The organism is Kribbella sp. NPDC000426 (assembly GCF_040300265.1).
GTDB lineage: Bacteria > Actinomycetota > Actinomycetes > Propionibacteriales > Kribbellaceae > Kribbella.
The window spans coordinates 56,912-111,343 of record NZ_JBEPDK010000001.1 but is presented as its reverse complement, the minus strand read 5'-3'; the positions used below and the strand labels follow the sequence as shown (position 1 = coordinate 111,343).

Here is a 54,432-nt window from a genome sequence, read left to right as displayed (position 1 = left end):
AGGGCGTCGAACTCGGCCCGCAGCAGCTCGTCATCGGCGAGCGTCAGGTCGAGGAAGGCTTCGTCGAGTTGCTGTGTGTCCACCGTCATCGATCTCACCCCATCGACAACAACGTGCCCTGTCACCGGTGCCTGCTCAGGCGTTGATTTCCTTGCGATCGTTGTCGGTGCTCGCGATCGAGATCTTGCGTGGTTTGGCTCGTTCGGCGATCGGGATCCTCAGGGTGAGTACGCCGGCTTCGTAGCGGGCCTCGATCCCGTCGGGGTCCAGCGTGTCGCCCAGGAACAGTTGCCGGGAGAACACGCCGAGCGGGCGCTCGGCAACCTGCATCTCAACGCCGTCGCCGAGCTCGAGCGGCCTGCGCTCGGCCTTCACGGTGAGCACGTTGCGCTCGACGTCGAGTTCGATCGCGTCCGGTGCGACACCGGGAAGATCGAAGGAAACGACGTACTGATCGCCTTGGCGGTAGGCGTCCATCGGCATCGCGGTCGGCCGTGACCACGTGCCCGGCGTCTGGTTCCCGAAGACCTGCTGGGCAAGCCGATCGAACTCGCGGAACGGGTCTGTGCGCATCAACATCGTCTGCACCTCCTGTGGCATCAAGTCAACTGTGGTGTCAATACGCACCTCCGGTATAACATGTCATCCAAACGATGACAAGTGTCGATGTCATCCAATCGCTGACGCTGGGCTGATGAGGTGAGAGAGTGGCCGACGACGACCAGCTGGACGCCGCAGCGACGCCGGTCGCAGCCGCACTGGCCGCAGTGGAAGAGATGGTTCGGCATCTCGCCGACGGGGTTCCCGGACACACCGCGAGCGCGGCCGACGTTGTCGCGGCATTGGTCGAGCTGCGAGCGGTGCAGGATCGGCTCGCCGCCTGGGAGCCGCTGCTCATCGGTGCAGCGCGAGAGCAGGGCGTCAGCTGGGCGGAGCTTGCTCCCGCGCTCGGTGTTGCCAGCAGGCAGGCTGCCGAGCGCCGCTATCTGCGACTCAATCCCCACAGCGCCGACCAGCCGGACATGACCGGCGAGCAGCGGGTGCAAGCGGCTCGCGACCGCCGCGCAGGCGAACGTGCCGTCACTCGATGGGCCCGCGACAACGCGGCCCAGTTGCGCCGGCTCGCCGTACAGATCACTGCGCTGGACGACCTCGACACCGACGCCCAGCAAAGCGTCGACCGGCTTCTGCACGCACTCGGCGACAACGACACCTCAGCACTGCTGGCGCCGCTGGCCGAGGCCGGAGCACAGCTTGAGAACAGCAACCCCACCTTGGCCGGGCAGGTCGCCGACATCAACACGACCACCGACCAGCTACGCGACGAACACAAGACCAGGACGCAGGATCCTGCGCCATAAGGTCGGGTCGCCGATCGCCGCCTCGTTCCACGGCTTCGCGCCGGACCCAGTCCCGGCCGCCAGGTCGAGACCCGGCTTTCGAGCTTGGCTGCACTCGGCCTGGCCGTGTGCCGTCCGGCGCGAAGCGCTCTACTGCGGCGGTCTTGTGTACCGCCGTGCGATCGTCAGAGTTCTGCTTCGTCCTGCACCCTCTGCTGGAGCTTGTCCTTGGGTAGGCCGGAGGCTCCTGCGATGTCGGCGTTACTCGCTTGCTGCGCGAGTTGGTCGCGGGTGATGTCACCGGGTTGTTCGCCGAGGTGTTGCTTGCGGCTGGCAACGAAGGCTTCGCCGAGCTCGGTACGGCGCTCGTCCGACAAGTTTGACCGCATACCGGGCAGGACCTTGGTCTCTTCCTCTTCGACGTGATGTGACACTGCGTCGATCAGGTTCTGCAGCGCCTCGTCGAACGCGGCCGACGTCGGATCGGTCTCGGCCAGCTTCGCGAGCAGTTGGTCGGCCTCGATGTGCTCCTGCTGGCTGTGCGAGACCTCTTCCTTCTCGCCGGCTTCGGCGGCGGCGACCGGATAGACCTCGGCTTCCTCCGCCCGGCTGTGGGCGGTCAGCAGGGTAGTCAGCACCGGCAGCAGGTTCGCCCGCTTCTCCGGATTCTCCTGGAGTTCGTCGAACAGCCGCTCGACCTCGCGGTGGTCCTGCATGATCAGATCAACAACATCGCCGGGCATCTCATCGTCCTCTCGCACTGTGTGGTGCCCTGCTGGTACCCGACTCGCATGCACTGCTACGACAGAGATTCGCGTGTTTCGCAGCGGGTACCGGTCGGCTGATCTCCTTGGTGGTACGGCAGTGTGTGCCATTTCGGTAAGTCCTTGTTGCGAGGCAGAAATGCTGCGGCCGCCGGCCTCGACCAGGCCATCCCCTCACCGTTGGTACCGCCGTCGTACGGCCTGGTGGTCGTCGCTGGTCGCCTCACCCGCGCGTTGGCAGCAGGCGGCGCCAGCGCGACGGCCAGCAGCGGCACGCCGACGAGCAGCGGTACGCAGTACAACGGATCGCCGGGCGGCGACGGAACGCCACGGTCAGCCTCTGACGAGTACCTGGCCCCGCCGCTCGCTGCGCCCGCGGTCGGGGCTGTCGACCGAGTACACCTACAACGCCTCCAACCACCTCACCTCGGTCAAGCCCGCCGGACAGGTCCGTTCCAGTTCAAATACGTGACCGTCGACCAGCGCGAGAAGCTCGACACGGTCACCCGCGACCGGCCGGCCGGCGACCCGACCGGCGGCACCGCGACCCTGGGCAAGTATGTGTACGACGTGCCGCTTTCCGGCACCGGACTGCCCGACCTGTCGGCGACCCAGGTCGCCAACTGGAACCAGAAAGCCGTGCCCACCAACGGCTTCGCGGTCTTCGGCCCCGACCACCCACTCAGCGGCGCACCGACTTCGGATGATTGGCAGTACGCGGACCTGCAATACACCGACGCCGCCGGCTACACGATCAACACCGCCAAGTACGGCGCCGGGGACTGGCAGTACACCTCCACCGACTACAACGACCAGGGCAACATCGTCCGCCAGCTCGACGAACGCGCCCTGCGCGCCGTCATCGACACCAGCGCTCCGGCCGACCAGCTGGCAACCATCACGGCCTACAACGCCGACATCCCCAACAACGCCGGCACTGTCGTTACCGCGGCCGGGACGCTCGTCACCGATACCTATGGCCCGGCCCGCTGGGCAGCGCTCAAGAACGGCACGCTCGGCTGGGTCCGCCCGCACACCCACACGAAATACGACGACGGCGCGCCGAACGGCGACATCAACCCGGACACATCCCTGCCCTTCCGGCTGCCCACGACCGAGACGTCGTCCGCCTATGACCCGGGCACCCTGACCGATCTCGAGACCGCCGGCCAGACCCTGACCGACTACAACGCCCCAATAGCGGGTGATGCCGACGGGTGGGGCCGGAACCTGCCCGGCAAGACCATCACTGACGTCGACCTCAACGGCGTCAACAGCACCGGCGACATTGTCAAGCTCACCCGCTACGACTCTGAAGGCCGCGTGATCGAGACCCGGCAACCGAAGTCGAACGGCGCCGACGCGGGCACGACGAAAACTGTCTACTACACGACAGCTGTCAACACCACTGGGTCCCCGGAGTGCGGCAGCAAGCCGCAATGGGCAGGGCTGGTCTGCAAGACCTACCCAGCAGCCGCGCCCAACGCCGGACCGAGCCTGCCCTCAACAACAACCACAGCCTTCAACTACCTGCTGTCGCCGGAAACCGTCACCGAGACCTCCGGCACCGTTAGTCGCACCACCACCACGACCTACCTGACCGACGGCCGTACCGACACATCCGCAACGACCGTCACCGGTCTAACCGGGTCGACACCGAACACGAAGAAGACCACCACCTACGACGCCGCCAGTGGCCAGCCGACCGTGGTCACGGCGAGGAACGCCGACAATACCATCGCCAGCACGGTCACCACCGGCTACGACGCCTGGGGCCGTCAGACCTCCTACCAGCCGTCAGGTGACGCGGCCACCACCACCGTGTACAACGCCGCGGGTGACGTCGCCACCGTGACCGACCCGAACGGCACCACCAGCTACACCTACGACGGGACCGACGCAGCAGGCAAAACCGAGCACCGCGGCATCGTCACCAAGGTCGACGTCACCAGCGCGGGCTCCACCTGGACCTCCACCGGCGCCTACGACTCCGACGGCACACTCATCACCCAGAAACTCCCCGGCGGCGTCACCCAGAACACCGACCTCGACAACGTTGGCGAACCCTCCGGCCTGAGCTACACCGGCCAAGTCACCACCCTGAACCCCGACGGATCTACCACCGTCGACCCCAACGGTCCCTGGCTGTCCTGGTCCCTCCAAAACGACGTCACCGGCCGCGTCACCCACGAATGGACCCCCGACGGCAACGCCTTCACCACCACAACCGGCGGCGCCATCCCCTACGACCGCCACTACACCTACGACAACGCCGGCCGCCTCACCCAAGTCAACGACCGCACCGCCACAACCTCCGGCGTCGACGTCGAGGACCCCGCGCAGGCACCGGCCTGCGTCACCCGTACCTACGGCTTTGACGCCAACGACAACCGCCTCACCAAGGCCGCTGCGCCCGGAGCCGCTGACGGCTCTTGCACCACCGCCGGAGCCACAACCGTCACTCGCACCTTCGACTCAGCGGATCGCCCGATCACTGGTGCCAATGGAGTCGGTAACTACGCCTACGATGCCCTCGGTCGCGCGACGGCGTTGCCTGCATCAGATGCACCCCGGCCGACCGACGGTGACATTGCCCTCAGCTACTACGACAATGACCTGGCACGCTCGATCGCTCAGGGCGGCACCACCACAACCTTCACTCTCGACGCGCTGGACCGACGCACTACCGAGACGGTGGCGAATGGCTCTGGCTCAACCCAGACAGTTCGCCACTACACCGATACCTCCGACAATCCAACCTGGGTCACCCAGGGTTCCACCACCCAGCGCTACGCCGAACTGATCGGAGGTGACCTCGCCCTCACAGTCGACCAAGCAGGCGCCGCTGACCTCACCCTCGCCAACACACGCGGCGACATAGTTACCACCGTTAGCCTCCCAGCCAGTGGCGTACTCGCCGGAGGGATCGACGGCTGGAACAACTACGACGAATATGGCAACGCCACAGCCACTGCCGGCACAGGTGTGCTCAATTATGGCTGGCTCGGTGGGAAGCAACGAGCCGCGTCGGGTGCAGGGCTGGTTCTGATGGGGGTTCGCCTGTACAACGCCGCAACAGGTCTGTTCGCCTCGCTCGACCCGGTCGCCGGCGGCAATTCGAACGCGTACACCTATCCGACGGATCCCGTCAACAAGAACGACCTCGATGGTCGCTGGGGTAAGAAGTTTTGGAAGATCGCGAAGATTGTCAGCGGAGTGGCGGCCTTCGGTGTCTGCGTCGCCCTGTCGTTCGGTGTCTGCCTTGCCGCCGGCCTTGTCGCTGGGGCCATCGCAGCCCGCTCGGACGCTGGCTCGTTCCATGGACGTAGCTTTCGGCGAAAACTCTTGGTGAATTCCATCTGGGCTGGGGTCGGAGCAGGGGTTGGGTATGGCCTGGGCAGGCTGGGGATGTTCTCTAAGTACGCGAAACACATGCGGTACAGCAGAGCGAGGCACGCAAGGACCACAGCGTTGCGCAGGTACTTCAGGCGGGGCCGCAGCGTTAGGTACAAGTTCGCCTATTACAAGGCTCAGGCAGAGGTCGGCGGTATGATGACCGCATACCAGAATGGCTGGACGCGGAACAGAGGCAGGTACGGTGACGACTGATGGGAAAAGCGGTACGCAGGACCGATTGATCGTACGGAATCGCGTCAATATGGTAGCCGGACTGGTAATCCAGGCAATCCTGCTCGGTATCTGGATCCTCAATGACCCGCTCGAATTGTGGAGTTCAGTGCCACCGAGTGAGAGTGCAACCTGGGCGGAATCAGTCGTAATGGTGCTCCTCATGGCACTGGTCGGCATTGCCAGTATGGCTCTGTTTTGGTATCCGCATGTGCAAGTCGAACCTGCTCGAATTGTCGTTTATAACCCCATCTCCACGGTCATCGTGCCGCGTGAGGCGATCTCGGAGGTTGATACGACGGCGCGCCATGTCCGGATTCGCGCCAATGGGCGAATGCTTCGATGCTGGGGCCTTGAGACATCTCTGTGGATGCAATTGACACACAACGACAAGGCGTGGAAGTTGCGGATCCAACCTGTGGCCAACCGAACCGGAACCATCGAGTCGGCGGCCGACCTACCTCAGCGACAGTGGAGGCGGCCGTCCGTGCCCGAGGTGATAGTCGGCGGAGGATGGCTCGTATTGCTAGTTGTCTCAATGATCTACGGTTGAACGTGTTGCCGGCGGGCTCTCCAGGCGTCCGATGTCCCACGCTCGCCGGTGCACGGGTTCTGACTGACGTCAAATGTCGGGACCTACCTCGCTGGGTCCCGACGAATCATCGATGTCGTTCGCTACTATCGTCGATTCGAAGGACATGGCGGCGGGATCGGCAGTCGCGGATTTCCTGTGCTTCTCGCCTCAGATCTTCCCTCGGCGAGGAATCGGTTGCTGTGTATATGAAGGCGTTGTTGCATACGTATGCTCTTTGCCGTCGAGCGCGTAAGGCCGGCTCAGACGCTCGTTTCGCCGCACGCAGGCGTGCGGCACGCCAAGCTCGGACAGCATCCGGTCAGCTTGAACTGGCCCGCGCAAGGAGGCAAGGCATGTGAAGCGCGGCCGAATCCATCGTCTCCGAACCAGGTATGTGCACAGTGGCCACGTCCGGAGCCCCCGAACAGCGGTTTACGGGGCCGTCTGGGAGACGGTTATAGGTTCGGAATCGACTAGACAACGCAATTCCACAAAGATGGTGATAGACATGTCGCGGCCGCACCTTCGCAAGTTGTACTGGGACTTCGGGTGGGGCGGCCGTGGCATGGATGCACTCTTCGCCTTAGCTGCATTGGTGCACTCACCGGCGGTGGCGTCGGCGCAATATTTGGCGGATGGTTGATGGGCGCCGGCCTGGGCCTGCTGGTCGGCATGGCTGTTTTCGTTGGACTAGTGATATGGGCCCACCACGGACGGCAATCGCCTGAGCGCAGACATTGATCTCTCCGGCCCTGAGTCAAAACACCAACAGCTATGACTGTGTCGAGGTCGGGTGAAGACTGACCCTTTATCGGCGGCTGAAAATGAACCCCTGCGTGACCCTGTGAAGGGTGATGACAGTGGAAGACTGGGCTGAGATCCGCCGGTTGCACCGGTCGGAGGGGATGGCTATCAAGGCGATCTCGAGGAACCTGGGGATCTCGCGGAACGCTGTTCGGCGGGCGTTGGCCAGCGATAGCCCGCCTGCGTACTCGCGGCCGGCGAGGGGGTCGGCGGTGGACGCGGTGGAGCCACGGATCCGGCAACTGTTGCAGGAGACGCCGACGATGCCGGCCACGGTGATCGCCGAGCGGATCGAGTGGTCTTATGGGCTGACGGTGCTCAAGGAACGGGTCCGGGCGCTGCGGCCGTACTATCTGCCGCCAGATCCGGCCTCGCGCACCGAGTACGATCCGGGCCATCGGGCGCAGTGCGACCTGTGGTTCCCGCCGGCGTTGATTCCGCTGGGCGCCGGACAATCAGGATCGCGGCCGGTGCTGGTGACGACGGCGTGCTATTCGAGGATGCGTTGGGCGGTGAGGGCGCCGTACCGGACGGCGAGTTTCATGGCGCCGGAGATGACGGCGCGACATGTTCTGGCGGTGGCGGCGCCGGCATGGTTCTTGATCGTGGTCAGGACGGTGTCGAGGCGCTGGGTGGTGGCTTCGCCGATATGGAGTTCGCCGATGGCGGGACGGACATGGTTCTTGAGGGCGCGCCGGTAGGTGGCGAGTGAGGTGGGTGAGCGTGTGCCGTCGGCGACCAGGTTCTCGAACCTTCGCTCCCAGAGGTCGAGGAGGTCATTGACCTTGTGGGCCGCGGTGAGTTCGCCGGAGTGGTTGGTCCTTGCGCGGTTCTGGAGTTTGAGGCACAGGGCGGTACGGGCGGCGGTCTTGGTGGTGCCGGTGGCGGTGACGGCGCGGACTTTGCCGTCGTGGTCGCGGAACCTGGCGTGGGCCAGGTGCTTGGCGGGTTTGTGGTTCTTGGTGGTCTTGAGGGGCCTGGTGGAGATCTCTCCCCAGGTTCCGATGGGCAGTGGTGTTCTCGGCATGTGGTGCCTCCAACCGGTGTGAGCGTTGCTTGTTCAACGCTCGGCGGTTGCGGAGGTCGGCGAGTCGGACATGTCGCGCACACGTGTGATGTGACGCACAGTCACGACGAGATGAAGTCCGCACATCCGGTCGGCGAGAGAGACGTGGCGGCTGAAAGCGTCGAATAAAAGGTGTCCTGCAGGCATGAAGAAGCCCAGGCCACGCTGTGACCTGGGCTTTTGTGCGCCGCCAGGGACTCGAACCCCGAACCCGCTGATTTCCAGCTGAGCATGATCCTCATTTGTCGATGACGATCGAAATCTCTTGCGGGCAAGGGATTCGAGGTCGGTATCGTGCACATTGCTTCTCATTGCTCACCATCCTCTCGCGCTGATTGAGGTGCGTAAAGAGGCGCCTTGGCGGGGACGAGTGGCCGGGGCAGCGAGCGAGCTCAGCGGGCGGAAGGTGGTCGCTCCGAGTGCTCACCTGTGCCGAGGCGGAAGTGGATGAATGCGCTACTGGTACTGGTCAAGTGCTAGCCATCTCCACCTCGCGGCCTCGGGACCCCGAAGCTGCGTGGACTGGAATTCTGTCTCCACCGCCGGCTCGACGCGCCGGACCGCCTCAAGCTGAGCCCGCCCAGTCCTGGCCGCATCTCAGACCCCTGACGCTCACCGCTCACTTGGATCACCCGCCCTGACCGGATTGGGCCGGCTGCACCGCTGGTGGAGGAGCGAGTACCCGGCCGACGAAGACGCCCGCCGCGCCGGCTCCGACGGCAGTCGCTGCCGCGGTCAGTAGAGCGACGGCCAACGTTGAGGCTGACGCGGTGACGACGTTCATTCGGTGGAGTTCACGAAGCTGCCGCAGGCCGTAGCCGTGGCGACGCAGGACCATGAAGTCGGCCGTCAGCCCGAGCACGATGCCGAACAGGAGGAGCTGGACCACCTGGAGCAGCGCGCTCTGCAGAGCGTCCTCCGTACGTGGGTTCGGAAGCAGAGCAATGCAGAGCGCAGGACCGGCCATGCTGAGGAACAGGGTGATTCCCTTGCCGAGGCCGGTGTTTCCTCGAACCAACGGATAGGCTCCACCCAGGACGAGGCCGGCGAGCGCGAATCGCAGGATCACAAGTACGCCTGCGACGGCGTCGAGCATCCTGAACTGTCCGCCCGCCATCAGTGTGTTAAACACCGCGGCACTGTCCAGCACGGTCCACGGGAGACCGATCACGAAGGCGATGATCGCGAACTGACGGGCGCGGTCCCACGGGCTGGTCCCGTCGTAGGACGACAGAGCGCGACGCAGTTGCGCTCGCGTCGGCCTGCTCGGCGTCATGGCCAGCTCCGTGACCCGCCGGAGGTGCTCGCCAGGCTCAGCCGAGGGTTCCGCAAGCTTCTTGCGGAGATCGGCTTCCAGCGCGTTGTCGGTACGGGCGATAACCGTTTCATGGACCACCGTCCGGACAGCGTCGCCGGCGGCGCGCTGGGCCGACCGGCCAACCTCGGGCCGTGCGTCTGCGTCGGCAGGCTTGGGAAAGAGCCAGAGCTCGAATAGCAGCCAGCCGATCAGGAATGAAATAGGTAGCTTCGCCAGACTGACGGTAGGAGTGAGCAGACCGACGAGAGCGATCAGGAGAGCAGAAGATCGCAGAAGCTCCCGCGACCCCCGGGCTGCGCCGTCGCCGGCCGGCGACCCGAGCCGCCGCAGTACCAGGACCAAGATCATCAGTACGACTACACGCAGCGTCTGGTCGAGCGAGGAGGCAAGCGTCTGGAAGTCGCTCCACGCGAACGGAGGCTGGTCCTGATCCCCGTAGACGGTGAATGGAATCGACAGCCCAGCAGCGAGAGGTAACCGCAGGAAGCGCAATCGCCGGAGTCGGGGGCGAATTGCGCGCCAGGATTCAGGTGGATCGGCGTTGACAACGTGCCGTACCAGGCGATCGATCGCAAGCCAGATCAGCACACCGGCGATCACCGGGATCACCATGCCGATCGGGTTGGCGATCAGTCCGCCCCGCCAGGTGGCCGGCGCGATCAAAAGCAGAACCATCACGAGGACGATGCCGGCGCAGACCGTTGTGGCCGCGCCACGACCGAGACGCATTGCACGGCCCAGGAGCGCGCCGCCAAAAACCGAGACCAGCACTGCCAGGTAGAGGGCGACGACGTGGCCGGTCAACCCGCCGTACCACGCGCTCCAGGTGGGTTCGGTGCTCAGCCAGGACCAGTGCGAGGAGTCGAAGAGCAGAAAAGGTGCCCCAAGCAACAAGTAGGCGAAGCCGTAGATGATCGCCAGCAGCGAGCCGAGTCCGAGCACGAGCGCTGCGATCAGCTGCCCACGTGAGGTGAAGCGGTCGAGCAGTTGTCCTGCTGTCCGACCGCGTCGCAGAATCACGGCAAGGATCGGGACAGGCACGAGAGTGAAGCACGCCAGAGCGATCGCCTGGGTGCCGGCGCCGTCCGCCAGCCAGCCAGGCCAGGTTGAGGGTGCGGACCCGTCGTCCGGTGGGATCCAGGCCATTCCCTGCTCGATCACCAGCAAGATGCCCGCGGCGGCGATCAGGACGGCGACGGTCACGGTTCGTCCGGTTCTGCCCCGTCCCCGGGCCACTAGGAGACCGGTCAGCGCGGCTCCGTGCAGCAGGACAAGAATCAGCACGAAGAATCCCGGCTGCGTCTGCCACCAGGCGGGCTGTTCCGCATACCCCGGTGGTGGCGGCGGGTAGTCGAACGACCAGGTCCGCAGGGTGACGCACCAGACGGGAATCGTGGTCCCCAGCACGACGACGATGCCGAGTACGAGCCGCCCGACGTCGCCGGACGCCCGGGGTGTCCGCCGGACGCCGTCCAGCCCGCGGCGCAGGCTGATCCGTCGCCAGACGAATGCCAGAAGAACGAGAAGTACGGCGGATCCGAGTTCCGTCGCAGGACTGAGGCCGAGCCAGCTGGGGCTGTCGTTGGACCAGAAGAGGCGCTGGTTCACGGCCGACAGGAGATCCGAGACCGCCATCCCCAGCGCGATCAGGACGTGCAGCATGAGGAGCAGCCCGGCGACCGTCCCCGCGCGTGTACCGAGCAGGTCGGTGACTGCCCACCGGCGGAGTGAACCGGCCGAACCTTGTTCGCGGGGCGGCCGCAGGCGAGCCCACGCGAACACCAGAGGGATTGCGGTCAGTCCCGCGAAGCCGATGCGCGAGAAAAGCCCGGAAAGGTCCTTGCCGGGGCCTATGAGCGGCCGCGGGCGGAGGTAAGGATCGGCCTCCGAGGCGCTGGCCGGAACAAGCTGGAGATGAGCTGTGCCTGCACCCTCGAAGACGGCGCGGCCGTCCGCCTGCTCCTGCCACCGTCCAACGGTCCGGCAGGCGGAGACATCGGTCGGAGATGCTGTGGCGGCGGCGACGCGCAAGCTGGAGCCGACGACCGTGATCGTCCGCTTGACCACCTTCGTGCACAGGTCCTGCCCGTCGTCCACAGTCAGGCTGATGCGATCATCGGCCGGTGCAAGGCCTAATGCCTCGATGCGTATGGTTGCGTTCTTGGCGTCGGCCGTGAACACCGGATCGCCGAAATCAAGGTATCTGTCGATCGTGGGCCGGACTCCGACGAACTCTGCTAACTCATCGCCGCGGTCATCGGCCCGACCGGCGCGAACAGCCTGGATCAAGGGGTCCGTGACCGGTCCCTCGATGGTCGCTATCAGCTTGATCTCGCCGTCCGCGTTGTCCGAGTTCGGTGGCGTTACTGTGATCGAGGCATTGACGGTCAGCGTGTTCGCTGCGCTCCGCTTCGCCGCTTCCCGGAGCTGGTCCGCCTCGTCCGACGGATCGGCCGCCTTCACCCATGGTTCGCCCGCACGATCGAGAACCTGCGGGCCCGGCGCGTCCGGTTGACTAAGCATGCTGCTCACATACTCGAATCCGGCCAGCATCACCAGGACGCCCGCCACTGCCAAGACGATCCGCACGAACGTCCAGACCTTCATCATCCCACCCCCCGGATCCGACGGTGACTACATCGCTACGGAGCGACTCGCGTTACGCGCCGAGCGGCTTGCCGGCGACTCGGCCAGACCAGGTGGGCGAGTGTCGCTGGGAAGGGGTTCGGACTGACCGCGACCGTGCACAAGCACCGCCGATTCTTCGAGGCCGCGCGGTGCCTGCACCTGGCCGTGACCGCCGTGGCGGTCGTTCGTTGCGCCGATTCGTTGTGCATGATGGTGAAGTCGCTGCTGATCGCCGGGCCACGAGACGAAGGCCCTAAGTTCGTCTACCAACTGCTCACACCCGAACGAGCTCTCGGTGCTGCGGGCAGATCTGGATCTGATCCTTGGCGCGGTGGAGGAGGAGCTCGACGTACGACGGCGGGAAGCATCCCACGTCGGCTTCGGATATGGCGCTCGTCACTGCCTCGGTGCACCACTCGCACGAATGGAACTCCAAGTTGCCCTCGGCGCCCTTCTGACCCGTCTACCCGGCCTTAGCCTCACCGCCGAAGACGACATCACTTGGAACCCGGCCTGTCGACCCTAGGCCCCGAACGCATGCTCGTCACCTGGAGGCTTCCATAGACGCGTAACGCTGACCGGCGCGGCACCGATAGGTGGTCGAGGGGGAGATGATGGATATCAATCGTGAACAAGTCCAGATCGCAGCGAAGTCGGTGCGAGGCCCAGGGGAGAGCCTTGATCCCCCGCACGTGGTGATCCAGGTCGTCGCGTCGCTGTTAGGTGAGCACAAGATCGACCACGCGGTTTCGGTGAAGGTCTCGAGTCGAGGAGACGAGCGGGACCCGTTTACGTCGTGGAAGTACGCCGCCTTGACCGGCTTTGGGTTGATCGCTGTAGATGTGACCAATGCGATTGCAGACTGGGAGTTGGATGGCTCCGGCAGAAGAGAGCCGACGCCGACAATCGACGCCCGCTTCATCCCGCTTGGCGAGATCACCCATTGCAGAGTTGTTGGCATCGAGCGAGTCTCAACATCGTTTGAAGAGTGGACCGTCAGTTGGGAGATTGGCATCCGCGGCGAGCAGCCGGTTCGTCTGCCGGAGGGGCGGTACTCAGCGGAGAGGTCCGCGGCATCGGCGCTCGGGCGGGCCATCGCGGACAGGCTATGTGAGCGCTAGTACTACGCTCCGTCGGCATGGACAAGGTGCTTGAGCTCGCGTCGACGTTGGTCGTACCTGCGATTGCGACACTGCTGGCCGCCGTCTTTGGACCGACGCTGAGGACGGCGGCACGCCTGCGTCGGGATCTGGCGAGCGACGCCGCGATCGTCGAATCTCTGCCGGACAAGGCGAAAGACGCGTTGCGTCAGGACATGGGGCGGCGAACCCTCGAGCTGCTCCAGGTGATCGCGTGGCCTGGGGTGAGTCGCCGAGACCGGGAGTTTCGGCTTGTCGCGGCCGCAGATTTTGGTCAAACCGCGCTGGGCGTCGGCCTGGCTGCCGGGAAACCGAACGAGGCCTTGGCGATGAGCGACGCGGGTCGCGCGGTGCTCTGGGCGGGGATCCTGAATCGCTGTACGGATCTCTCAGCGCTGGCCGTGGTCGCACCTGCGCTTGCTGAGCGGATGCAGGACGTACGGCGTGAGCTGACCGGCTGACCTTCGACGAGGGGTCGCCGGGTCGGGCGTGGAGTGCCATACTCACTGACGGTTACGAGGTCGCAAGGGGGCGGCCGGGGAGCGGGGACGTATGACGGTGGGGACCGGGGCCGAGAATCCGAATGATCGGCGGATGGCGCTGGCGTTGGAGTGGGACGGGCTGGTGGGGCAGGTTCGGGAACTCGACGGGTTTCAGGACTTTCTGCGGCCGCCGCGGGTGGAGGATCTGTTGCCAGCGGCTGAGCGCGGGCCGGTGGCGGTGATCAATGTCAGCCGGTGGCGGTGCGACGCGTTGCTGGTCCGGCCCGACGGGGTGAAGTCGATCGAGCTGGAGGATCTGACCCTCGAGGCGGCGTCCGAGCGGGCGAATCGGTACCTCGACACGCTCCGCGAGGTCGAGACCGCCGAAAAAGCGTTGTTCGCGGCGTACGACGCGGCGGCCGCCGACCCCGGACACGCAGGGGATCGCCGCATGGCTCGGGCGAGTCAGGAGGTCGCCCGCGCGCAGGACAGGGTCGATGTGATGCTGACCGAGCTGCAGGCGTGGATGTGGGACACGATCGCGGGGCCGGTGCTGGCGGAGCTTGGGTACGACGGGACGCCGGCCGGCGATGTGTCTACCTGGCCGCGGCTGTGGTGGTGCCCGACCGGCGCGCTCACGGTGCTCCCGCTGCATACGGCCGGATATCACGCGGACCCCGTCGAGGCGCGTCGTACCGTGCTGGATCGCGTGGTCTCGTCGTACACGCCGACGCTGCGGGCGCTGCTCGACGCGCGCGACCCGCGGCGTCGTATGCCGACCCCGGCCGGCGAGCCGGACCGGATGCTGCTGGTGTCGGTCGGGAACGCCGAGGGGCAGGTGCCGCTCAAGACCGAGGCTGAGCGGGATGTGTTGCAGGAGCTGTTCCCGGGAGAGCTTAGTACGACGCTTCCGGAGGCGGATGCGACGCGGCAGCGGGTCCGGCAGGAGCTGGGTCGGCATCGGTGGGTGCACTTCAGTTGTCATGGCGATCAGGACCTCAACGATCCCTCGCAAGGTGGGGTGTGGTTGACCGACGGGATGCTGACGATCGCGGATCTGACCGCCGAGCAGTTCGACGGCGACTTCGCCGGGCTGTCGGCGTGCAAGACCGCGATCGGCGGGATCGATCTGCTCGACGAGGCGATCACGCTGGCGGCGGCGCTGCACTACCTGGGCTACCGGCACGTGGTCGCGACGCTGTGGTCGGTCAACGACAAGCACACCAGCGAGGTCTTCACGAGCATCTACCGCAAGATCGCCGCGGACGGGAAACTCCGACCGGACCTCGCTCCGGCGGCGCTGCACGAAGCGGTCCGCGCCCTCAGGGACTCGGCGCCCGAGTGGCCGCACCAATGGACACCTTTCACCCACACCGGACCGTGACAGGCGGGAGATGGCAAATGACTGAGCAGTGCAAGGAGTACGCCGAAGTGAGTCTGGCCACGTACGGAGAGACGTTTGCGGCGGACTGCGAGGTCACGGAGACGTCCCGCGGCATCCGGTTCGCCGGGAAGTGTCCGCGTTGCTCGACCTTCATGACCTACGACTGGGTGGAGACGTACACCCGGACCACGCACTCCGGTCCGTCGGCACCGGCCGTCGGCGACGGGGAGCAGGCCGTCATCCTCTGCACCTGCCCCAAGTCGCACGAGGGAACTCCTCCGGACGAGGAAGGTTGCGGTGCCTACTGGCGGATGGAGGTGGCCGCCGAGTGACAACACCGGGTCCGGGTGGGACCGGTTCGAGGCGCCTGGTGGCCCGCGGCGTGGCGTCGAAAGGTCCGACCGACCGGCGAATCGCGCGAGTGCAGCGCGACCTTGCCAAGAACTCGCTCCCGAAGGTCCGGGCGAAGGCGCTGGCGTGGCGCAACGGACTGGGTGCGCTGCTGGCTGGGCTGATCGGATTCGGGCTGATCAAGGGCCGGACGGACGTTGGCGAGCTCGCCTCGCCGTACGCCGTGCTTGCTGGGCTAGCACTGCTAGCGGCGCTAATCGCCGGTGCCGTCGCAGCGCTGGCATTGCTTAGCGCCGCACACGGTGCGCTTGCGGAGGGCTCGACCAAGAAACTACTGAAATCGCGTGATCCCAAGAGCGACGTTGACCAGGACGAGACAGCCGTTGCATCGCGAGCACTTAAGCGAGGGGTGATCGCGGTTGGGTTCTGTGCGGGTTTGCTGGTGTTGGCGGTGGCTGTCACTTGGTACGGCCCGGCTAAAGAGCCTTCGAAGGTGTCGGTGACGACGCCGGCGGGGGTGGTTTGCGGGACGGTGGTGAAGCTGGAGGGCGGGTCGCTGACTGTGAAAACCGGCACCGGCGACCAGGTGGTTCCGATGAGTACTGCGACTTGGCTGCGGGTGGTCGATAGTTGTGCGAAGCCTGGATGAGCGCGAGGTTCGGAAGGCCGCGCAAGCGTGGACCGTTGAGGCGCAGCGCGAGGGGCGGTACGAGCTGCTGGGGATGGCTTGTGACACGTTCCGGTGGTTGGTGAGGGCAACGGATTCGGCGGCGTCGCGGTCGGATCTGTTCGTTGCGTTGCAGTTGGCGTACGGCGTCACGGGCGATCTAGCAGTGCTAGATGAAGCAGTCGAGCTCGGGCCGGCTGTGGTCGATGCGGCAGCCGAGGGACGTCGGCGAGCCCGGCAAGAGTCGAATCTCGCCAACGCGCTGCGGCTGCGGTTCGAGGCGACGGGGGAGCGACGCGACCTCAATGAGTCCGTCCAGCGGGCGCGGCGTGGCCTCGATCCGACCGCGCCGGCCGAGACTCAGGCGCAGCGGCACTCCAACCTCGCCCTCCCGCTCAGGCTGCGCTACGAGTTGCTGGAACGGCGCGCCGACCTCGACGAGTCGCTGTCCGAATTCCAGCATGCCCTGGAGTTGGCCGGCGATGCCGAGCCGCAGCACAGCCGGATCATGTCCAACCTGTCCGTGAGCACCCGGTTGATCGGTACGGCGGACGCCGACGCCGACAAGCTTGCCGAGGCCGTCGAGCAGGCGACCAGAATTCTCGACGATGACATCGACGAGGCAGACCGCCCCGGATTCCTGATCAACGCTGCCCTCGCCTGCCTGGATCTGCACCGGCTGACCGGCACCCCGGATGCGCTCGACCGCGGCCTCGGCTACCTCGATCAAACCATGACGTTGCCGTCAGCAACCGACTCCGATCTCGTTCTCGCCACCCTCAACGCCGCGTACGGCAGACGCCTGAAGGCTTCCTCGTCCCGAGACTCGATCGACGAGGCAGTCGCGGCCGCTCTCAAGGCTCTCAAAGCCCTACGCGCCGACAGCCCTGATCTCGCACTCGCCTGGGCCGGTCTCGGTCGCGCGTGCTGGTTGCGTTTCCAGGACCTCCGCGAGCCCGCCGACGCCCGCCACGCCATCCAGGCCCGCCTCGAGTCAGCACAAGCGCCCGGCGGCGCGCCCGCGCTTCGCGCTCAGTCCGGGGTATTCGTTGGCCGTTGGTCCATGCAGGTCGGCGAACCTCTTGCCGCGATGGCCGGGTACGCGCAGGCGATCGCGCTGCTGCCCGAGGTTGCCTGGAGAGGGATGGAGCGATGGGAGCGGGAGCGTGGGCTGACCGAGTTCGAGGGCCTGGCCGGTGACGCGATGGCGGCCGCGCTCGCCGCCGGTTCTGAGCCGGACGCGCTGGTCTTCGTCGAGCACGGCCGAAGCGTCCTCTGGTACAGCGGTTTGAAGGACCACCAGACCGCGGAGCTCGCCCGCACCCGACCGGACCTCACCGCCGAGCTGACCGCGCTCCGCGACCGCATCGACGCCCTCGACACGCGTCGCGTCCGGGAGTTGCTCAGCGAGGCCACCGAATGACGGCGGGCTGGGATCCCGCCGTACTCGACGACGACGCGTTGTGGGCGGCCTGCGAGGACGACTGTGACGGGGTCGCCGTCGATGTGCTTGCGGAGCAGGGCATGGCGGCCGTTGATGCATACGACGTGAGCGGCCGCCCGCCGCTGCTCGCTGTAGCGATGCATCGGCTGAGGCTGGTGATCGAGGGGACGGAGGAGGGCGATCCGATCCGGCCGGAGATCGCGACGATGTTGGGGAGCGTCTTCCGCGTCGGCGCGGCCGTGGTCGGGCAGCCGGATCTGCTCGATGACGCGGTGGAGGCGTGCCGGATTGCGGCCGAGGAGGGCGATGGGCCGGGGTACCAGTCGAACCTGGGCGCGGTCCTGCTGGCGCGGTACGCGCTGACGGGCGAGGAAGCGGACCTGCTCGAGGCGATGGAGGCGAGCAGCGCGGCGGTGAAGCTGGCGGCGGATGACGATCCGGACCGGCGCTCGTACTGGGTCAACTGGAGCATCACGCAGCGCATGCTCGGCGAGGAGCGCGCCGATCTCGAACTGCTGTCGGCCGCGGTCGATGCAGGCGAGACGGCCTGCGGGTTGTCCGCGGCGGACGCTGCGCAGATCACCCCGTTGCTGGTGCTTGAGGACGCTGTGCTCAGCCGCTACCAGTACGGCGGCGAACCGGCCGACCTCGACCGAGCCGTGGAGCTTGCCGAGCGCGCGGCCCGTCGCTCGCAGGAGGAGGCGGAGTCGCGGACGTTGGCGTGTTCGCACGCGTGCACCTGTCGACGACTCCGCTTCGAGGCGAACGGACGCCCAGCCGACCTCGACGCCGCGGTTGAGTGGGCGGAGCAGGCCGTCGTACTGTCCGAGGAAGAGGACTACGACGCGCTCATCGGTCGCGCGATCATCCTGACTCGGCGCTTCGAGCAGAACGGTCAGACGGTCGATATCGACGCGGCCCTTGCGGACGCACGGCGGGCGTTCGGCCTTGAGCCGGCGGTGGCGGCGACGCTGGCAAAGATCCTGATATCCAGGGCCGAGCGGCTCGGTGAGGTCGCGGATCTCGACGAAGCGGTCGAGCTGATGCGCGCGGTCGCGGATGACGAGTCGCCGGCGCTGCTCGCCGATCTCGGGTCCGTCATGTCGGCACGGTACGACGCGACGTACGAGCAGGCAGATCTGGATGCGGCGATCGGCGCGTTCGACAAGGGCCTCGAGTTGATGCCGTCGGCGTACGTTGATCGGCTGGCGGCGTTGGCGAATGCGGCCAACGCGTACTGCTCCCGCTACGAGCTGCTCGGGACCGTCGGTGATCTCGATCGCGCGATCGAGCTAGCCGCGGAGGCGCTCGACGGACTGCCACCGGACGCGATCGACCGGATCCCGATCCTGGCCAACTTCAGCCTCGCATGCCGCCAGCGGTACGAGTCGCGGGGCGACCGCGAGGATCTGGAGCTCGCGATCGCGGCGGGTGAGCAGGCTCTGCTCCTACTCAGCGACGCGCGAGGGCACGAGTATGCGCATGTTCTGTCCGGGTTGAGTGCTTGCCGCCGGACGCGGTTTGGGCAGACCGGTGATCGGGACGATCTGGACTGGGCGGTCGCGGCAGCACGGCAGGCTGTCGAGCTGACGTCGGACGGCGATTCCTCGATGTGCGGGCGGCTGACAAATCTCGCGGTGTGTCTGCTGAGCGTGTACGAGACGACCGCGCACGCGGCGAGTCTGGACGAGGCTGTCCGGGTCGGTCGCCGGGCGGTCGAGCAGACGAACTCCGGGCCGGGTCCGCTCGCGACCGCGGCGACGAACCTGGGAAACGTGCTGCTGACCCGGTTCGAACTGCGGTCGGCGCCGTACGATCTCGACGACTCGGTAGCGGCCGCGCGGCGAGCCGTGGAGCTGACGCCGACGGACAGCCCGTTCCGGGTGGCGCGGTTGTCGAACTTGGCGAATGTGCTGCGGGAGAAGGCGTTCCGCGGTGTCGAGGGCGCCGCGGACGAGTCGGTGAAGGCTGCCGAGCTGGCAGTTGGTGCGGCAGAGCCGGGCGATCCGATGCTGCCGGGCTTCTGGTCGAACCTCGGGCTGGCGCTGAGCACGCGGTACGACGTACACGCGCGTGGCGAGGACCTGGACCGGTCGATCGAGGCGTTCCGGGAGGCGGTGCGGACGGCCGAGGGGAGCGAGCAAGATGCGTTGATGTATCGGTCGAATCTCGGGATGGCCCTTCGGCAACGTGGGGTCGCCAACGATTCACAGGCAGACCTTGACGAGGCGATTGCGGTCCTGCAGGCGGTGACGGCTGCGGACTGGGGTGGGCATCCGGACTCGGCGCCGTTCCTGCTGGGGTTGGGGAACGCGTACGCCAGCCGGGTCGATCGGTCCCAGGATCCGGCCGATCTGGCGGCAGCGTTGTCGACCTGGCGCCGGGCAGCCGAGGTCATTGGATCCAGCCCCGCGGTCAAGCTGCAGGCCGCACAGTCGCTGGGCGATACCGCCATGGCGAACGGTGACGGGACTGCGGCGGCGTCCGGCTACGGCGCCGCGATCGAGCTGTTGACGTCCGTGGTCTGGAGAGGCCTGAACCGGGTGGCACAGGAACAACTCCTGATCGGCCTCCGCACCCTCGCCGCTTCCTCGGCCGCCGCCGCGGTCGAGTCGGGGGACCCGGCTAGAGCCATCGAACTCCTCGAAGCCGGCCGCTCGATCCTCTGGCAACAGAACATCCACCCCCGCGACGACCTGACCAAGCTCGCAATCGTGGACGAGAAGCTCGGTCAACGCATCGCCGAACTCTCGAACGCGCTGATGGCGGGTGGGTAGATGTCGCTGCGCGCGGACCTCGGCGAGCTGCTGTTCGCCGTTCATATGCTTCGGCGACAGCCACGACACCGTCGCTGCGCGGCTGCGGATCGTCGCCCGCCGCCAGACCTATCTCGACGAGCTCGAACGCCGGGCACCCGCACAGCTCGGCGCATGGCTGGCCGCCGGCGCCCGCGCCGCCGGCGACCCCAGCAAATTCATTTGCCCGGACGCCACCGGCCGAGCAGACGACCAGCGATGAAAGGAGACTCGAACGTGCGGAACCGACCCATCGACCGACGCCGACTCCTGACCGGCATCATCGCAGCAACGTCACGGCCCATCACCGGCTGCGGAGCCGACCTGGCCGGCCAGGAAATGGCGAGCACCGCGGGCTCCGCAGTCGGCACCATCACCGGGCCCCTCCTGCTCCGCGGCGTCATTGCGGTCTGCGACCACCCCGGCACCGCCACGCTGCTAGCCACCATCTTCAACCACGGAGATCGCGGCGACGCCCTGACCAGCGTCACCCTGCACGGCGGCCAGGCTGTCCTCGAGCGGCAGCCATCCCCGCCGGCAGCAGCACCGTGTACGGCCACCAGAGCTCGGCTGCCGACCGACCACCCGGCCGGATCATTCTGCGGGGCGCCCCGGTCACACCGGGCCTGTTCGTGCAACTGACGCTGACGTTCCAACGAGCCGCGCCGGCGTCATCGTCTACTGCAGTCGTGACCGCCAACTCAGCGGCCTCTCACCCCGCCCCGGTTGGGACTGACACGGGTTGCCGATGGCGCACGTCAGTCCTGGAGGATCACATTCCGGCGGCTACGTATGCCGTGCAGGTTGCGGGCTTGCCGGTGGTGATCAGGTTCGGGTCGATGACGATCTGCCCGGATGGTGGTACGAGGTCGGGATAATCCGAACCGCCGCCGTTCACCTTGCCGTCGGCGCCCTTGCAGATGACGCCGATACGTGGCGACTGCAACGCCCCCGCAGTGGGATTCGCGATCGTGAACTTCGCATGCCACAGGGTCTTGTCGTACGGGTCGACCGTGATGCTGTCGGCCTTGAAGGTTCCGAGGTTCGTCTTGGTTTCCTCGAAGGTGCCCTCGTCCTCCACCAGCAAGGTCGGTTGCAACGACGCAACCTTTATCCGCTGGCCGACATCGACCTGGGTACCGACGGCACGGAGCTGGCCGGCGATGTCGAATGACTCCACCTGGGATTCGCTTTTCACGATCTTCCCGCTCTTGTCGAGCAGGTTGAAATTCACCGTAACCGTCTGCCCTCCATGGTCAGACAGGTTCTTCACCAGGGCGGTCACCCAGACGTACTGACCAGCCTGCCCGTAACCGAACTCGACGATCTGACCAAGGTCGCGTTTCTTGTCATCGCTCGAGGTGCTCCCACTTTGCGGCGTACCCGTGTCGACATCCTCGCCCCCAGATCCGCACGCAGCGAACGTCAGGGAGATAGCGAACGCAGCCGCAAGCACGAGCAGGCGACGTCGTTTGCTGACCATGGCACTCCGAGTCCTGGCTGACCGCCGAGTGCGCTCGAGGCTGGAGCGGCCTGCAAGCTCGTCCATCACTATCAACCTCTCTGCAATGTGGCATGTCGTGCCAGCGTAAGTCACGCACTGTAACAAATAGGGCTACTGACTCGATACTCACGGTGAGACGTTCGTGCACGCACGCTGCTGCACCGTCTGGGTGGGGGAGATCCTATGAACATGACGCTTACGGTCGTGGCGAACCTGTTGCAAGCTGCGCCGGACGAGAACTCGCAGGACTGGAGGCAGGTCGTCAGTTGGGTGCTGGGCTTGCCGGTCGCCCTTGCCGCGGCACTGGGCACCATCTACGTCATACCGAAGGCCCGACGCGAGAACCGCAAGCTTGAACTGGAGATCCTCGAGAAGGAACGGGCTTTGGGCATTGCTCAGGCAAATGAGGACCCCGCCCAGGTTGCCACCGCCGTGGCCGAACCGATCTTCGAGACGAGGAGGGCACAGAACCTTATCTTGCGGTTCGTACTGCTCTACCTCCTCCTGCAAGCCTGGAGCGTAGTCAGTGGGCTGTTGGGTTCGGCCTTGGCCGGCGCCCAGATCGGGCTCAACAATGCCGTCGAAGCGGACGCCTCCGTGTGGGTGATCGCGGGCTACTTGCTCGCCGCCGCCGTGGCGTCCCTGCCCGGGGTCATACGCTCGCTGCTGTTCGTACTGGTCGGCTGGCCGCTGCTGCTCGATGTCGCCAAACTGCTGCGTTTCGACCTTCCAGACTTCACGTATAAGCCGGTCGCAAGGCGGATGCTGATTCTCATCGCGATCATCGCGGCCCTGGTCCCGAATCTGATGGGCGCGAGCTTCTCGCTCTTCCGCTTCTGATCGCTGCCCGGTGGCGCGTTCGAGGCTGGTCGGATCACAGCGTCGTCGGCGACGGCGCGAGGTCGGCTGTGCGGAGGCTACGTCTCGGCCCGCTGGTGAGAGCGACAGCAAGACCCAGCCTTGGAGGTCAGCGCCGCGCGAGGGCATGCAACTGTTCAGGATCAGCAGATAGCGGTGGCTGAAACGGTGCTGAGGCGCGGAGTGAGCGGAGTCCGAGTGGCCGGTTGAGCTCCTTCACATCGTCGAGTCGGAGCAGATGAGCGTGCTCTACGCCGTCGAGGTATTGAACGATTCCAGCCATGACAACGAGAGCGTGTGGCGGTAGCGCCGACATGCCGTATGAGGGCGGAGGGCAACGACTTCGATCAGCGTGGCTGTTCCGACTACGGCCATGGTCGGGGCACTTGCGTACAGGACGACGGCGGTACCAGGAGACGCCGTGATCGCCCGCCGGCGAAGCTCCACGGTCTTCGTGTCAATCAGGATTGCGTTTGCGAAGCGTGGGCGGAGGGCGACAAGGGAGATCGCGGCCTCGACGACTGCTTGTTCGTTGGGACTGGCTGCTGCTACAACGACATCCGAGTGTGTGATCGGACCAGCCGACATGTACAGAGGCTACGTTCGGTAGCGGGGACCGGCATCTTATGTTGCGTGTCGTACACGGCCGCGGCACCACCCGTTCGTAGCGGCTGCGCCTACTCTTGGATAGGTGGCGTGATCGTCACCCAGACGCTGTGGACCGCGTGTTTCCACCATCGTGTCAAGGCATGAGCTTGTGTGTCTCCGCCGGCTCACACCAGCTCCACAGTGGTGCAAACCTGTGTTACAGCCACTCGATAACGATCGGCATTGTTCAAGCGGTTGACCCGCGACGTGTGTTGCTCGTGTCCCCTACGGTGAGAGAACCCCCCATGGGTGTGGCGTCCCCTCCAGACCCGCACCGGACGGGTGCCCTGATCTGGTGACCAGGGCACTCCGTTCACCTCGTCGATTGCGGCGATCTGTAACGCTCCGTTAGTGCCCGACGATAAGGGTGTTGATCGCGGTGGGGGCGCTGGCGATCGGCTTGGGGGGAAGCGATGGGTGCGATGCGGCCGCTTGTTGTCATGGCCTCGGTGGGTGCGCTGGTGCTCGGGGTGACGGCGTGCTCTAAAGACGGCAAGGCTTCTTCGCCGGCTGCTACGGCGACGCCGAGTGGTGTGCCCGTCGAGGCCGGCACAGCGGCGGAGGCGAGCCACGGTGGTGTGAAGGTCGTGCTGCCGGGATCGTCGGTTGGCGGCAGTGGACGGTTGCGGGTCGAGGACGATACGAGCCTACCGAGAGACGCGGCCGGCCTGCATCGGTTCGGGGATGGTGTGCGGGTCGAGCTATCGGGTGCGCAGCTGAAGGGGCGGGCGACTGTCACGTTCGCGGTTCCGGCGGGGTGGGATCCCAACGTGGTGCCGGTGGTTGCTTGGCAGGACGGGCATGGCGGCTGGCGTTGGCTGCCGACGTCGCAGTGGAGGCCTGGCCAGCCGACGGTGACGGCTCAGACCGACCACTTCTCTTCGGGCTTTCTCGGTGGGTTCGACATCAAGGCGGCAGCGAGTGAGGCGCTGAGCTGGTTGGGCAATCGACTCTCCGGCCGGGCGGGGGTGGCGCAACCGCGGTGCAATGGCGAGACGACGCTGCGGACGAGGGTTAAGGTGGTCTCGGACGGCGGGGACTCGGTGAAGTGGTGCGCGGGCGTCGAGTCTGGTCACGCTGTACTGCGGATCGCGAACAACCGGCTGGCTTTCACCCAGGTGACTTATCCGAACCAGTGGAAGGTCATCGCCGGCGATCGTTTCGGGTTCAGCGGTGATGCGCTCACCCAGTGGATCGCGACGGGTGGGGAGAAGGTGCTGACACCACGCGGCAAGTCCGTCATCCTCATACCTCGCGGCGAGAGCGTGACCTTGCGGCTGCCCGACGTACCGGACGCCACGGTCTGGGCAGAGATCAGCCAAGTTGCCTATGTGCTGCAGATCATCGAGCTGGCGATGTCGGTCAGAAAGGCCGTGTCTAAGGCGGCAGGTCAGGCAGTCGAGACCGATGGTTGGATGGAACGACTGGCCAAGACCGTCACTACCGGTGATCCGTCGAAGGCCTGGACCGAGGCTGCCAAGGGCTGTCTGAAGAGCTTTCGCGACGAGTACACGGACAACTTCTTTGAGGTCGCCGAGGTGACGAAGTCGATCAAGGAGTCGATGAAGTTCGCGGCCAGGTGTACGGCGGAGATGGCGCGCGCGCAGACGACTGACGTCGCGATGTTCCTTGGTGGTCTGGTTTTCGGGGTGATCGATTTCGTCGTCTCGACGATAGGTGCTGCGTTGTCCTTGCTGATCATCAGTGCTCGCGAGATCGTGGACTCGGTGGCGAGCTTCGGGGGCAAGAGCAATCCGATCTATGGAATCTCGTTCGTTCCCAAGTCCGTGCCGACCGAGGTCATCAAGGTCGATCCACTCATGAAATCCGGGGGAGCGAAGTCGGGCTGGAAAGTGGAAGACACCGGCAAAATCCTTGAGTGCGCTCCGAGTGGCGAGGCGTATCCCTCGCCGGCTGCGGTCAGCTCAGGAATCTATTCCTGTGGTTATGTTGCCGACGGCGCCGATGTCTGTTGGGTCACCGAGCAGCAGATCGCAATGTGCGGCGGCGCGCCATGGGACAAGCGACTCTACAGATGGACGGTCAATGAGTCCGTCCTGCCTTCGGTGAAGCCAGAGGCGAACCCCTATCCGTGGGGACTTGAACTGTCCGACGGCACCCGCTGCCGGCTGCGGAACGGTGGCTCGTGGTCCGGTCGACCCGATGGCTGGAACGGTGCCTACTACTGCGAGGGCGTCAACTTCGTCGTCCTCGCCGACACCAACCACGACTATCGCTACCTGGACAAGAGCACCCCGACGTGGAAGGTGTGGGTCGGCGATCTGGACGACTCAGCAAAGTCGATGCCTCCACCCAAAGTCATGGCCGTCACCAAGGCCTACTTCGCATCGAACTGAGCTCAGTTCAAGTCGCCGAGGCGTCTGGCGTCACGAGATCGTCAAGAAACCGTTCGACCGATCTCAACGGTGGATGGGCGAAGGTGTTGCGGTGGCGCACAACCTCAAGACGTGCAGGATCCCGTTGTCTGTCGTCGCTGCCTACTACTGCCGGAACCTGAACGTCCGGCCGGGTCCCTCCCGCCCGGTCGGGCGGGATCGCGATCTGTTCATCGAGATCGGCGTTACGAGGATCGTCGAAATCTGGGTCATGGAGTCGGCGGCGCACGTTGCCTACCTGGAGCCGCGCAGCGGGACGGGACTCCTGGTGATGCCGATCCTGGAGAGGGACGTTTCGGCGGACGAAGGGTTCGCCGGCGTCGCGTGGCCTGACGAGTGGAGCGGCTCTCCTTTTGCGGAGATGTCTTTGCACAGTGCCGATCTGCTCGAGATGCTCGATCGTCTCGCGGACGCGGGATGGACACTGCTGGAGGACGCGGAGGGTGACGCCGAGGTGGCTGGTGAAGCGGCCGGTGGCGGCTCGGCGCTCTGCCTCTTCGCTATTCGCACGCGATCCGATGAGCTCGTTCTCGAGGATCTGCATCAGGCGTTGACAGCTCTGCACGCCGCAGCTGATCTGCGCCATCTCCAGCCGTGAACTGATCAGTCGGCAGGTGGGGCGCACGAAGCGCGGCAGCACGCCCTTCGGCCCGGGTCGGATGAGAGTCGGCGTCGTTCGTCATCAAGGCACGGAGTGACCTAGACATTCATTGGCTAGACTGGGCGCCACCATGGACGGATCTGGGTCGTTGCGCCGGCTGATGCTGCGCGGGCTGGCGTTGGTCGCCGCGCTCGTGGCCGTGTGCGCGTTCCACGGTTCCGCTTCGGAGCCGGTGGATGCGCGGTTGGCGGCCGGTCCAGTGGCTGCGGCGCCCGCGTCGGACCTCGTCGGTCCGTTGCATCTGGACTTCGGTGAGGTGCCGTCGGCGTTTCCGGTCGAGGAGCATCACGCGCACGTTCTCGTAGTGTTCCTGCTGGGCGGGCTTCTCCTCGGGCTCGTGGTGCGGCGGCTCGCTGGGTACGCCGTCGGCGATCTCTGGCGCACGACGGGCTGCATCGGCGTGACCGATCCCCCGTGCTCCGTGGCTCCTTCTCTGACACGACTCTGCGTACTGCGGACCTGATCCTGCGTACGTCGTGAGTGGCAGCTCCATTCGAGCTCGCCACCGCTTCGCCGTACCCCGATCAGTCGCATCCAGAGGAGACCCATGTCCGTGCAGGCGGCCTCCTTCTCTTCTCCGAGTAAGGAATCACTATGAGTACAAACACCCGTATCTCGATCGGAATCGCGACGGCGTTCGCGATTGTGGTCGCAGTACTACTTGCCATCAGCAACCGCTCCGGCGACGACAGTACGAGTATCGCCGGCCCGTCGGAACAGCTGGTACGTGCGGACAGCCACCGGCTCGGTGCAGCAGCCGACAACAAGGTCACGTTCGTGGAGTTTCTGGACTTTGAGTGCGAGGCCTGCGCGGCGGCGTACCCGGTGGTGGAGAAGCTGCGCAAGGACTACGCCGGCAAAGTGACGTTCGTGGTGCGCTACTTCCCGATCCCGAGCCACTTCAACGCCGAACGCGCGGCCCGCGCTGTCGAGGCGGCGGCCGCGCAGGGCAAGTTCGAGGCGATGTACCAGAAGATGTACGAGACCCAGACCGAGTGGGGCGAACAGCAGGTGCCGGCTGACGCACGGTTCCGCGGGTATGCCCAGGCGCTCGGGCTCGATGTGGTTGCCTGGGACAAGATTTACAACGATCCCGCCACCCTGCAGCGGATCAAGAAGGATGTCGCCGACGGCGAGGCGGTCGGCGTCACAGGCACACCGACGTTCTTCCTGAACGGCGAGAAGCTGCAGCCCGAGTCCGTCGACGATCTCATCGCGAGCATCGATGCTGCCCTCGAGTAGCCCGGTCCAGGGTCGCCCACGGGCATTGCCGTGGCTTCTGATGCTCGGCGGCGCTGCCGGGCTAGGAGCTGCAATGGGTCTGACCGTCGAGAAGATGCGGCTGCTGCACGACCCGTCGTACGTTCCCTCCTGCAGCATCAACCCGGTTCTCTCCTGCGGTTCAGTGATGTCCACCCCGCAGGCCGAGGCGTTCGGTATTCCCAACTCGCTCCTCGGTATCGTCGGCTTCGCGATCGTCACTACGGTTGGCGCCGCCTTGTTGGCCGGCGCCGAACTGGCCCGTTGGTTCTGGCTGGGTCTCCAGCTGGGTGTCACGTTCGGCGTGGGCTTCGTTCACTGGCTGATCTTCCAGAGCCTGTACCGAATCGGTGCCCTATGCCCCTATTGCCTGATCGTCTGGGCAGTGACAATCCCGATCTTCTGGTACGTGACCCTTCACAACCTGCGAAGGGTCACGTTCCACGCCGTGGTAATGACAAGCTGGTACGTGATCATCCTGGCGCTGATCACCGAGCGCTTCTGGGACTACTGGAGCACACGCCTGTAGCGATCGAGAGGACCGCCGCGGAGAGCTCAGCGCGAACGCAGTACGGCGTAGTCTGCGGCGGTCAGGGGATCGGTGGTCAGTGCACCGTCGGCCAGCAGGGCCTCGACGGGCTGGCCGTTGCGGGAGAAGGTCACCTGGTCGACTGTGGAGAGCGCGGTGACCGAGAGCACGATCTGTCCGACGGCGAGCACGTTCTCGGTGGCGGACCGGCCGTCTGTTTCGCCGGAGAGCTCGAGATGGACCACTTGTCCCTGGACACCGGCGACTGCCAAGGTGAGCTCCGGCGGCAGTGCCGAGGTGATGCCGTCGGCCTGCTCGGTCGTGGTCGGGCCTGCGAGCAGCGCCGAGATGACTGTCTGGAGGCGATCGGAGGGCGCTGGTTTCGGCGCGTCGCGGACTAGCGTCACCAGGCGGTCGTTCCGTACGAGGACGACCTGGATCGCCGGTTTGCCCGGTGTCGCCGAAGAAGGCCCTGACGTCGGCGAGTTTCCACGCAGGAGCCGAGACGGTACGGCCGCGGGGTCGATCGGCGCTGGTTGCTGCTGCACGGGAACTCCGCATCCGGCGAGCACGACCGCTGCGGCGAGGACGGTCACAAGGGCTCTCATGCCGAAGCCTCCGGCAGCCTGACGACGATCCTGGCTCCGTCGGCCGGGGACGCAGCGCACCAGACTGTACCGCCGTGCGCCGTTGCCGTCTCGGCCACCAGAGCCAGGCCGAGACCGGTGCCCGACGACGAACCGCGCCCGCCGTGGCCGGTCGCGAACCGCTCGAAGACCCGTTCGCGGTCCTCGGCCCGGATGCCCGGGCCGGCGTCGTCGACGTACACCACGACGTCGCAGCCCGACCGAGCGACCTGTACGCCGACGAGCCCCTCTCCGTGACGTTCCGCGTTCTCGAAGAGGTTGCGGAAGAGGCGTCCGAGGCGTGGCTTGTCGGCGAGCACCTGCAGATCCTCCGGGCCCTTCAGCAGGGAGGGATCGCGGCCGACCTCGCCTAGCGCCTGTCGCAAGAGAGGGGCCAGTTCGATCACGGTGCTCGGACGGAGATCGAGGCCGCCGTCGGAGCGAGCGAGTTCGAGCAGATCCTCGAGCAGCCGCCGGAAGCGTTGCAGGTCGGCTGTGATCAGGTCGAGGACGCGTCGGGAACGATCCGAAAGCTCGTCCCGGCGGGCGTTCAGAAGGTCGACGCTACCGACCAAGGTGGTCAAGGGGGAGCGAAGCTCGTGGCTGACATCAGCTGCTAGCCGCGCGTCCCGGTTGATGCGTTGCTGCAATGTGTCGACCATGCTGTTGAAGGATCCGACGATGGTGGCGAGCTCCGGATCCAACGTGGCCGGTAGCCGGGTGTCGAGGTCCCCGCCCGCGATCGACGCCGCCGTGGCCGCGACTCGATTCAGCGGAGTGACTACCGACCGGCTGCCCCACACTCCGAGGGCGGCACCCGCCGCGGTAGCGAGCAGCGCACCACCGGAGAGGATGCCGCTCAACAGGCGCAGCGTGCCGTCGAGTTCGGTGAGTGGTGCGATCTCGTAGAACTCCGCCTGGACCGACGGCACTGGTACGCCGATGACCATCGACGGCCCGTCATCGGATCGGAAGCGTTGACTGGTGGCCGTTCCGTCGGTGACGTGTTGGCGGACTGCGGCCGGTACGGCGTCGCGGCCTTGGTCCAGCGATGACGCGTACCACTGGCCTTGCCAGTTGAGGATGATCGTGTGGCCGGCCGGCGTACCGGCAGCGGTCAGAACGGCCGACACGTCGGCGCCTGCACTCTGGAGACGACGTTGGATGAACTCTGCGTCGGTGAAGGCCTGATGCTGTACGACGCGCTCTCGTTGGGCCAGCAGGTATCCGCGGGCCAGCAGATAGGTGCTGATGGCAAAGACTGCCGAGACGAGCAGCGCCACCAGCGCGAACGCAAGGACCAGCCGGTGCCGCAGACCCGGAGTACGCCGCCCGAACCCGCGCAGCCCCATCCTCATTGCGGATCCAGCCGGTAGCCCATCCCTCGCATCGTCACCACGATCTGCGGCTTGCCGGGGTCTCGTTCGATCTTGGTGCGGAGCCGTCTGATGTGGACGTCGACGATGCGCTCGTCTCCGTAGTACCCGTGCTCCCAGACCGACGCGAGGAGGGCGGGCCGGCTGAGCACCCGGCCGGGCGGCTGGGCGAGTTCGACGAGCAGGCGGTACTCCGTGACCGTCAGCGGCAGGTCCTTGCCATCGAGAGTCACCGCGCCGCGGGACGTGGATAGGACCAGTCTGCGACCCGGCCCCGCGTCAAGTACCACGTCGGCCTCGACGGGATCGCTGCTGCTCCGCAGCCTGCGTCGCAAGGCGCGCAGTCGTGCGGTGATCTCCTTGATCTGGAAGGGCTTCGTGACGTAGTCGTCGGCGCCGGCCTCAAGTCCGGCCACGATGTCGTGGGTGTCGGATCGGGCGCTGACAATCACGATCGGGATGTCGCTCATCCGCCGTACCTCGCGGATGCAGGTGTATCCGTCGACCTCGCCGAGCATCAGGTCCACCATCATCAGGTCCGGGAGCGAGGACCGGACTTCGGCCAAGGCGGACGGCGTGTCCGCGGCTTCGGTGACCTGATAGCCCTCGTCCTCCAGTGCCAGGCGCAGAACGGCGCGGATTCGGTCGTCGTCCTCGACGATCAGGACTTGCATCGGCATGACCCCATCGTCGCAATCATCTGCCCCGGTGTGACCCCGTGGTACCCCATGTCATCTGATCGTCAAGAAGGACGACGACCGATCTCAAAGTCGACGATGCAGGGTGGTATCAACGCCAGATCACTCCGGAAGGCGACAGCTGATGACCGATGCTATCCACAGCCCGCTCCCGCAGAAGGCCATCGTGACCATCTCCGACGCTGACCTTGGCAGCGGCCTGACCGCTCTGCGCTGGCGTTTGCGAGGCCTGGTGATGGAAGGCGCGTGCCTGGTCGTGATCGACGTCTCCGAGATCAGCGAGATGTCGTCGACACTTCTCGCCGCGCTCCTGGACACCCATCGGGTGTGTCGCCGCCGGGGCGGGGGAGTAGTCATCCGGCATGCCAGCCGCAAGATGTCCGACGTACTTCGCCGCACCGGTCTCGATCGCGTTTTCGACGTCGAGGCTGCGTGACCCTGTTGCGCTGCAGGATTTCGCGAACCCGCCCGATCCGCCTGGGCCGCCCAGCCCGGTTCTGTGAGGTAGCACCGCCCATGAACCCGTTCGACCGCGACTCGACCCGCCGGCGCTACGTCGACGTGACCGTCGTCGAGTTCGCCGCACACACCGCCTACCTCGATCCCATCACCGGAACGGGGTACCTCGTGACTCCCCATCCAGACACCGACGTCCCCCCACCTGAAGACCCGCTGGTCGAGGCGGCGTGGTCAGGCAGTCTGTACGAGGACGATCAGCCTGGCCGTCTGTCGCTGTACGACGCCGATCTCCGCGGCGCACTCAACCACCTGGCATCCGAAGGGTGGGAGCCACTGCTCGACGAGATCGGCGAGATCGAGGAGGCGGGCTGGACGACGGACGGGCGGCGTGCGCTGTGCCTCTACGCCATGCCGGCCACCGAACCCTGCGTCGAGGCCCTCCACCGAGCACTGACGGCGCTGGACATCGCCTCCGACGTCCACGTCCGTGTCCGGCATAAAACGGACAAGAACTCGCCAGACGTAGCCGACTGATTCCTCACCAGACCCATGGACGGGTCGTCAGCCTCCGTTCACCATTCTCGCGGCGAACTGGTTCACGGCGGTGACCGAGATCGGCAAGTGGATGCGGAACAAGGCGATGCCGGCGCGATCGGCATAGCCGATCGCTTCCTTGCTGTAGCCGCTGCGTGCGAAGCAGACGGCAATGCGGCCGTGGGCAGCACCCATCAACTGCTGCAGCGTCGGCCGCCCGACAGGCTTCATGGCGTACTTCACCTGTGCGGCCACGGCCGCACCAACGACGTCGACGCCTGCGTCCGCGCCTGCCGCCGTCGTCACCGCATCATCGAAGCCGAACTGGCGCAGCACCTGAGCCGCGAGGCGCTCGGCCTGCTGCCATTCGGCGTCGGAGCCGGCCGCCGAGTCGCCCCACCAGAATCGGTGCTGTTGTTCAGGCGACATGCGGTCGAGGACCCGCTGGCTCCTGTCTGACAATGCGTCGCTCACTACCCTGTCAGCGGCGAGGTACCCGTCGGTTCGTCGTAAGACCTGATCCGCCCAGGTGAAGTAGTCCTCAGGTACTTGGATCGCGTTGCGGATCGCGTACAGGAGATGGTCGCGACAGGCCGCGACCGCCTCCGTGAGCGCTATCCAGGCCCGCTCCCGATGGATCAAGCTCGGATGATCGCCGGGGAGCGCGACGCCGAGGCCTGCCGCTACCGGGTCCGGATCCGTCCAACCTCTCCGCCATCTGCCGGCTGATCGAAGGACGTATTCCCAGGTGTTCGCCTGCTTGAGACGCCCGGCGGCGGTTGTTACCTCCCACCGTCTGACCTGGTCGTCCGGGGCACGATAGTGCTCCCACTGCCCCGGGTAGTCCGGCACAGGCCGCAGGTACGGCGCGATCGCCTCCGGCGCACCGCGCACCTGCCAGAACTCCCATTGCCCCGGCGCGTCCGGCCAGTCGGGTTCGGGAAGCCATTGACCCGCCGGCTGAAAGTACGGCGGAGCCGGCGGCCAGCCAGGCGGCGTGACCCAGATGCACTCGACTCCCAGATGCTGCTCCACCAGCCGCCCCTCCCGATCCCACTCCAGGACCGTCACTCTCGTATCGTCACATAACGGCTCCGTGTCCTGGAGAATCGGGGCTGGCGGCACCTTTCTTGCTACCTGTTGTCCGCCCCGGGCTAATAGGCGCCTGGGTGCCGGTTGGCGGCGAGGGCGACGGCGGCGGCGCCGCGGAGGGCGACTGTGTACGCGGCGGGTGCTGGCTGGACGAAGCAGGACAGTTGCTTCGAGAGCTGGTAAGTGATCGCTGGGACCATGGCGCCGCCGCCGGCCAGGAGTGGTCCTCTTTCGAGCGCGTCGACGACTTGCGGCCCGCAGGCGTCGCCGAGCAGATCAGTCACCATGCCGCGGATTCGTTCGATGAGGTTGTCGATCGTGATCGAGAGCTCCAGGTCGGCGATGCCGACGGGACAGCGGCGTGCCTCGATCATGGTTCCGTTCGACAGCACGGCTAATTCCGTCAGGTGGGCCCCGAGGTCGATGACGAGCAGGGATTCGACCACGTCGGCTTTGGCGCCGATGGCGGCAGCCTTGACGCTGTCGAGCGTGATGATTGTGCGTGGCCGGAGAACCTCGACCGCCGCGAGAGCCGTGTCCCGATCAGCCGCTGAACAGAGCACGGGAACGGTCATGACGACCAGCTCGGGCTCCGGGGCGACAACGCCGTTGTCCAGCAGAAGGCGATCGAGCATCCGGGCTGTGCCGGGAACGTCGGTGATCCTGCCGCGGGACAGGGGGTGACAGGCGCCGGCGGCCGAGATCGTCACCGTCGGGGCGTCGACGACCAGGCCGTGGTCCGGCATCCAGGCGCGAGTGCGCACGCTTCCGAGATCGAGCGCGAGGCCCGTCCGGAGCCGGCTCCACGGCCGGGGGCCCGGACGGATTCCCGCGACTTTGCGCAGTCCGTTCATGACTGCATCTCGACGAAAAGCTGGCATCGCGCGCATTGGCGCGCCTGCGGGTGGGCGGACAACCGCTCGAGGCTGATCATGCTGCCGCACCGACCGCAGCGGCCGTAGCGGCCGGAGTCCATTCGGGCAAGCGCCGCCTCGGTTTCGGCCAGCGCGGTTCGTGCGGCTGTCCTGAGTTTGCGACGGACCTCGCCGTGCGCGGCGAGCTCATGGGAGGAGCCCGTCGTATCGACCTCGACGGGGCTGCGGGCGATGTCTCGGAGTTGTTGACGTCGGAAGTGGCGATCCTCGTGCAGAGCCGTTCGCAGAACGGCGAGTTGTGCGGGATCGAGGCGTTGGTCGAGTACAGGAATCTGATGGATCACGGCTGGAGCTCCTCGGCTAAAGACGAACGCGCGGCTGGGAAGGGATAACCTGTCCAGCTCCGCGGCGGGGTCAGCTGGCGCGTTGCTGACACCCGACGCAGAAGCGCACGTACGGCAGGATTTCGAGGCGCTCGACGGGGATGACGGATTGACAGCCGCGGCAGGTTCCGTAGGAGCCGTCGTTCAGCCGCATCCCCGCAGCGTCGATCTCTTCGAGTACGCGCTCGATCGCGGCTGTCTGCGCTGCCTGCAGGTTTTCGTCCGCCGACTCTTCGATCGCCCTCAGCTGAGCGAGGCGGGAGCTGCGCTCGTGTTCCAGGCGTTGCCGGGCCTCGTGTTTGGCGAGGTGCTGAGCGCGACCCATGTCGGTGGTCATTGAATCGGTTCCTTTCAGACGGTGACGGAAGCCCGGCGTGCACGTGGAGGTCCGCACACGCCGGGGGTCTGTGGTCCGTCATGAGGTCGTGACTTAGTTCTGTCACCACCATCGGCGACGCAGTGCTCGCAGACCATCGGGCCTGACACCCATTTCAGGCGCACAGACACCGGCTTGCACCAGGCGGGAAATGAGTATCAGCCCCGATCGACGCGCTGCGGTGGATCGGGCAGTCTGGAGGGCACGAAGAAGGAGAGATCGTGCCGGCGTTCTGGCGCATCTTCGCGCTGAACGCGGTCGTCCTTGCTGCCGTGACAGCATTCTTGCTGTGCGACCGAGCACTTCTTCCCACTGCGCGATGAGGGGGGCTTATCGTCGGGAGTGGCAACATCGTCCGTAACCTGCGCGCCGTCGACGAGCGCACGCCGGACTCGGAGTACGACTGGGCGCTGCGTTTCGACGACGCCGCGCGCGAGCTGCTCGAGGGGTTCCCCACGGAGGTGGCAGCACTGGATGCCCACCGCGACTTCGCCCGCTCAGTTCCCACATCAGATCGCTTCCTGCCTTTGCTCTACGCCGCGGGGCTGGCCGACGACGAGCCGTTCGATCTGCTCGTCGACGGACACGCGGCCGGCTCGATCTCGATGGCCGCCTACACCCTCGGCCTGGACCGTGATGCGGCCGTCGACTCAGACGCAGGGCCTGCCGCCCCGCTGCCCGACAGCTTCCCGACGATCGAAAGCAACCTCTGAATGTGAGTCAGTTCTTCACCACCGCCGGGGCCAGAAGTGCCGTGGCGCGCTCCATCCATCCCTTGCGTGGCGAGCCGAACCTGAGCACCTCTGCGAGGTAGGCGCCGACCAGTATGCCGAGGACTGTGTCGGGATCGGTCTGCGCTTGTAGGCGTCCGGCCTTGATGTCGATGCTCATCAGGTCGGCCAGCGCGTTCAATCGGATGGCTAGGCGTGACCGTACAGCCGCCGTGAACTCGGGATCGCTATCGGCGATGATCGCGGCGGTAGCGCCCGGCCCGAGCCGGTTCTCGAGAATGTCGCTGATCTGGTCCATGACCCATCGCAACTTCTCGCTGACCTCGAGGTCGGGCGCCAGGGGTGCCGGGTCGATGAGGTGCTCCAGGATCGCATGCATCAATTCGTCCCGGCCGCGGTAGCGGCGGTAGATCGTCGTTCGAGCTACACCTGAGTGCGCTGCCACGGAATCGATGTTCACTGCGGCCGGTCCCTTCGAACGGAGCAGTTCGCGCGCCGCCTCGAAGATGCGCTGGTCGGTCGACTCGAGCCGCGGCCGACCGCGGCCGTTTGTGGTGGGTGGCATGGACCCAGTCTGCCGGGAATAGATGCCCACAGATATTCGCTACAGTAAATGTATCGAAAATGTGATGAGGAAGACAATTTCTCAGGAGGATCGAGATGGAGAAGATCGTTGTCGGCGTCGACGGCAGCAAGGGTGCTCGAGAAGCACTTCGATGGGCTGTTGACGAGGCGAAAGTGCGTGGCGCCGGCCTCGTCGTCGTTCACGCATGGCAGCAGCCCGCGGCGGCGCTGATGTCCCCGTATGCTCCACTGCTGACCGATCCTGTGACTCTCGCCGAGATAGCGCGCAAAACACTTGCTGACAGCATCGCCACAGTGGATCTCACTGGCCTTGCCGGTGAGCCCGAACTACGGACCGTCCAAGGCCCCGCGGCGCCTGCCCTGCTCGGAGCCGCCCACGACGCGACCTTGCTGGTCGTCGGCTCGCGCGGACGCGGCGGATTTGCCGGTCTGCTGCTCGGGTCGGTGAGCCAGCAAGTCGCCCATGAGTCCGCCGTCCCGGTGGTCGTCATCCCGCCGGCCGCGAAGGCGACAGACCGTCCACTGGTAGTCAACCGGACGGCTGACCGATGATCGTCCACGGCGCGCATCGAGGTTAGCCGAAGAGCGGGAGGATCACCGGCAAACTGCACGGGCACTGCCGGGCCATGGATGACTAGAACTGGGTGCCCGCCGATCAGCCTCCGGTTGCACCGCCACTGTGCTCGATGGTTTGCCTGCCTGAAGAGCCTGCGTTGCCAGCTGCCGTGCCGACCGGCGAGCATGCGGTCCCGGTGCGGCACTGATGTCGAAGAAGACCTCGCGGCGGGCGTGCTGGTCGGCCGGGAGGTCGTCACGGGTGAGCGAGACATTGCCGAGGCCTTGAGTTGCTCCAGGCGGAACGCGTGTTCAGCATGAAGAGAGGTGCGAAGCCGGGTCCTCGGGACCCGGCTCGAACATGTCGACGGTGGCGAACCTGTTGGTCAACGCATCATTGGTCAGGTCAGGCGTTCCTGACAACTGACGCAGTAGCGAGCGTAGGGCAGGACCTCCAGCCGTTCGATCGCAATGCCCGCTCGGCAGGCTTGGCACGTTCCGTAGGCCCCGTTGGCGAGACGACGTTCGGCGGCGGTGATCTCGCTCAGAGCGTAGTGGATGGCAACCTTCCGGGCGGTCGTCAGGTCCTTGTCCACGAGTGGGGCAGTATCTTCGACAGCGCGCAGCTGGGCGCGGCGAGAGTTGCGGGCGCGTTGCAGTCGTTGGCGTACCTCGTGCGCCGACATGTTGGGGGAACGGGCGACGGTGGTCATTTGGGCGTTCGTCCTTTCACGAAAGCTGAAAACGAAATCGACGCCGCTGCCGCCAACGGAAGCACTGTCGTGTTCTGCTGGCCCAGTTGCGCCTTACCTTCAACCATGCCCGGTCCTGATCGGCGCGACCATCGGGACCAGCACCCATCTTTCCGAGACGCTGAAACCGCGGCGGTCCTTCTGATGCGGACGGCGTCACGGCCGCCGATCTCTCTGACGGGCCCGACGTGGTGGCCGTCACTGTTGCTATAGGCAACGGTGACCGTGTCCATCCCGGTTGCCGAAGGCTACTCCTCTGGAGATCGCAGCAATCTTGTTCATCAGCCTCAGGATGGTGGACGCACCGGTCGGCTACCTGAGTTCGCCCCACACCGTCACACCGGAGTGGGATGCTGGGCGACGATCGTGAGCGGGCTGTGGACGCGGCCTGGGAGCCGGTCGCTGAGCCTGGCCGCGGGGAAGGAGCAGCGGGACCGATGCGAACCGACGACGGTCAACGCTGCGCCCGCCGACTCTGCGGTCAGCACGACAGCAGCCTTGCCGAGCAGGACTTTCGGTTCCACGGTTACGGTGGGAAATCTGCGTTGCGGGTTCCTCAGGACCGCACGCAACAATCGGAGCTCGGCTCGTAGGATGGCTCTGTCCTCATCGCTGAGATCGGTATGGCCGTTCGGCCGGATGGCACAGCCGCGGACAGCGGTCAGCCCGATGCCACGCCGCTCTGCGGCCCGGAAGGCATACCGCACTGCTCGATCTATCCGGTCCGGATCGCGGCTCTGCTCGTAGATCGCCTGATCTCCCACACCAACGACGACTCGGGCGACCGAGGGGCCGGCTGGCACTGTTGAGAACGGGCGTACGACGGTCACTGGACATATAGCCAACCGTGCGAGCTCGCCGGCAAGCGGGCGACCCGGCAACCACTTCCGACGGTCTGCGGCGCCAAGAACGAGCTGGTGAGCGTACTTGCTGACGTGCCGCAGGACGTCGACTGCCGTACCCGGCACGGTGGCCGCGGTGATCCGGACTTCAGGAGCTACGACGCGGGCCCGCCTCTCGGCGTCACGAAGAATGTCGTCGGCTGTTGCTCGGTAGAACCGGCAATCGGGCGCGGGCGCCAGGCCGAACGGATCGAACGCGGCCGGGAACGTCCAAGCATGGATGAGCCGAAGCGGCCGATCACAGCTGGCGGCCTCAGCCGCCGCCCATTCGATTGCGTCCGCTGCGCGGTCGAGCTCGTCGACCCCGACCACGATCGGTGCGCGCCGGGCGGCCCACGGCGGAGCCTCCGACCGGGTTGCCGCGTCCGCCCGATGACCGACGTCGTCTGGGCGGGACCGATAGTAGGACGTCACTTGCCGGCCAATCGGTGTCCGGCAATCAGAACAACAGCTGCGACTCGGAGCTGCAGCCGGATCTGGTCCAGTCTCACTCGCTCATGATCACTCAACACGTCGTACCTCCTGCTGCCCCGCATGTCGGGCGTGCATGACGCGCCCGAGGCTCATTTATATCGTAACGCGATATTCCTGGACCGGTTCACGGCTCCACCAGTCCCGCGCGGATCGCATAGCGAGCCAGTTCGAGCCGGTCGCGCAGTCCGAGCTTCTGAAGCATGTTCGCGCGGTGGCGCTCCACGGTCTTGATGCTGATGAACAGCAGCTGGGCGATCTCCTTGGACGAGTGGCCTTCGGCAACTAGCTTGAGCACTTCCTCCTCCCGGGCGGTCAAAACCTGTTCGGGAAGGTCCTGCCCCCGGCGGGCACGGTCGAGGTAACTGCGAATCAGTGCGTTGACCGCGCCCGGGTACAAGAACGGCTCACCCCGCATTGCAGCCCGGCACGCCTCCACCAAGTCACGGTCAGCGACCGACTTCAGGACGTATCCGGCGGCTCCGGCCTTCAGAGCCTGGAAGAAGTACTGCTCGTTGTCGTACATCGTCAGCATCAGGATGCGTAGGTCCGGCTGGGTTGCGGACAGTTCGCGAGCTGCCTGCAGTCCGGTCATCTGCGGCATGGCGATGTCGAGAATCGCGAGGTCGACGGGGGTTCGGCGGGCCACCTCGATGGCTTCTCTGCCGTCTCCCGCCTCGGCCACCACCTGCAGGTCCGGCTCACTGTCAAGGATCAGCCGTACGCCGCGGCGCACGAGGGCGTGGTCGTCGGCGAGGAGGATCCGTGTGACGGCGTTCTCGGTCTGGTACACGCTCATGCCTCCTCTCGGGTGATCGGCACCGACAGCGTGACCGCGGTACCGCGACCGGGCGCGGAACTCACGTCGAGAGACGCTCCGATCAAGAGCGCCCGTTCGCGCATTCCGCGGATTCCGGCGCCCTCGTGCGCCAGGCCGAGGCCGCGGCCGTCATCCTCGACCTTCAGACTGACCGTCTCAGGACGGTGATCCAGGTTGAGATCGACGATTGTCGCGTCGGCGTGACGGGCGACATTGGTCAGGGCTTCTTGAGCCACTCGATACAAAACGAGCTCCACTTGCTCGTCGAGCTTGGGCAGCTGCGGTGTGAAGCGGGGACGTACGGACAGCCCTGTGTGAGTGGACAACTCGGTCGCCAAGGCGATCAGGGCGCTGACCAGACCGAGGTCCTCCAGTACGCCGGGGCGCAAGCGCCGAGCCAGCCGACGTACCTCGTCCAAACTCGCACGAGTGGTCTCCTGCGCCTGCAGCAGATCGTCCCGCAGGGCAGGGTCGTCGACGCGGTCGGCGGCGCGTTTGAGCTCGAGCAGCACAGCTGTCAGAGACTGACCGACCTCATCGTGCAGTTCTTGGGAGATCCGACGCCGTTCAGCCTCTTGGGCAGAAAGTGCGCGGGAGCTACTCGCGGCGCGTTCGGCCTCCAGCCTGGCGAGCATGTCGTTGAAGGACTGGATCAGTTGAGCGATGCCGCCTCGGCCGGGGATCGGCAACCGCTGGCCGGGACGCAGGAGATCGACGGTTGCCATCTGCCGGCTCAGCCGATCCAGCGGGGCGAGCCCGACCTGCAGCAGAACGGCGTTCGCCACCAGCATCACGACCAAGCCGGCGATAAGCACCACGGCTTCGGTGAACACGATAGGCACCGACACCCGTACCGGCGCCAACAGCAGCAGCGCGGTCGCCGCGCAGAGCACCAGCGCGTTGAGCGCGAAAATGCGCCGGAACAGCGGCACCGCATGCCCTCTCCGGACGTCCGCAGCTCCGTCAGCCGTCATTCCGTTTCCCATGCTTCTAGCCTGCCTGCTCGATGCCGACTAGTCGATCGGGGCTGGCACTCATACCGTCCCTGGCGCCTGCAGACCGGGTTCCGACCCTGCACCCGATCAACAAGATGTCGACCCGCGTTGCCAACCGTGGAAGGTAGTCACGATCAGTGCCTGCATGCCGGCGGCCCGGCTCGCGTGCCAGGTCAGTGCCCGTCCGAAGGCACTAGAGCTAAGCGAAGGCACCGACCCCGCCACAGAATCCGCCTCGTTGCCGAGAGCAACCGGTGGGGCATCTGGCAATGGTCACATTCGAGTCCTGCCGAAAGATGGGTGTCAGCACCGATACTGGCGAGCGGATGGAGCCTGGACACTGGACGTGCAGTGGACGACACGAACGACACGGAAGGAGCACGCGAGCATGACCTTGACCATCACCTTTCCCGCCTTGATCGGCTCGCGGGCGGTTATCGGACCGGCGGAGTGGAGCCCGGGGCTCTGGCTGAGCCTTGCTTTGCTCGGACTGGCCTTGGCGATCAGCGCGTTCGTACGCGTCGTACCGAGGCATCAACGGATCGTGATTTCGCGGTTGGGCAGCATCTCCCGCGTTCGCGGACCCGGACTGGTTCCCGTGTTGCCGGGCGTGGAAAGCGCTACCAAGGTGTCCTTGCGAACTGTCCAGCTGCCGCTAACGGTCTCCGCTCGAACGCGGGACGGTATTCCTGTTCATCTAGTTGCCGCCGTCGCGTTCCGAATCACCGCACCGGACCGCGCCGCCTCCTCGGCCGATCCGGTGGCGGACACTATGTCATCGATCGAGCACGCGCTCGTCAGCCAGATCGGCCGAACCGACCTGCTTGCGCTGCTACTTGTTCGGGAACGCTGGGAGGAGCGGCTGCCGGGCGAGATCACAGGCGTCGCGAAACGGTGGGGGACCGAGGTGACAGAGGTGACCGTGAGAGACATCGAAACTCAGGTGTCCGCGGACATGCTGCGGGCAGCCGGCCAGCGGCCCGTCGATCGCGTCGCCTAGTCGCGAGTGCTGAAAGGGCCTGGCTCACCAATTGGCCGGCGGGTCGCTGGCCGGAAACGAGTCGAAGCCCCAGAGATCGACGATGTCCGCTGTCGCAGACGCTTGCTCCACCGGTACGGGGCCCTGTGAGGGCGCTGATGTGTCGGCGTCGATGTCTCGTGCGGGTACCTGCGGCGGTACTGAGTTGCCCATCTCAGTTGCATACTCGCACTTCAACCACGGGGCCTGCCATAGCCAGCGCTTCTCGGCTGTGGCTTGATCTGAAGTTGCGTCGGGTCTCCGCAACGACTCTTACTGTGACAGCCCTGCCGGACGACGCCGTCGAACCAGACCCAGCCTTCGTGCCGACCGCACTGGCCGGACCACGCCGTCCCTGGCAAAGCCTCGAGAAATATCGTACTACGATAGATTATCGATTTCCATGATCGCCGTGAGGATGCCGGCCCGGCGTAGGGGCCGAAGATGGGTGCTGGTCCCGATGTGAAACGTCGCAGACGTCGGCAATGGTTGATATATGACGACAAACCGAATGACATCTCCGATGTCCGACCGACTCGGACTCCCGGGCTCCCATCGTCGCAACGAGGTACTGCAGCGCCTGCAGCATGAACGAAACGGCAGGCTTACGCAGTTGCAGGCGATGGAGGCGGTCGAGCCGAATGACAACAAGGAACTGATGGCCGCACAGGCTGCAGCGGTCCGCGTCGTACTGTCCGAGATCGAGGCCGCCGAGGAACGGGTCGAGGACGGCACCTACGGCGACTGTCAGGCATGCGATGTCAGGATCCCGCTCGACCGGTTGGAGATTCTGCCGTACGTCCGATACTGCGTGCGCTGCCAGCAGCGGCATCTCTGAGGAGTCCGTCGGTTGGGTCGGTCAGCGCCGGGAGGGGGCGCTCGATGTCATCGAATGAAGGAGTCTGGACGTGAGGTCTCGTGCTAGCAGATCAGGATTCCGGGGCACTCCAGTCGGGCAGGGACAAGACAGCTTCCATGCGGCGAAGCTCGTCACGGTGCAACGCGCCGAGTCGCCCGAGGATTTCGTCTCCCACCGGCGTCAGCGAAACGCGCACCACACGGGCATCGTCCGGATCGCGAGTTCGGACGATCAATTCTTGCGCCTGGGCGCGGTCGATCAGCTCGACGACGCTGTGGTGACGGAGCTGGAGGCGTTCGGCCAGTTCACGGACGCTTGCCCACTCACGTCCGGGGAATCCCTTCACAGCCAACATCAGCTGGTATTGCTGCGGGGCCAGACCGTCTCGACGTACGGCCTCCTCGCTGAACCGAAGGTAGCGGCGGATGCCGAACCGGAAGCGTGCAAGCGCCTCGAAATCCTGCTTCGTCAGCGGCTTGGTCGACTCCTTTTTGGCCGTCACGTGACGCTCCCTCCTGGTATCGCCCGATCCCAAAAGTATCTCGGGCTATGACCTAACCACCCCTGAGCGGCGCGCCCGGCCGCGGCCGGCAGCACTGCTGGGCAGGAGTGACTTCCAGGGAATAGATCTCGCTCAATTTACGCTACATATTATGTAGCGATTATCTGATCGACCAACGTGGACGGAGGAAAGGGAATGACAGCGGCTGGTGGCAGCGACGTAGTCCTGCTCATGGTGGCAGGGGTTGCGGTGGTCATCATCACACTTCGGGTCATGGCCCGGGCTTACCGGCTCAAGCAGCAGGAGCTCAAGCAGCAAGCAGCGCCCAAGGTGACCGTTCTGAAGGACTGGCAGTCCGCCAGGAGCCGGCGTGGACGCAGTGTTGCCGACGAAGGAGTGTGAATGATGGTGGGAGACGAAACTCGTGTCGTCACGATCGCCGGGCCGCGAGAGCTTCGCGAGTCCGGCGAGACTCTCGCGGACCCTGCGCCTGGTCGTGTGCTCGTCGACGTCACGTATGCCGGCATCTGCGGCACCGATGTGCACGGATACACCGATGGGTACCTGCTCCCGCGGGCTGTGTTCGGCCATGAGTGGACCGGCGCGTTGAGTGCGGTCGGGCCGGGCGTGACCGATCTGAAGGTGGGACAGCGGGTTGTCGGTGGAGTCGGGCCGGCTTGTGGCCGGTGCGCTCCATGCATCGCGGGCCATGCTCGGCAGTGCGACAAAGTGTTCGCCGAGGCAAACGGGCTCGATGACGAGGCGCCTGACCATGGTGCCTTTGCGGGACGGATCGACGTCTCGGCGCGCCGGGCTATCGCCGTACCAGACGAGCTTTCGGACGTCGAGGCGGCTCTCGTCGAGCCGGCAGCCGTGACCTTTCACGCGGTGCGCAGGGTCACTGCGGAACTGGGTGCCATCGTTGTTGTTCAAGGCGCCGGCCCGATAGGCCTACTGACCGCGCAGCACGCGCGCAACGCCGGTGCCGGTCGGATCATCGTCTCGGAACCGTCGACCGCACGCCGTGATGTCGCCACGATGCTTGGCTTTGCCGATGTCGTCGTACCGGAATCGCTCAGGTCCGTTCTCCATGCGGTGTCGGATGGCCGCGGTGCTGACGTGGTCTACGAATGCACAGGTGTGGCCTCACTTCTTCAGCCGTCTGCGCAGCTCGTGCGTCGAGGCGGAACCTTGGCACTCCTTGGTTATCCACTGCACGACTCCACGGTGAGCTACGCGGATTGGCAGCGTCGAGAGCTGACGGTGGTCGGCTCACTGGCATACAACCACGAGGACTTTCTCGGCGTGATGAGCCTCATTCGTGAGCGCCGGTTGGACGTTGAGGTCCTTCACACCGGAACGGTTGGCCTCTCCTGGCTTCGCGACACCTTGGAGGAGCTGGACGCCGGCACCAGCCGACACGCGAAGGTTCTCGTCAGCCCGCTCGGGTGATCCTCGTCGATCTCGGGACTAGCCACCACTCACCTCATGGAGGAGGCACAGATGCTCAAGATCGTTCACGCGTGGCAGCAATCGGGATGGCTGACATGACTTTTCCTGGTGACGTCCTGGAGAAACCGCACCCGGTCGCCGATCAGGCGACTGCCCACGGCGATTCGCCGATAGCTGCCGAAGAGCTGGGCCGGCTGAAACGAAGGCTGCGAGAGCACCATCGCTTCCGCCAGAAACAGTTGCGTGACTTCCTGGACGGTCGCGTGCGGCAACGTCGTACTGTGGCGCAGATCGAGGTGCAGGCTGAGCTGACCACCGCTGCAGTACGGGTCCTCGCCGAGATCGAGATCGCATTGATCCGGATGGACACCGGCCAGTACGGCGATTGCCTGAGGTGTGGAGGCGCCATCGCCCTGCCGCGCCTGCGAATCCTCCCACATACCCGCTACTGCGCCCGATGTCCTGTGGGTGCGGTGGGCGCGGTTTGAGGTCACAGACCCGCTGAGCCGGGGTCGAAAGGACAGCACCAGGAGCGGCTCCGCAAATGAGTGTCAGCCCCGATCGACTTGCGGTGGGGCAGGAGACAGCCTGGAGGGCATGAAACGTCGAGCAACCGCTGACGGGGCATCTGCCACAGGAAACAGCAGATCTCGGCGTCGGCTGTGAGGTTGCCGATACCCGGCAACGATTGAGTCCGGCGTTCGCCGATGGGGCCCGTGTTCAGCCCGTCGGCGACACGTCATCGTGGAATTTGCGGACACGGAGGTGCGGGTGTCGCAGCTCCGTGTCCGTGTCGATGAGGAGGTTTCGATGACTGACCTGCATCAGGTGGCGTCGGCCGACACACAACGTGCCCCGCACACCGTCGATGTGGAGTGGTACCGCGAGGAGCTGAAGCAGCAGCGGAAGTTTCGTCTCGACCAGCTGACTCACCTCGCCTACGAGGGACTGGCGGCTTTCGACGATGCTCGGAGTGAGGTCACGACGACGCTGATGAGAGCAGCCAGAACCGCGCTGGCGGACATCGATGCCGCGCTGTTCCGGCTTGTGATCGGTCGCTTCGGGGAGTGTCAACGCTGCGGTCGCGCCATCTCCGAGGACCGCTTGCGCGCGGTCCCGATGGCCAGTCTGTGCCTGCGTTGCCAACTCGCCAAAGGCGCGGCTAATCCGCACTTGCAGACCTGGCGCACCGGGACCATTCCACCACCGACACCGGCTCCGACGCTGCCGCCGCGACCGCCGCGAGACATCGTCGAGGTGTGGGGCGAGGATTCGTTCCCGGCCAGCGACCCGCCGGCGAACTGGTGAGTCGGCCCGTGGGGACTACGCAGGCCGGTGACGGCGATCCGATCCACGAGCCGTTGGCGCAGGTCGGCGCCCACCAGGACCGATCCTGGTCGCTGACGGCCAGGGTCGGCCCCGGGGAGACGACGGCACCTCGCCGTCCGCTGGGCCGTGCGGTGGTTAGGATCCTCACCACTACCGATCACAAGGTGATCGGGCACCTCTACCTGATCACGTCGTTCGCGTTCTTCCTGATCGGCGGCTCGATGGCGCTGATCATCCGCGCGGAATTGGCCAAGCCGGGTCTGCAGATCGTGAACGAGGAGGTCTACAACCAGCTCTTCACCATGCACGGCACGATCATGCTGCTGCTGTTCGCGACGCCGCTGTTCGTTGGGTTCGCCAACGTGATCATGCCGGTGCAGATCGGCGCTCCGGACGTGGCGTTCCCGCGGCTGAACATGTTCAGCTACTGGCTGTTCCTGTTCGGCGGTCTGATCGCATTCAGCGGCTTCTTCACCCCGGGAGGTGCAGCGAGCTTCGGGTGGACCGGCTATGCGCCGCTGTCCAACGCGGTCCGCTCGCCCGGCGTCGGCGGCGACCTGTGGATCATGGGTCTGTGGATGGCCGGTCTGGGCACCATCCTCGGTGCGGTCAACTTCGTGACGACGGTCATCACCCTACGTGCACCCGGCATGACGATGTTCCGAATGCCGGTCTTCACCTGGAACACCCTCATTACGTCCATCATGGTTCTGGTGGCGTTCCCGATCCTGGCCGGCGCACTGCTGATGCTGGAGGCCGATCGACTATTCGGGGCCCATGTGTTCGATGCGTCGAACGGCGGACCGATGCTGTGGCAGCACCTGTTCTGGTTCTTCGGGCATCCAGAGGTGTACATCATCGCCTTGCCGTTCTTCGGCATCATTACCGAGATCCTGCCGGTCTTCAGCCGCAAGTCCGTGTTCGGCTACCTCGGTCTGGTCGGTGCCACGCTGGCGATCGCTGCGCTGTCGATGGCGGTCTGGGCGCACCACATGTTCGCCACCGGCGCGGTCAGTCTGCCGTTCTTCTCGTTCATGTCGTTCCTGATCGCGGTGCCTACCGGGGTGAAATTCTTCAACTGGATAGGCACGATGTGGGGCGGATCGGTGTCGTTCGAGACCCCAATGCTGTGGTCGCTCGGGTTCATGACGACGTTCTTGTTCGGCGGTCTGACCGGCGTCATCCTCGCCTCGCCGACGTTGGACTTCCAGGTCACCGATACATACTTCGTGGTGGCGCACTTCCACTACGTCGTCTTCGGCACCGTGGTGTTCGCGATGTTCGCCGGGTTCTACTACTGGTGGCCGAAGTTCACCGGCCGGATGCTCAACGAGCGGCTGGGCAAGCTGCACTTCTGGCTGCTGTTCATCGGCTTCCACACGACGTTCCTGGTGCAGCACTGGCTGGGTGTCGAGGGGATGCCGCGGCGCTACGCCGATTACAGCCCGACCGAGGGATTCACCACCCTGAACCAGGTCTCCAGCATCGGGGCATTCATCCTCGGGGCCTCGACCCTGCCGTTCCTCTACAACGTGTACAAATCGCGGAGGTCGCCGAAGGTCGGTGTCGACGACCCGTGGGGCTGGGGCCGCTCGCTCGAGTGGGCAACCAGCTGCCCACCACCGCGGCACAACTTCGAGAAGCTGCCCCGGGTCCGTTCGGAGAGCCCCGCGTTCGACAAGCATCACCCCGAGATCTCGCTCGCGGCGTACCCGGACAACCGGGCCGGCAACAACAACCTGCTCGACGCAGGCGATGACGAGGATCGGGTCGAGCATCTCGAGGAGACCGTAGACACCGAGACGGAAGGAGAAGACGCGCCCTAATCCGGAAGGCGCTCGGGCTCGATGCGTACGCAGCAGTGGCCTGGTCCCGGCTCGAGCCGGGCGTGTAGTTGCGCGGCGTCGAGCCCCGCGAGAAGTCCGTCGATCAGGCGCAGGTTCATCTCACAGACCAGGTCGGTGTGGTCTTGCGCGAGCGTGTGGAAGGGACAGTTGCCGAGCACGATCGCATGGCCGGATACGCGGGGCTCGAAGCCTTGTGCTTCGAGGATGCGCAGTACGGCATCGAAGCCGGCACTTGTATCGTCGGCATCCGCGGCGAGGTCGTTGCCGAGTTGCCGGGCTCGCCGCTCGAGAGCAGTTCGCGGCGGTTCCCCGGTGGTCTCAGCGTCCTCGATCGCCGCTGCCAGCAGGTCCCCAGCGAGGTCGTAGCGATGTTCGGGCAGCGACACCTCGACCTGCCGCTCCGATCGCCGGTACAGCTTCGACGGGCGGCCGGAGCCGGGGCCTGATCGGCCGTTACGGCGCTCGTACTCCACGTCGAGCAGGCCCTCAGCGGCGAGCCGGTCGAGGTGGAAGGCGGCGGTGGCGCGCGGCAGACCGAGCGCAGTAGCTGCTTCGTCCCGGGTCACCGCGGTCGACTGGCGTGCGACGTGTTCGTACAGGCGTCGCCGCGTTGGTTCGTCCAACGTGGCGACTGCTGAGATCTGCGCTTCCTTGGCGTCGTCCACGCACACGATTCTAAAGCCAACGCCCATTGACGAAAAGCCCGGGCGCTTCTAAAGTCAAAATAAGTCTTCTTTAGAAGGGGTAGTAGACATGACGACTGACGTGCACAAGCCGCACAAGCCGAGCCGGGAGGCACTGTCCGATCCGGCGTACCAGGCCTTCCTGGTCCTGCGGACGGTCTTCACGGTGGCGCCGATCGTGTTCGGTCTCGACAAGTTCGCGAACCTGCTAACCGACTGGCCGGGCTATCTGGCCTCGTGGATCAACGACATCGTCCCCGGCTCGGCTCAGGACGCGATGCACATGGTGGGAGTGATCGAGATCGTCGCGGGCGTCGCGGTCGCCGTGATACCTCGCTACGGAGCGCTGGTGGTGGCGGCCTGGCTGGCGGGCATCATCCTGAACCTGCTGACGATTCCTGGCTTCTACGACGTCGCGCTGCGCGACTTCGGGCTCCTGGTCGGCGCGGTCGCCCTGGCCCGCCTCGCGGTCAAGTACGCGCCGGCACGGCACACCTCATGAGCGACCAACCCACCTACGTCATCGTCGGCGCGAGCCTTGCCGGAGCGACTGCGGCTCACACGCTGCGGGAAGAGGGTTTCAGTGGCCGCATCGTGCTGATCGGCGACGAGACGGACCTCCCGTACGAGCGGCCGCCGTTGTCGAAGGGCTATCTGCTGGGCACCGATGAGCGAGCGAAGATCTACGTGCACGAGGAGTCCTGGTACGCCGAACACTCGGTGGAGCTGGTGCTCGGCCGGCGCGTCACCTCGCTGGACCGACCCACCCACCAGGTGGGGCTTGATACCGGCGAACGGATCGGCTACGCGAAGTTGCTGTTGGCAACAGGTGCGTCCCCTCGACGCCTTCGGGTGCCGGGCGCGGAGCTCGAGGGTGTGCACTACCTTCGACGGGTAGCCGATTCCGACCGGTTGCGTGAGACGATCCGGGCCGGCGGCCGGATCGTCGTCGTTGGCGGCGGCTGGATCGGTCTGGAGACGGCCGCCGCGGCCCGTGAGTTCGGTTGCGATGTGACCGTGATCGATCCGCAGCGGGAACCTCTCCGCGCGGCCCTGGGGAGTGAGATGGGGGCGTTCTTCGCCGGGCTGCACCTGCGCCACGGCGTCGATCTGCAGCTGAGTGCGGCCATAACCGAGTTGCTGGGCACGGGCCACGTGAGCGGCGTTCGGACCCGGGACGGCAGCGAGTTCGCGGCCGACGCGGTCATCGTGGGGATCGGCGCGACGCCGAACGTGGAGCTCGCGGAGCAGGCAGTGTTGAGCTGCGACAACGGGATCGTCGTCGACGAGAGTTTGTGCACACAGGACCCCGATGTCTACGCGGTGGGCGATGTCGCGAACTCGTACCGTCCCTTCTACGGCCGGCACTTGCGAAGCGAGCACTGGGCCAATGCCTTGCACGGTGCAGCAGTTGCGGCCCGGGCGATGCTTGGTCAGCGCGTTGCCGACGACAAGCTTCCCTACTTCTTCACCGACCAGTACGACGTCGGGATGGAGTTCTGCGGCTGGTTCGAGCCGGACGGGTACGACCGTCTCGTCACCCGCGGCGATGTCGCCGGGCGAGCCTTCCACGCGTTCTGGCTGGCCGACGACCGGGTCGTGGCGGGGATGCACGTAAACGTGTGGGACGAAGGGATCACGCCCGTCGAGGAACTGATCCGTAGCCGGCATCCAGTGGATCCGGTGAGGCTCGCGGACCCGTCGGTCCCCTTGGCCGCACATGCCATGGTCTAGTGATCGAACAACACCGTGACCAGTCCTGCGAGAGCCGCAGCCAGGGCCAGGTGCACCAGCACCAGTCCCCAAGGAAGCCCGGTGAAGTACTGAGTGAACCCGACCGCGCCCTGGGCGAGTTCGGTCGCCAGCATCAGGACAGCCAACCGCCGGACTGTTCGGGTGGTCTTCGTCGACCAGGCGACGACTACCAGCGCAACTGTCGCACCGAACAACACACACACCGCGTCGGCGTGGAGTTGACTGATTGCCGTTTCGTCGAAGCCGTTCCGTCCTGAGCCGGGGTCGCCGGCGTGTGGCCCAGCGCCGGTGACCATGGTGCCCAAGAGGAATACCAGCCAAGCCGCGATCAGACACAGTGCGGCCAGCGCCCGCACTGCAGGCGGCAGGTGTGACTCAGCCGAGGGGCCTGCCCGGCGCGCTAGCGTCGCGGTCAGGCTCACCATCACCAGCGAGATCAGGAAGTGCGTCGACACGATCCACGGATTCAGCCCGGTGAGGACGCTGATTCCGCCGACCGCAGCTTGCAACGGCACACCGAGTAGGGCGAACGTGGCCAACCTGCGCAGGTCCGTACGCCGAGGCCGATGCGACATCACGACGAGCCACGTAACGACCGCGACGGCGACGACCACGATGGTCACCATCCGGTTCCCGAACTCGATCGCCGCATGGACTCCCATCGCGCTGTGTGGGGTGTACGACGCGTCGGTGCATCGCGGCCAGGTCGGGCATCCGAGTCCAGAGCCGGTGAGCCGCACGAGGCCACCTGTCGTCGCGATTGCGACATTGGCTGCAACTGATGCCCAGGCCCAGGCGCGCACCGCGCCGACTTCGGGCCTGGGCCAACGACGGAAGCCACGACTGCCAGCATCAAGTTCGAATCACACAGCCACGAGAAGGCTGACTCCGAGCGCGGCCAACGCGAGAACCTTGCCTGCCTCGAGACCGACGTAGTACACATGCATGCTCGAGCGGGAGTGGTGCTGACCGGCGAGGACACGGTCGGTACGCCGGTTGAGCCGAGGCCGGATCGCAATGAGCTGGCCGGCCAGAATCACCACGCTCGCTGCCGTAAGACCCGCGACGGAGGCGGAAGGTCGCGCCATGACGACCGATGCGAGCGCGATCAGCGCCAACACGATCTCGACGCGGTTGAGGGCCCGGAAGACGATGCGCCCGATACCCAGCCCGACAGGGATGTCGACGCCTGGAGCGCGGAATTTGAGTGGCGTCTCCAGGAAGGAGATCGCGAGCACCATGCCGAGCCAGATGAAGACGGCGGCGGTCGCGACGGCGGCTGGTGCGGCGTTCAAGGTGCTCCTTCTGGATTCATACGGTCACGAATGGGTGGTTGCCTCCGGCAACCTACGCGGCCGGCCAGCCGGTGATTCGCGCGACGAACTCCGGGGGTGAGGCAACGATCATCATGACGGCCGGTTCGGTTCCCGGGTTGGCCAGACTGACGCGCTCACCGGTGGCGATGTGGGCGACGGCGCCGGGGGCGAGTCTGTGCTCCTGTCCGCCTTGTCGCAGATCGATCGAGCCGGAGACATGCACCAGGACGATCTCGGACGGACCGTGGTCGTGTTCGGGCAGGCCGCCGCCGGGTGGAATCCATACCTGGACCATGGCGATCTTGTCGGAGGTCTCGGCGGCGACGAGCACCTCCATCGTCGGGCCTCCGCTGATAGGCGCCCGGCGCCGGGGGGTGCTGCCGATCCTGGTCAGGTACATCATGCGCTCCTGCGACGGGTGGGGGAGAGGTGGACGATGCACGCATCGGGCTCGGCGAACGGTTCCAGCCGCGTCGCGGCGATCGGTGCGCGGATCTCGCTGAGTGCCCCCCGCATCAGACCGAGATGCAGCGGACACAAGGTGGCGGAGTACTCCTCCGCGAGTTCGAGGAAGGGGCAATGCCGCAGTCTGATGCGCTCGGCCGGATCGCCGTCGGGGTCCGGCGCGAATCCCAGGTCGGTCATCATCGCGGTCAGCCGCTCGATGGCCTCGGCGGCGCCGGGCCGGCGAGGCGGCGGGACCTGTTCGACCAGGTAGCCGCCCCAGTTGCGGCCCGCAGCTTCGGCCGCGGCGCCGGCATCGGGATTCGTAGACAGCTGACCGAGCAGAATCTTGGCCAGCAACTGATACTGACGCCGCCCGCCTCGGTCCATCCCCGGATGTGGTGTGTGCACGGTGCGAGGGCGGCCCCGTCCGGTCGGCTCCTCGAGCCGGCGGTCGACGAGTCCTTCCGCTACGAGCGCGTCGAGGTGGAAGCGGACCGTGTTGGGATGGATGCCGAGTTGTTCGGCGAGCTCGGTGACGCCCAGCGCCGCATCGGAGCCTCGGAGAGCTTCGAGCAATGCGTGTCGGCGGGGCTGGTCACCGGTCGTCGGGTCAGTCCTGGTCATGGGGTCAGCTTGCCTGCTCCTGCGGCGGAAGCGCCGCAATGAGAGGATGGTCGCGGGCGATGGCGCCCACCTTGAAGGCGCCGCCTGGCGAGCCGAGCTCGTCGAAGAATCCCGCGTTCGCGGCCTGGTAGTCCTTCCACTGCCCAGGCAGATCGTCCTCGTAGAAGATGGCCTCGACCGGGCAGACCGGTTCACACGCACCGCAGTCGATGCACTCCTCGGGATGGATGTAGAGCGAGCGCCCGCCTTCGTAGATGCAGTCGACCGGGCACTCCTCGACGCAGGCCAGGTCCTTGACGTCGACACACGGTTGCGCAATCACGTAGGTCACAGCGAACTCCTCACCAGCGGCTTGTAATTACTACAAATATCACATGTAATAATCATTGAAAACAGCGACGTGAGGAGTGACACCATGCCGGCTGAGGAGATCTTCATCCAGGCGACGGACACCGACCCGGCGGTCATCGCGCGAGCGGCGATGCGCGAGGCCCATCGGCGATTGCGAGACCGCCTGGCCGAGCTGACGCAGGCCGCAGCCGGGCAGCGGCCGGTCGCGGACCTTGTTGACTTCTGTCGTCACGAGCTGCGCGACCACCTGGTGGTCGCCGAGCGCGACCTGTACGCGCCGGCGTCCAGGGTTGCCGAGACACGTCTGCTGGCGGACGCTCTCCGCGTCGGCAATGCGGTGCTCAACCACCAGATCAACGACCTGGCTGTCGCCACCGCGAGCGAAGCGGTCCGGATCGCCACGATGATCGCGGGAGCACTTGATCTCTACCTTCGGATCGAGGAATCGGCGGCTCCCGTCCTCGCCGATCTGGCCGGCATCGATCCCTCGCTGGTGGAGGCCGATCAGCAGGGCGTCGTCGATGTCCGGCAGATCGCACGCGGTGGACGTCATCCGCGGGTCTTCGCCCGGTACGCGCGGCTGGCGCCCGGTGAAACCTTTATTCTGATCAACAGTCACGACCCGAAGCCACTGCGTCGGGAATTCGAGTCGGTGTACCCCGGCGCCTACAGCTGGGACTATCTGCAAGCCGGTCCCGAGGAGTGGCGGGTCCGCATCGGCCGGGTCACGGCAGATGCCTGACGGCTCAGGGCCTGATGCTGCCCAAGCTGTCGGTCTCACGGCGGAGCAGTCCAGGGTTCGCGTCCTGGCCGATGTACATGAACTCGTCGACGAGTCGCCCGTGCCGTCCGGTGCCCGGTGGACCCTCGCCGAGCCGGGGCGCCAGCTCGATGCGAACCTCATCCACTTACGCGCCGGTCATCGCGTGGACACCCACACCGAACCGGATCTCGACGTAGTACTCGTCGTCGTCGCTGGTGGCGGCATTGTTGGTACGCCCGATGGAGAGCAGGCGCTTGCCGACGGCAACGTAGTTTGGTTGCCCCGAGGCTCGACCCGCAACCTCACCGCCGGCGACAACGGCCTGTCTTACTTGACGGTGCATCGTCGCCGGCCTGGCCTGCAGATCGGGAGGCGGCCAGGTCGGTAGCCCGCCGAGCTACCAGAAAGCATCAGCGGGTCTCATTCAGCACCCGGGCCAGGACCGTCGCCTGGCTGTGGTCCACGTCCCGGGTCGCCGTCACCAAGGGCCAGCTCGATGCGAACCTCATCCACTCACGCGCCGGTCATCGCGTGGACACCCACACCGAACCGGATCTCGACGTAGTACTCGTCGTCGTCGCTGGTGGCGGCATTGTTGGTACACCCGACAACGAGCAGACGCTTGCCGACGGCAACGTAGTTTGGTTGCCCCGGGGCTCGACCCGCAACCTCACCGCCGGCGACAACGGCATGTCCTACCTGACGGTGCACCGTCGCCGGCCTGGCCTGCAGATCGGGAGGCGGCCAGGTCAGTAGCCCGTTGAGCTACAGAAGCATCAACGGGCCTCGTTCAGCACCCGGGCCAGAACCGTTGCCTGGCTATGGTCCACGTCTCTGGTCGCCGTCACCAAGACCAGGTCGTCGCGTGCTGCCAGCGTGCGTAGTTGCTCCAGCGCGGTCCGGCCGGCCTGCGTTGCCAGCTCGTCGCGATAGCGCTTCTCGAACTGCGCGAACTTCTCCGGGACGTGGCCGTACCACTTGCGCAGTTCGGTGGACGGCGCAACGTCTTTGGCCCAC

The 54,432-nt window shown here is 65.9% G+C and carries 63 protein-coding genes and 1 pseudogene (2 of these 64 only partly in view); 33 read left to right on the top strand and 31 right to left on the bottom strand.

The window, feature by feature from the left end; all coding sequences use genetic code 11:
* On the bottom strand, positions 1–89 hold the 5' portion of the coding sequence (locus ABT313_RS00580) for a hypothetical protein (RefSeq protein WP_350847125.1). The gene continues 184 nt to the left of window position 1, outside the view; only the first 89 of its 273 coding nucleotides appear in the window; its start codon is at positions 87–89; the stop codon falls past the left edge of the window.
* Positions 90–135: 46 nt separating this feature from the next.
* Positions 136–579, bottom strand: coding sequence for an Hsp20/alpha crystallin family protein (locus tag ABT313_RS00575; RefSeq protein ID WP_350847123.1), 444 nt, complete (start codon positions 577–579; stop codon positions 136–138).
* Between the two features lie 128 nt (positions 580–707).
* On the opposite strand from ABT313_RS00575, the gene ABT313_RS00570 reads away from it, so the two are divergent.
* Entirely contained in the window at positions 708–1,361 is a 654-nt protein-coding gene (locus ABT313_RS00570) for a hypothetical protein (RefSeq protein ID WP_350847121.1), read from the top strand.
* Between the two features lie 164 nt (positions 1,362–1,525).
* Here the strand turns inward: ABT313_RS00570 and ABT313_RS00565 are convergent, their stop codons facing one another.
* Positions 1,526–2,083, bottom strand: coding sequence for a hemerythrin domain-containing protein (locus tag ABT313_RS00565; RefSeq protein ID WP_350847119.1), 558 nt, complete (start codon positions 2,081–2,083; stop codon positions 1,526–1,528).
* Positions 2,084–2,572: 489 nt separating this feature from the next.
* On the opposite strand from ABT313_RS00565, the gene ABT313_RS00560 reads away from it, so the two are divergent.
* From ABT313_RS00560 to ABT313_RS00550, 3 genes and pseudogenes are all read left to right on the top strand, one after another.
* On the top strand, positions 2,573–5,713 hold the full coding sequence (locus ABT313_RS00560; protein WP_350847117.1) for an RHS repeat domain-containing protein: 3,141 nt from the start codon (positions 2,573–2,575) through the stop codon (positions 5,711–5,713).
* Positions 5,703–6,284, top strand: coding sequence for a hypothetical protein (locus ABT313_RS00555; protein ID WP_350847115.1), 582 nt, complete (start codon positions 5,703–5,705; stop codon positions 6,282–6,284). Before ABT313_RS00560 ends, ABT313_RS00555 begins: the two co-directional genes overlap by 11 nt.
* Positions 6,285–7,156: 872 nt before the next feature.
* Positions 7,157–7,645, top strand: a pseudogene (locus ABT313_RS00550) (IS21 family transposase); the annotation flags it as partial.
* Here ABT313_RS00550 and ABT313_RS00545 read toward each other — a convergent pair.
* The 3 genes from ABT313_RS00545 to ABT313_RS00535 all read right to left on the bottom strand — a co-directional run bounded on the left by ABT313_RS00545 (position 7,600) and on the right by ABT313_RS00535 (position 12,100).
* Positions 7,600–8,136 (bottom strand): phage integrase central domain-containing protein, encoded by a 537-nt coding sequence (locus tag ABT313_RS00545; RefSeq protein ID WP_350849879.1) that lies wholly within the window; start codon positions 8,134–8,136, stop codon positions 7,600–7,602. The pseudogene ABT313_RS00550 and the gene ABT313_RS00545 sit on opposite strands and share 46 nt — an antisense overlap.
* 33 nt (positions 8,137–8,169) lie before the next feature.
* Positions 8,170–8,487, bottom strand: a complete 318-nt coding sequence (locus tag ABT313_RS00540) for a hypothetical protein (RefSeq protein WP_350847113.1) — start codon at positions 8,485–8,487, stop codon at positions 8,170–8,172.
* 316 nt (positions 8,488–8,803) lie between these two features.
* Entirely contained in the window at positions 8,804–12,100 is a 3,297-nt protein-coding gene (locus tag ABT313_RS00535; RefSeq protein WP_350847111.1) for a hypothetical protein, read from the bottom strand.
* Between the two features lie 316 nt (positions 12,101–12,416).
* Here ABT313_RS00535 and ABT313_RS00530 point away from each other — a divergent pair, with 316 nt between their 5' ends.
* The 9 genes from ABT313_RS00530 (at position 12,417) to ABT313_RS00490 (ending at position 21,025) form a co-directional block, all read left to right on the top strand.
* A complete protein-coding gene (locus ABT313_RS00530) occupies positions 12,417–12,647 on the top strand; it encodes a cytochrome P450 (protein WP_350847109.1) in 231 nt (76 codons plus the stop codon).
* An 88-nt stretch (positions 12,648–12,735) separates the two neighbouring features.
* The gene (locus ABT313_RS00525; RefSeq protein WP_350847107.1) at positions 12,736–13,242 is read left to right on the top strand and encodes a hypothetical protein; all 507 of its coding nucleotides are present in this window, start codon (positions 12,736–12,738) and stop codon (positions 13,240–13,242) included.
* Positions 13,243–13,259: 17 nt separating this feature from the next.
* The gene (locus tag ABT313_RS00520) at positions 13,260–13,721 is read left to right on the top strand and encodes a hypothetical protein (RefSeq protein ID WP_350847104.1); all 462 of its coding nucleotides are present in this window, start codon (positions 13,260–13,262) and stop codon (positions 13,719–13,721) included.
* A gap of 133 nt (positions 13,722–13,854) precedes the next feature.
* Positions 13,855–15,126, top strand: coding sequence for a CHAT domain-containing protein (locus ABT313_RS00515; RefSeq protein ID WP_350847102.1), 1,272 nt, complete (start codon positions 13,855–13,857; stop codon positions 15,124–15,126).
* Positions 15,127–15,143: 17 nt separating this feature from the next.
* Positions 15,144–15,458, top strand: coding sequence for a hypothetical protein (locus ABT313_RS00510; RefSeq protein WP_350847099.1), 315 nt, complete (start codon positions 15,144–15,146; stop codon positions 15,456–15,458).
* Positions 15,459–15,496: 38 nt separating this feature from the next.
* Positions 15,497–16,126, top strand: a complete 630-nt coding sequence (locus tag ABT313_RS00505) for a hypothetical protein (protein WP_350847097.1) — start codon at positions 15,497–15,499, stop codon at positions 16,124–16,126.
* Complete coding sequence (locus ABT313_RS00500) at positions 16,110–17,567, top strand: tetratricopeptide repeat protein (RefSeq protein ID WP_350847094.1); 1,458 nt, start codon at positions 16,110–16,112, stop codon at positions 17,565–17,567. Before ABT313_RS00505 ends, ABT313_RS00500 begins: the two co-directional genes overlap by 17 nt.
* A complete protein-coding gene (locus tag ABT313_RS00495) occupies positions 17,564–20,365 on the top strand; it encodes a tetratricopeptide repeat protein (RefSeq protein ID WP_350847091.1) in 2,802 nt (933 codons plus the stop codon). Before ABT313_RS00500 ends, ABT313_RS00495 begins: the two co-directional genes overlap by 4 nt.
* A 255-nt stretch (positions 20,366–20,620) precedes the next feature.
* Positions 20,621–21,025 carry a hypothetical protein gene (locus ABT313_RS00490; protein WP_350847088.1) on the top strand — a complete coding sequence of 135 codons (405 nt, stop codon included), beginning with the start codon at positions 20,621–20,623 and terminating at the stop codon, positions 21,023–21,025.
* 130 nt (positions 21,026–21,155) lie between these two features.
* Here the strand turns inward: ABT313_RS00490 and ABT313_RS00485 are convergent, their stop codons facing one another.
* A complete protein-coding gene (locus ABT313_RS00485) occupies positions 21,156–21,932 on the bottom strand; it encodes a hypothetical protein (protein ID WP_350847085.1) in 777 nt (258 codons plus the stop codon).
* Positions 21,933–22,070: 138 nt separating this feature from the next.
* Between ABT313_RS00485 and ABT313_RS00480 the strand changes: the two genes are divergently transcribed.
* The 6 genes from ABT313_RS00480 to ABT313_RS00455 all read left to right on the top strand — a co-directional run bounded on the left by ABT313_RS00480 (position 22,071) and on the right by ABT313_RS00455 (position 28,239).
* On the top strand, positions 22,071–22,727 hold the full coding sequence (locus ABT313_RS00480) for a hypothetical protein (protein ID WP_350847082.1): 657 nt from the start codon (positions 22,071–22,073) through the stop codon (positions 22,725–22,727).
* 1,079 nt (positions 22,728–23,806) lie between these two features.
* Entirely contained in the window at positions 23,807–25,750 is a 1,944-nt protein-coding gene (locus tag ABT313_RS00475) for a hypothetical protein (RefSeq protein ID WP_350847079.1), read from the top strand.
* A gap of 91 nt (positions 25,751–25,841) precedes the next feature.
* Positions 25,842–26,387 (top strand): hypothetical protein, encoded by a 546-nt coding sequence (locus tag ABT313_RS00470; protein ID WP_350847076.1) that lies wholly within the window; start codon positions 25,842–25,844, stop codon positions 26,385–26,387.
* 133 nt (positions 26,388–26,520) lie between these two features.
* Positions 26,521–26,913: a hypothetical protein gene (locus ABT313_RS00465; protein ID WP_350847073.1), complete on the top strand. Its 393-nt coding sequence runs from the start codon at positions 26,521–26,523 to the stop codon at positions 26,911–26,913.
* Positions 26,914–27,044: 131 nt separating this feature from the next.
* Complete coding sequence (locus ABT313_RS00460; protein WP_350847069.1) at positions 27,045–27,692, top strand: DsbA family protein; 648 nt, start codon at positions 27,045–27,047, stop codon at positions 27,690–27,692.
* Positions 27,676–28,239, top strand: coding sequence for a vitamin K epoxide reductase family protein (locus ABT313_RS00455; RefSeq protein ID WP_350847067.1), 564 nt, complete (start codon positions 27,676–27,678; stop codon positions 28,237–28,239). Before ABT313_RS00460 ends, ABT313_RS00455 begins: the two co-directional genes overlap by 17 nt.
* 26 nt (positions 28,240–28,265) lie before the next feature.
* Here ABT313_RS00455 and ABT313_RS00450 read toward each other — a convergent pair whose 3' ends face one another.
* Genes ABT313_RS00450 through ABT313_RS00440 form a run of 3 tightly spaced genes read right to left on the bottom strand, consistent with a single transcriptional unit; the run spans position 28,266 to position 30,921 of the window.
* On the bottom strand, positions 28,266–28,847 hold the full coding sequence (locus ABT313_RS00450; protein WP_350847065.1) for a GerMN domain-containing protein: 582 nt from the start codon (positions 28,845–28,847) through the stop codon (positions 28,266–28,268).
* Entirely contained in the window at positions 28,844–30,223 is a 1,380-nt protein-coding gene (locus tag ABT313_RS00445; RefSeq protein ID WP_350847062.1) for a sensor histidine kinase, read from the bottom strand. Before ABT313_RS00445 ends, ABT313_RS00450 begins: the two co-directional genes overlap by 4 nt.
* Entirely contained in the window at positions 30,220–30,921 is a 702-nt protein-coding gene (locus tag ABT313_RS00440) for a response regulator (RefSeq protein WP_350847059.1), read from the bottom strand. The genes ABT313_RS00445 and ABT313_RS00440 overlap by 4 nt, the downstream gene beginning before the upstream one ends.
* Positions 30,922–31,063: 142 nt before the next feature.
* Between ABT313_RS00440 and ABT313_RS00435 the strand changes: the two genes are divergently transcribed.
* A complete protein-coding gene (locus ABT313_RS00435; protein WP_350847056.1) occupies positions 31,064–31,375 on the top strand; it encodes an STAS domain-containing protein in 312 nt (103 codons plus the stop codon).
* An 80-nt stretch (positions 31,376–31,455) separates the two neighbouring features.
* Positions 31,456–31,932, top strand: coding sequence for a hypothetical protein (locus tag ABT313_RS00430; protein ID WP_350847053.1), 477 nt, complete (start codon positions 31,456–31,458; stop codon positions 31,930–31,932).
* Between the two features lie 27 nt (positions 31,933–31,959).
* On the opposite strand, the gene ABT313_RS00425 is transcribed toward ABT313_RS00430, so the two are convergent.
* The 4 genes from ABT313_RS00425 to ABT313_RS00410 all read right to left on the bottom strand — a co-directional run bounded on the left by ABT313_RS00425 (position 31,960) and on the right by ABT313_RS00410 (position 34,619).
* On the bottom strand, positions 31,960–32,574 hold the full coding sequence (locus ABT313_RS00425) for a restriction endonuclease (protein WP_350847049.1): 615 nt from the start codon (positions 32,572–32,574) through the stop codon (positions 31,960–31,962).
* A gap of 512 nt (positions 32,575–33,086) precedes the next feature.
* Positions 33,087–33,878: a rod shape-determining protein gene (locus ABT313_RS00420; RefSeq protein ID WP_350847046.1), complete on the bottom strand. Its 792-nt coding sequence runs from the start codon at positions 33,876–33,878 to the stop codon at positions 33,087–33,089.
* On the bottom strand, positions 33,875–34,243 hold the full coding sequence (locus ABT313_RS00415) for a TraR/DksA family transcriptional regulator (RefSeq protein WP_350847042.1): 369 nt from the start codon (positions 34,241–34,243) through the stop codon (positions 33,875–33,877). Before ABT313_RS00415 ends, ABT313_RS00420 begins: the two co-directional genes overlap by 4 nt.
* 70 nt (positions 34,244–34,313) lie before the next feature.
* Positions 34,314–34,619 carry a TraR/DksA family transcriptional regulator gene (locus tag ABT313_RS00410; protein ID WP_350847039.1) on the bottom strand — a complete coding sequence of 102 codons (306 nt, stop codon included), beginning with the start codon at positions 34,617–34,619 and terminating at the stop codon, positions 34,314–34,316.
* Between the two features lie 500 nt (positions 34,620–35,119).
* Here ABT313_RS00410 and ABT313_RS00405 point away from each other — a divergent pair, with 500 nt between their 5' ends.
* The gene (locus ABT313_RS00405) at positions 35,120–35,371 is read left to right on the top strand and encodes a hypothetical protein (protein ID WP_350847036.1); all 252 of its coding nucleotides are present in this window, start codon (positions 35,120–35,122) and stop codon (positions 35,369–35,371) included.
* Positions 35,372–35,378: 7 nt separating this feature from the next.
* Here ABT313_RS00405 and ABT313_RS00400 read toward each other — a convergent pair whose 3' ends face one another.
* On the bottom strand, positions 35,379–35,954 hold the full coding sequence (locus ABT313_RS00400) for a TetR/AcrR family transcriptional regulator (RefSeq protein ID WP_350847033.1): 576 nt from the start codon (positions 35,952–35,954) through the stop codon (positions 35,379–35,381).
* Positions 35,955–36,049: 95 nt separating this feature from the next.
* On the opposite strand from ABT313_RS00400, the gene ABT313_RS00395 reads away from it, so the two are divergent.
* Positions 36,050–36,526 carry a universal stress protein gene (locus tag ABT313_RS00395; protein ID WP_350847030.1) on the top strand — a complete coding sequence of 159 codons (477 nt, stop codon included), beginning with the start codon at positions 36,050–36,052 and terminating at the stop codon, positions 36,524–36,526.
* A gap of 404 nt (positions 36,527–36,930) precedes the next feature.
* On the opposite strand, the gene ABT313_RS00390 is transcribed toward ABT313_RS00395, so the two are convergent.
* The 4 genes from ABT313_RS00390 to ABT313_RS00375 form a co-directional block, all read right to left on the bottom strand.
* Positions 36,931–37,242: a TraR/DksA family transcriptional regulator gene (locus tag ABT313_RS00390; RefSeq protein WP_350847027.1), complete on the bottom strand. Its 312-nt coding sequence runs from the start codon at positions 37,240–37,242 to the stop codon at positions 36,931–36,933.
* A gap of 374 nt (positions 37,243–37,616) precedes the next feature.
* Complete coding sequence (locus ABT313_RS00385) at positions 37,617–38,597, bottom strand: universal stress protein (protein WP_350847024.1); 981 nt, start codon at positions 38,595–38,597, stop codon at positions 37,617–37,619.
* Positions 38,598–38,781: 184 nt separating this feature from the next.
* The gene (locus ABT313_RS00380; RefSeq protein ID WP_350847022.1) at positions 38,782–39,453 is read right to left on the bottom strand and encodes a response regulator; all 672 of its coding nucleotides are present in this window, start codon (positions 39,451–39,453) and stop codon (positions 38,782–38,784) included.
* A complete protein-coding gene (locus ABT313_RS00375; RefSeq protein WP_350847019.1) occupies positions 39,450–40,448 on the bottom strand; it encodes a HAMP domain-containing sensor histidine kinase in 999 nt (332 codons plus the stop codon). Before ABT313_RS00375 ends, ABT313_RS00380 begins: the two co-directional genes overlap by 4 nt.
* 409 nt (positions 40,449–40,857) lie before the next feature.
* On the opposite strand from ABT313_RS00375, the gene ABT313_RS00370 reads away from it, so the two are divergent.
* Positions 40,858–41,469 (top strand): SPFH domain-containing protein, encoded by a 612-nt coding sequence (locus ABT313_RS00370; RefSeq protein ID WP_350847016.1) that lies wholly within the window; start codon positions 40,858–40,860, stop codon positions 41,467–41,469.
* 541 nt (positions 41,470–42,010) lie between these two features.
* Complete coding sequence (locus ABT313_RS00365) at positions 42,011–42,325, top strand: TraR/DksA family transcriptional regulator (protein WP_350847013.1); 315 nt, start codon at positions 42,011–42,013, stop codon at positions 42,323–42,325.
* 91 nt (positions 42,326–42,416) lie between these two features.
* On the opposite strand, the gene ABT313_RS00360 is transcribed toward ABT313_RS00365, so the two are convergent.
* Positions 42,417–42,848, bottom strand: coding sequence for a MarR family winged helix-turn-helix transcriptional regulator (locus tag ABT313_RS00360; protein ID WP_350847010.1), 432 nt, complete (start codon positions 42,846–42,848; stop codon positions 42,417–42,419).
* Between the two features lie 273 nt (positions 42,849–43,121).
* On the opposite strand from ABT313_RS00360, the gene ABT313_RS00355 reads away from it, so the two are divergent.
* Positions 43,122–43,250: a hypothetical protein gene (locus ABT313_RS00355; RefSeq protein ID WP_350847008.1), complete on the top strand. Its 129-nt coding sequence runs from the start codon at positions 43,122–43,124 to the stop codon at positions 43,248–43,250.
* Positions 43,251–44,300, top strand: a complete 1,050-nt coding sequence (locus ABT313_RS00350) for a zinc-dependent alcohol dehydrogenase (protein ID WP_350847005.1) — start codon at positions 43,251–43,253, stop codon at positions 44,298–44,300. It abuts the gene before it with no gap.
* 65 nt (positions 44,301–44,365) lie between these two features.
* Here ABT313_RS00350 and ABT313_RS00345 read toward each other — a convergent pair whose 3' ends face one another.
* On the bottom strand, positions 44,366–44,740 hold the full coding sequence (locus tag ABT313_RS00345; RefSeq protein WP_350849877.1) for a hypothetical protein: 375 nt from the start codon (positions 44,738–44,740) through the stop codon (positions 44,366–44,368).
* Between ABT313_RS00345 and ABT313_RS00340 the strand changes: the two genes are divergently transcribed.
* The 3 genes from ABT313_RS00340 to ctaD all read left to right on the top strand — a co-directional run bounded on the left by ABT313_RS00340 (position 44,708) and on the right by ctaD (position 47,455).
* On the top strand, positions 44,708–44,788 hold the full coding sequence (locus ABT313_RS00340; RefSeq protein WP_350849816.1) for a hypothetical protein: 81 nt from the start codon (positions 44,708–44,710) through the stop codon (positions 44,786–44,788). The genes ABT313_RS00345 and ABT313_RS00340 overlap by 33 nt on opposite strands.
* Before the next feature lie 322 nt (positions 44,789–45,110).
* The gene (locus ABT313_RS00335) at positions 45,111–45,608 is read left to right on the top strand and encodes a TraR/DksA family transcriptional regulator (RefSeq protein WP_350847002.1); all 498 of its coding nucleotides are present in this window, start codon (positions 45,111–45,113) and stop codon (positions 45,606–45,608) included.
* 140 nt (positions 45,609–45,748) lie between these two features.
* A complete protein-coding gene (ctaD, locus tag ABT313_RS00330) occupies positions 45,749–47,455 on the top strand; it encodes an aa3-type cytochrome oxidase subunit I (protein WP_350849814.1) in 1,707 nt (568 codons plus the stop codon).
* On the opposite strand, the gene ABT313_RS00325 is transcribed toward ctaD, so the two are convergent.
* Positions 47,452–48,141: a helix-turn-helix transcriptional regulator gene (locus ABT313_RS00325; RefSeq protein ID WP_350846999.1), complete on the bottom strand. Its 690-nt coding sequence runs from the start codon at positions 48,139–48,141 to the stop codon at positions 47,452–47,454. The genes ctaD and ABT313_RS00325 overlap by 4 nt on opposite strands.
* An 88-nt stretch (positions 48,142–48,229) precedes the next feature.
* Here ABT313_RS00325 and ABT313_RS00320 point away from each other — a divergent pair, with 88 nt between their 5' ends.
* Positions 48,230–48,661: a DoxX family membrane protein gene (locus ABT313_RS00320; protein ID WP_350846996.1), complete on the top strand. Its 432-nt coding sequence runs from the start codon at positions 48,230–48,232 to the stop codon at positions 48,659–48,661.
* The gene (locus tag ABT313_RS00315; protein ID WP_350846993.1) at positions 48,658–49,893 is read left to right on the top strand and encodes an NAD(P)/FAD-dependent oxidoreductase; all 1,236 of its coding nucleotides are present in this window, start codon (positions 48,658–48,660) and stop codon (positions 49,891–49,893) included. The genes ABT313_RS00320 and ABT313_RS00315 overlap by 4 nt, the downstream gene beginning before the upstream one ends.
* Here the strand turns inward: ABT313_RS00315 and ABT313_RS00310 are convergent.
* The 5 genes from ABT313_RS00310 to fdxA are packed head-to-tail and all read right to left on the bottom strand — an operon-like array spanning position 49,890 to position 52,632.
* Positions 49,890–50,717, bottom strand: a complete 828-nt coding sequence (locus ABT313_RS00310) for a COX15/CtaA family protein (protein ID WP_350846990.1) — start codon at positions 50,715–50,717, stop codon at positions 49,890–49,892. The genes ABT313_RS00315 and ABT313_RS00310 overlap by 4 nt on opposite strands.
* Before the next feature lie 60 nt (positions 50,718–50,777).
* Positions 50,778–51,209 (bottom strand): hypothetical protein, encoded by a 432-nt coding sequence (locus ABT313_RS00305; protein ID WP_350846987.1) that lies wholly within the window; start codon positions 51,207–51,209, stop codon positions 50,778–50,780.
* 52 nt (positions 51,210–51,261) lie between these two features.
* A complete protein-coding gene (locus ABT313_RS00300; RefSeq protein WP_350846984.1) occupies positions 51,262–51,630 on the bottom strand; it encodes a cupin domain-containing protein in 369 nt (122 codons plus the stop codon).
* Positions 51,630–52,301, bottom strand: coding sequence for a helix-turn-helix transcriptional regulator (locus ABT313_RS00295; RefSeq protein WP_350846981.1), 672 nt, complete (start codon positions 52,299–52,301; stop codon positions 51,630–51,632). The genes ABT313_RS00300 and ABT313_RS00295 overlap by 1 nt, the downstream gene beginning before the upstream one ends.
* A 4-nt stretch (positions 52,302–52,305) precedes the next feature.
* Positions 52,306–52,632 (bottom strand): ferredoxin, encoded by a 327-nt coding sequence (gene fdxA, locus ABT313_RS00290; RefSeq protein ID WP_350846977.1) that lies wholly within the window; start codon positions 52,630–52,632, stop codon positions 52,306–52,308.
* 84 nt (positions 52,633–52,716) lie between these two features.
* On the opposite strand from fdxA, the gene ABT313_RS00285 reads away from it, so the two are divergent.
* Entirely contained in the window at positions 52,717–53,394 is a 678-nt protein-coding gene (locus ABT313_RS00285) for a DUF2249 domain-containing protein (protein WP_350846974.1), read from the top strand.
* Between the two features lie 4 nt (positions 53,395–53,398).
* On the opposite strand, the gene ABT313_RS00280 is transcribed toward ABT313_RS00285, so the two are convergent.
* From ABT313_RS00280 to ABT313_RS00265, 4 genes are all read right to left on the bottom strand, one after another.
* On the bottom strand, positions 53,399–53,560 hold the full coding sequence (locus ABT313_RS00280; RefSeq protein ID WP_350846971.1) for a hypothetical protein: 162 nt from the start codon (positions 53,558–53,560) through the stop codon (positions 53,399–53,401).
* Positions 53,561–53,758: a hypothetical protein gene (locus ABT313_RS00275; protein WP_350846968.1), complete on the bottom strand. Its 198-nt coding sequence runs from the start codon at positions 53,756–53,758 to the stop codon at positions 53,561–53,563.
* Positions 53,759–53,928: 170 nt separating this feature from the next.
* Positions 53,929–54,126 carry a hypothetical protein gene (locus tag ABT313_RS00270; RefSeq protein WP_350846965.1) on the bottom strand — a complete coding sequence of 66 codons (198 nt, stop codon included), beginning with the start codon at positions 54,124–54,126 and terminating at the stop codon, positions 53,929–53,931.
* 65 nt (positions 54,127–54,191) lie between these two features.
* A protein-coding gene (locus ABT313_RS00265) for a DUF488 domain-containing protein (RefSeq protein ID WP_350846962.1) crosses the window boundary here: on the bottom strand, positions 54,192–54,432 show its 3' portion. Its footprint extends 128 nt past the window's final position; only the last 241 of its 369 coding nucleotides appear in the window; the start codon falls outside the window, past its right edge; the stop codon is at positions 54,192–54,194.

What these genes read in the sequence shown, in the direction of transcription:
- ABT313_RS00575 (WP_350847123.1), bottom strand. Translation starts at nt 579, where the DNA reads ATGTTGATGCGCACAGACCCGTTCCGCGAGTTCGATCGGCTTGCCCAG.
- ABT313_RS00565 (WP_350847119.1), bottom strand. Translation starts at nt 2,083, where the DNA reads ATGCCCGGCGATGTTGTTGATCTGATCATGCAGGACCACCGCGAGGTC.
- ABT313_RS00545 (WP_350849879.1), bottom strand. Translation starts at nt 8,136, where the DNA reads ATGCCGAGAACACCACTGCCCATCGGAACCTGGGGAGAGATCTCCACC.
- ABT313_RS00540 (WP_350847113.1), bottom strand. Translation starts at nt 8,487, where the DNA reads ATGAGAAGCAATGTGCACGATACCGACCTCGAATCCCTTGCCCGCAAG.
- ABT313_RS00535 (WP_350847111.1), bottom strand. Translation starts at nt 12,100, where the DNA reads ATGAAGGTCTGGACGTTCGTGCGGATCGTCTTGGCAGTGGCGGGCGTC.
- ABT313_RS00525 (WP_350847107.1), top strand. Translation starts at nt 12,736, where the DNA reads ATGGATATCAATCGTGAACAAGTCCAGATCGCAGCGAAGTCGGTGCGA.
- ABT313_RS00520 (WP_350847104.1), top strand. Translation starts at nt 13,260, where the DNA reads ATGGACAAGGTGCTTGAGCTCGCGTCGACGTTGGTCGTACCTGCGATT.
- ABT313_RS00515 (WP_350847102.1), top strand. Translation starts at nt 13,855, where the DNA reads ATGGCGCTGGCGTTGGAGTGGGACGGGCTGGTGGGGCAGGTTCGGGAA.
- ABT313_RS00510 (WP_350847099.1), top strand. Translation starts at nt 15,144, where the DNA reads ATGACTGAGCAGTGCAAGGAGTACGCCGAAGTGAGTCTGGCCACGTAC.
- ABT313_RS00495 (WP_350847091.1), top strand. Translation starts at nt 17,564, where the DNA reads ATGACGGCGGGCTGGGATCCCGCCGTACTCGACGACGACGCGTTGTGG.
- ABT313_RS00485 (WP_350847085.1), bottom strand. Translation starts at nt 21,932, where the DNA reads ATGGACGAGCTTGCAGGCCGCTCCAGCCTCGAGCGCACTCGGCGGTCA.
- ABT313_RS00480 (WP_350847082.1), top strand. Translation starts at nt 22,071, where the DNA reads ATGAACATGACGCTTACGGTCGTGGCGAACCTGTTGCAAGCTGCGCCG.
- ABT313_RS00475 (WP_350847079.1), top strand. Translation starts at nt 23,807, where the DNA reads ATGGGTGCGATGCGGCCGCTTGTTGTCATGGCCTCGGTGGGTGCGCTG.
- ABT313_RS00465 (WP_350847073.1), top strand. Translation starts at nt 26,521, where the DNA reads ATGGACGGATCTGGGTCGTTGCGCCGGCTGATGCTGCGCGGGCTGGCG.
- ABT313_RS00460 (WP_350847069.1), top strand. Translation starts at nt 27,045, where the DNA reads ATGAGTACAAACACCCGTATCTCGATCGGAATCGCGACGGCGTTCGCG.
- ABT313_RS00455 (WP_350847067.1), top strand. Translation starts at nt 27,676, where the DNA reads ATGCTGCCCTCGAGTAGCCCGGTCCAGGGTCGCCCACGGGCATTGCCG.
- ABT313_RS00450 (WP_350847065.1), bottom strand. Translation starts at nt 28,847, where the DNA reads ATGAGAGCCCTTGTGACCGTCCTCGCCGCAGCGGTCGTGCTCGCCGGA.
- ABT313_RS00445 (WP_350847062.1), bottom strand. Translation starts at nt 30,223, where the DNA reads ATGAGGATGGGGCTGCGCGGGTTCGGGCGGCGTACTCCGGGTCTGCGG.
- ABT313_RS00440 (WP_350847059.1), bottom strand. Translation starts at nt 30,921, where the DNA reads ATGCCGATGCAAGTCCTGATCGTCGAGGACGACGACCGAATCCGCGCC.
- ABT313_RS00435 (WP_350847056.1), top strand. Translation starts at nt 31,064, where the DNA reads ATGACCGATGCTATCCACAGCCCGCTCCCGCAGAAGGCCATCGTGACC.
- ABT313_RS00430 (WP_350847053.1), top strand. Translation starts at nt 31,456, where the DNA reads ATGAACCCGTTCGACCGCGACTCGACCCGCCGGCGCTACGTCGACGTG.
- ABT313_RS00420 (WP_350847046.1), bottom strand. Translation starts at nt 33,878, where the DNA reads ATGAACGGACTGCGCAAAGTCGCGGGAATCCGTCCGGGCCCCCGGCCG.
- ABT313_RS00410 (WP_350847039.1), bottom strand. Translation starts at nt 34,619, where the DNA reads ATGACCACCGACATGGGTCGCGCTCAGCACCTCGCCAAACACGAGGCC.
- ABT313_RS00400 (WP_350847033.1), bottom strand. Translation starts at nt 35,954, where the DNA reads ATGCCACCCACCACAAACGGCCGCGGTCGGCCGCGGCTCGAGTCGACC.
- ABT313_RS00395 (WP_350847030.1), top strand. Translation starts at nt 36,050, where the DNA reads ATGGAGAAGATCGTTGTCGGCGTCGACGGCAGCAAGGGTGCTCGAGAA.
- ABT313_RS00390 (WP_350847027.1), bottom strand. Translation starts at nt 37,242, where the DNA reads ATGACCACCGTCGCCCGTTCCCCCAACATGTCGGCGCACGAGGTACGC.
- ABT313_RS00380 (WP_350847022.1), bottom strand. Translation starts at nt 39,453, where the DNA reads ATGAGCGTGTACCAGACCGAGAACGCCGTCACACGGATCCTCCTCGCC.
- ABT313_RS00375 (WP_350847019.1), bottom strand. Translation starts at nt 40,448, where the DNA reads ATGACGGCTGACGGAGCTGCGGACGTCCGGAGAGGGCATGCGGTGCCG.
- ABT313_RS00370 (WP_350847016.1), top strand. Translation starts at nt 40,858, where the DNA reads ATGACCTTGACCATCACCTTTCCCGCCTTGATCGGCTCGCGGGCGGTT.
- ABT313_RS00365 (WP_350847013.1), top strand. Translation starts at nt 42,011, where the DNA reads ATGTCCGACCGACTCGGACTCCCGGGCTCCCATCGTCGCAACGAGGTA.
- ABT313_RS00355 (WP_350847008.1), top strand. Translation starts at nt 43,122, where the DNA reads ATGGCCCGGGCTTACCGGCTCAAGCAGCAGGAGCTCAAGCAGCAAGCA.
- ABT313_RS00350 (WP_350847005.1), top strand. Translation starts at nt 43,251, where the DNA reads ATGATGGTGGGAGACGAAACTCGTGTCGTCACGATCGCCGGGCCGCGA.
- ABT313_RS00345 (WP_350849877.1), bottom strand. Translation starts at nt 44,740, where the DNA reads ATGTGGGAGGATTCGCAGGCGCGGCAGGGCGATGGCGCCTCCACACCT.
- ABT313_RS00335 (WP_350847002.1), top strand. Translation starts at nt 45,111, where the DNA reads ATGACTGACCTGCATCAGGTGGCGTCGGCCGACACACAACGTGCCCCG.
- ABT313_RS00320 (WP_350846996.1), top strand. Translation starts at nt 48,230, where the DNA reads ATGACGACTGACGTGCACAAGCCGCACAAGCCGAGCCGGGAGGCACTG.
- ABT313_RS00315 (WP_350846993.1), top strand. Translation starts at nt 48,658, where the DNA reads ATGAGCGACCAACCCACCTACGTCATCGTCGGCGCGAGCCTTGCCGGA.
- ABT313_RS00300 (WP_350846984.1), bottom strand. Translation starts at nt 51,630, where the DNA reads ATGTACCTGACCAGGATCGGCAGCACCCCCCGGCGCCGGGCGCCTATC.
- ABT313_RS00295 (WP_350846981.1), bottom strand. Translation starts at nt 52,301, where the DNA reads ATGACCAGGACTGACCCGACGACCGGTGACCAGCCCCGCCGACACGCA.
- ABT313_RS00285 (WP_350846974.1), top strand. Translation starts at nt 52,717, where the DNA reads ATGCCGGCTGAGGAGATCTTCATCCAGGCGACGGACACCGACCCGGCG.
- ABT313_RS00275 (WP_350846968.1), bottom strand. Translation starts at nt 53,758, where the DNA reads ATGCACCGTCAAGTAAGACAGGCCGTTGTCGCCGGCGGTGAGGTTGCG.